48 protein-coding genes (2 of these 48 cut by a window edge) are annotated in these 57,671 nt (G+C 47.3%); 29 read left to right on the forward strand and 19 right to left on the reverse strand.

Annotation, left to right across the window (positions count from 1 at the left end; all coding sequences use genetic code 11):
• The 3 genes from vcmA to F0316_RS06630 form a co-directional block, all read right to left on the reverse strand.
• On the reverse strand, positions 1–836 hold the 5' portion of the coding sequence (gene vcmA, locus F0316_RS06620; RefSeq protein ID WP_000555127.1) for a sodium-coupled multidrug efflux MATE transporter VcmA. The gene continues 538 nt to the left of window position 1, outside the view; 836 of the gene's 1,374 nt are visible here — the first part of the coding sequence; the start codon lies at positions 834–836; its stop codon lies off the left edge, out of view.
• A gap of 254 nt (positions 837–1,090) precedes the next feature.
• Positions 1,091–1,294, reverse strand: a complete 204-nt coding sequence (locus F0316_RS06625; RefSeq protein ID WP_001243592.1) for a CPXCG motif-containing cysteine-rich protein — start codon at positions 1,292–1,294, stop codon at positions 1,091–1,093.
• Positions 1,295–1,451: 157 nt separating this feature from the next.
• Positions 1,452–2,318 carry a fructosamine kinase family protein gene (locus F0316_RS06630; protein WP_149560326.1) on the reverse strand — a complete coding sequence of 289 codons (867 nt, stop codon included), beginning with the start codon at positions 2,316–2,318 and terminating at the stop codon, positions 1,452–1,454.
• A 522-nt stretch (positions 2,319–2,840) separates the two neighbouring features.
• On the opposite strand from F0316_RS06630, the gene F0316_RS06635 reads away from it, so the two are divergent.
• On the forward strand, positions 2,841–3,182 hold the full coding sequence (locus F0316_RS06635) for a DUF3802 family protein (protein WP_000259894.1): 342 nt from the start codon (positions 2,841–2,843) through the stop codon (positions 3,180–3,182).
• Positions 3,183–3,192: 10 nt separating this feature from the next.
• On the opposite strand, the gene F0316_RS06640 is transcribed toward F0316_RS06635, so the two are convergent.
• Positions 3,193–3,693 (reverse strand): C40 family peptidase, encoded by a 501-nt coding sequence (locus F0316_RS06640; protein WP_000958712.1) that lies wholly within the window; start codon positions 3,691–3,693, stop codon positions 3,193–3,195.
• 88 nt (positions 3,694–3,781) lie between these two features.
• Between F0316_RS06640 and F0316_RS06645 the strand changes: the two genes are divergently transcribed.
• Positions 3,782–5,803 carry a methyl-accepting chemotaxis protein gene (locus F0316_RS06645; RefSeq protein WP_149560327.1) on the forward strand — a complete coding sequence of 674 codons (2,022 nt, stop codon included), beginning with the start codon at positions 3,782–3,784 and terminating at the stop codon, positions 5,801–5,803.
• Between the two features lies 1 nt (position 5,804).
• On the opposite strand, the gene F0316_RS06650 is transcribed toward F0316_RS06645, so the two are convergent.
• Entirely contained in the window at positions 5,805–6,596 is a 792-nt protein-coding gene (locus F0316_RS06650) for a sterol desaturase family protein (protein ID WP_000003105.1), read from the reverse strand.
• Positions 6,597–6,695: 99 nt separating this feature from the next.
• Here F0316_RS06650 and F0316_RS06655 point away from each other — a divergent pair, with 99 nt between their 5' ends.
• Positions 6,696–7,433: a tRNA-uridine aminocarboxypropyltransferase gene (locus tag F0316_RS06655; protein ID WP_059261017.1), complete on the forward strand. Its 738-nt coding sequence runs from the start codon at positions 6,696–6,698 to the stop codon at positions 7,431–7,433.
• 163 nt (positions 7,434–7,596) lie between these two features.
• A complete protein-coding gene (gene nagK / locus F0316_RS06660) occupies positions 7,597–8,505 on the forward strand; it encodes an N-acetylglucosamine kinase (RefSeq protein WP_057562849.1) in 909 nt (302 codons plus the stop codon).
• Between the two features lie 206 nt (positions 8,506–8,711).
• Here the strand turns inward: nagK and F0316_RS06665 are convergent, their stop codons facing one another.
• The 6 genes from F0316_RS06665 to F0316_RS06690 are packed head-to-tail and all read right to left on the reverse strand — an operon-like array spanning position 8,712 to position 13,649.
• A complete protein-coding gene (locus F0316_RS06665) occupies positions 8,712–8,987 on the reverse strand; it encodes a DUF2960 domain-containing protein (RefSeq protein WP_000124574.1) in 276 nt (91 codons plus the stop codon).
• A 28-nt stretch (positions 8,988–9,015) separates the two neighbouring features.
• Positions 9,016–10,836, reverse strand: coding sequence for a bifunctional molybdopterin-guanine dinucleotide biosynthesis adaptor protein MobB/molybdopterin molybdotransferase MoeA (locus F0316_RS06670; RefSeq protein ID WP_149560328.1), 1,821 nt, complete (start codon positions 10,834–10,836; stop codon positions 9,016–9,018).
• Positions 10,833–11,444: a molybdenum cofactor guanylyltransferase MobA gene (gene mobA, locus F0316_RS06675; RefSeq protein ID WP_149560329.1), complete on the reverse strand. Its 612-nt coding sequence runs from the start codon at positions 11,442–11,444 to the stop codon at positions 10,833–10,835. The genes F0316_RS06670 and mobA overlap by 4 nt, the downstream gene beginning before the upstream one ends.
• Entirely contained in the window at positions 11,398–12,120 is a 723-nt protein-coding gene (locus F0316_RS06680; protein WP_149560330.1) for an energy-coupling factor ABC transporter ATP-binding protein, read from the reverse strand. Before F0316_RS06680 ends, mobA begins: the two co-directional genes overlap by 47 nt.
• Positions 12,121–12,128: 8 nt before the next feature.
• Positions 12,129–12,827, reverse strand: a complete 699-nt coding sequence (locus tag F0316_RS06685) for an ABC transporter permease (RefSeq protein ID WP_000061034.1) — start codon at positions 12,825–12,827, stop codon at positions 12,129–12,131.
• Between the two features lie 6 nt (positions 12,828–12,833).
• On the reverse strand, positions 12,834–13,649 hold the full coding sequence (locus tag F0316_RS06690) for a substrate-binding domain-containing protein (protein ID WP_069503024.1): 816 nt from the start codon (positions 13,647–13,649) through the stop codon (positions 12,834–12,836).
• A 303-nt stretch (positions 13,650–13,952) separates the two neighbouring features.
• On the opposite strand from F0316_RS06690, the gene F0316_RS06695 reads away from it, so the two are divergent.
• The 3 genes from F0316_RS06695 to F0316_RS06705 all read left to right on the forward strand — a co-directional run bounded on the left by F0316_RS06695 (position 13,953) and on the right by F0316_RS06705 (position 19,234).
• Entirely contained in the window at positions 13,953–15,407 is a 1,455-nt protein-coding gene (locus F0316_RS06695) for a sigma-54-dependent transcriptional regulator (RefSeq protein WP_029627521.1), read from the forward strand.
• A complete protein-coding gene (locus tag F0316_RS06700; RefSeq protein WP_029627520.1) occupies positions 15,397–17,430 on the forward strand; it encodes a sensor histidine kinase in 2,034 nt (677 codons plus the stop codon). The genes F0316_RS06695 and F0316_RS06700 overlap by 11 nt, the downstream gene beginning before the upstream one ends.
• 211 nt (positions 17,431–17,641) lie before the next feature.
• Positions 17,642–19,234 (forward strand): ABC-F family ATPase, encoded by a 1,593-nt coding sequence (locus F0316_RS06705; protein WP_000625974.1) that lies wholly within the window; start codon positions 17,642–17,644, stop codon positions 19,232–19,234.
• A gap of 106 nt (positions 19,235–19,340) precedes the next feature.
• On the opposite strand, the gene fdhD is transcribed toward F0316_RS06705, so the two are convergent.
• A complete protein-coding gene (gene fdhD, locus F0316_RS06710; RefSeq protein WP_001118355.1) occupies positions 19,341–20,174 on the reverse strand; it encodes a formate dehydrogenase accessory sulfurtransferase FdhD in 834 nt (277 codons plus the stop codon).
• A gap of 224 nt (positions 20,175–20,398) precedes the next feature.
• Between fdhD and F0316_RS06715 the strand changes: the two genes are divergently transcribed.
• From F0316_RS06715 to cobB, 10 genes are all read left to right on the forward strand, one after another.
• Positions 20,399–20,875 carry a DUF3305 domain-containing protein gene (locus F0316_RS06715; protein ID WP_000139759.1) on the forward strand — a complete coding sequence of 159 codons (477 nt, stop codon included), beginning with the start codon at positions 20,399–20,401 and terminating at the stop codon, positions 20,873–20,875.
• Positions 20,802–21,467, forward strand: a complete 666-nt coding sequence (locus F0316_RS06720; protein WP_080280944.1) for a DUF3306 domain-containing protein — start codon at positions 20,802–20,804, stop codon at positions 21,465–21,467. The genes F0316_RS06715 and F0316_RS06720 overlap by 74 nt, the downstream gene beginning before the upstream one ends.
• A gap of 197 nt (positions 21,468–21,664) precedes the next feature.
• Entirely contained in the window at positions 21,665–23,326 is a 1,662-nt protein-coding gene (locus F0316_RS06725; RefSeq protein ID WP_149560331.1) for a 4Fe-4S dicluster domain-containing protein, read from the forward strand.
• Between the two features lie 25 nt (positions 23,327–23,351).
• Positions 23,352–24,008 (forward strand): TorD/DmsD family molecular chaperone, encoded by a 657-nt coding sequence (locus F0316_RS06730; RefSeq protein ID WP_101411347.1) that lies wholly within the window; start codon positions 23,352–23,354, stop codon positions 24,006–24,008.
• Positions 24,009–24,084: 76 nt separating this feature from the next.
• A complete protein-coding gene (locus tag F0316_RS06735; RefSeq protein WP_000711977.1) occupies positions 24,085–24,282 on the forward strand; it encodes a twin-arginine translocation signal domain-containing protein in 198 nt (65 codons plus the stop codon).
• An 11-nt stretch (positions 24,283–24,293) separates the two neighbouring features.
• The gene (locus tag F0316_RS06740) at positions 24,294–27,149 is read left to right on the forward strand and encodes a formate dehydrogenase subunit alpha (protein WP_002043916.1); all 2,856 of its coding nucleotides are present in this window, start codon (positions 24,294–24,296) and stop codon (positions 27,147–27,149) included.
• An 11-nt stretch (positions 27,150–27,160) separates the two neighbouring features.
• Positions 27,161–27,769: a formate dehydrogenase FDH3 subunit beta gene (fdh3B, locus tag F0316_RS06745; protein WP_000113430.1), complete on the forward strand. Its 609-nt coding sequence runs from the start codon at positions 27,161–27,163 to the stop codon at positions 27,767–27,769.
• 6 nt (positions 27,770–27,775) lie between these two features.
• Positions 27,776–28,843, forward strand: coding sequence for a formate dehydrogenase subunit gamma (locus F0316_RS06750; RefSeq protein ID WP_172625974.1), 1,068 nt, complete (start codon positions 27,776–27,778; stop codon positions 28,841–28,843).
• Positions 28,830–29,252 carry a hypothetical protein gene (locus F0316_RS06755; RefSeq protein ID WP_149560333.1) on the forward strand — a complete coding sequence of 141 codons (423 nt, stop codon included), beginning with the start codon at positions 28,830–28,832 and terminating at the stop codon, positions 29,250–29,252. Before F0316_RS06750 ends, F0316_RS06755 begins: the two co-directional genes overlap by 14 nt.
• 136 nt (positions 29,253–29,388) lie before the next feature.
• The gene (gene cobB / locus F0316_RS06760) at positions 29,389–30,129 is read left to right on the forward strand and encodes a Sir2 family NAD+-dependent deacetylase (protein WP_000056950.1); all 741 of its coding nucleotides are present in this window, start codon (positions 29,389–29,391) and stop codon (positions 30,127–30,129) included.
• Between the two features lie 134 nt (positions 30,130–30,263).
• Here cobB and F0316_RS06765 read toward each other — a convergent pair whose 3' ends face one another.
• Complete coding sequence (locus F0316_RS06765) at positions 30,264–30,746, reverse strand: YajQ family cyclic di-GMP-binding protein (RefSeq protein ID WP_001138886.1); 483 nt, start codon at positions 30,744–30,746, stop codon at positions 30,264–30,266.
• Between the two features lie 11 nt (positions 30,747–30,757).
• Entirely contained in the window at positions 30,758–31,819 is a 1,062-nt protein-coding gene (locus tag F0316_RS06770; RefSeq protein WP_001128802.1) for a 3-deoxy-7-phosphoheptulonate synthase, read from the reverse strand.
• Positions 31,820–32,081: 262 nt separating this feature from the next.
• Here F0316_RS06770 and F0316_RS06775 point away from each other — a divergent pair, with 262 nt between their 5' ends.
• Positions 32,082–32,558, forward strand: a complete 477-nt coding sequence (locus tag F0316_RS06775; protein ID WP_000950847.1) for a PaaI family thioesterase — start codon at positions 32,082–32,084, stop codon at positions 32,556–32,558.
• On the opposite strand, the gene F0316_RS06780 is transcribed toward F0316_RS06775, so the two are convergent.
• Positions 32,551–33,900: a hypothetical protein gene (locus F0316_RS06780; protein WP_149560334.1), complete on the reverse strand. Its 1,350-nt coding sequence runs from the start codon at positions 33,898–33,900 to the stop codon at positions 32,551–32,553. The two genes, F0316_RS06775 and F0316_RS06780, sit on opposite strands and share 8 nt — an antisense overlap.
• Positions 33,901–34,001: 101 nt before the next feature.
• Here F0316_RS06780 and F0316_RS06785 point away from each other — a divergent pair, with 101 nt between their 5' ends.
• The gene (locus F0316_RS06785; RefSeq protein WP_000608145.1) at positions 34,002–34,835 is read left to right on the forward strand and encodes a CvfB family protein; all 834 of its coding nucleotides are present in this window, start codon (positions 34,002–34,004) and stop codon (positions 34,833–34,835) included.
• A gap of 181 nt (positions 34,836–35,016) precedes the next feature.
• Here F0316_RS06785 and rsmF read toward each other — a convergent pair whose 3' ends face one another.
• The 4 genes from rsmF to F0316_RS06805 form a co-directional block, all read right to left on the reverse strand.
• Positions 35,017–36,438 carry a 16S rRNA (cytosine(1407)-C(5))-methyltransferase RsmF gene (rsmF, locus tag F0316_RS06790; RefSeq protein WP_000553489.1) on the reverse strand — a complete coding sequence of 474 codons (1,422 nt, stop codon included), beginning with the start codon at positions 36,436–36,438 and terminating at the stop codon, positions 35,017–35,019.
• 120 nt (positions 36,439–36,558) lie between these two features.
• Positions 36,559–39,198 carry a PqiB family protein gene (locus tag F0316_RS06795; protein WP_057556194.1) on the reverse strand — a complete coding sequence of 880 codons (2,640 nt, stop codon included), beginning with the start codon at positions 39,196–39,198 and terminating at the stop codon, positions 36,559–36,561.
• A gap of 9 nt (positions 39,199–39,207) precedes the next feature.
• The gene (locus F0316_RS06800; RefSeq protein WP_000204608.1) at positions 39,208–40,452 is read right to left on the reverse strand and encodes a paraquat-inducible protein A; all 1,245 of its coding nucleotides are present in this window, start codon (positions 40,450–40,452) and stop codon (positions 39,208–39,210) included.
• Positions 40,453–40,488: 36 nt separating this feature from the next.
• A complete protein-coding gene (locus tag F0316_RS06805) occupies positions 40,489–42,285 on the reverse strand; it encodes an ABC transporter ATP-binding protein (RefSeq protein ID WP_172625975.1) in 1,797 nt (598 codons plus the stop codon).
• 85 nt (positions 42,286–42,370) lie between these two features.
• On the opposite strand from F0316_RS06805, the gene F0316_RS06810 reads away from it, so the two are divergent.
• From F0316_RS06810 to rlmKL, 10 genes are all read left to right on the forward strand, one after another.
• The gene (locus F0316_RS06810) at positions 42,371–42,844 is read left to right on the forward strand and encodes a GAF domain-containing protein (protein WP_001911403.1); all 474 of its coding nucleotides are present in this window, start codon (positions 42,371–42,373) and stop codon (positions 42,842–42,844) included.
• A 100-nt stretch (positions 42,845–42,944) separates the two neighbouring features.
• The gene (gene proQ, locus F0316_RS06815; RefSeq protein WP_000432038.1) at positions 42,945–43,571 is read left to right on the forward strand and encodes an RNA chaperone ProQ; all 627 of its coding nucleotides are present in this window, start codon (positions 42,945–42,947) and stop codon (positions 43,569–43,571) included.
• A gap of 17 nt (positions 43,572–43,588) precedes the next feature.
• Positions 43,589–45,586: a carboxy terminal-processing peptidase gene (gene prc / locus F0316_RS06820; RefSeq protein WP_000650137.1), complete on the forward strand. Its 1,998-nt coding sequence runs from the start codon at positions 43,589–43,591 to the stop codon at positions 45,584–45,586.
• Positions 45,587–45,739: 153 nt separating this feature from the next.
• Positions 45,740–46,411: a hypothetical protein gene (locus F0316_RS06825; protein ID WP_172625976.1), complete on the forward strand. Its 672-nt coding sequence runs from the start codon at positions 45,740–45,742 to the stop codon at positions 46,409–46,411.
• A 197-nt stretch (positions 46,412–46,608) separates the two neighbouring features.
• Positions 46,609–49,215, forward strand: a complete 2,607-nt coding sequence (gene pepN, locus F0316_RS06830; protein ID WP_149560338.1) for an aminopeptidase N — start codon at positions 46,609–46,611, stop codon at positions 49,213–49,215.
• 51 nt (positions 49,216–49,266) lie between these two features.
• A complete protein-coding gene (locus F0316_RS06835) occupies positions 49,267–49,485 on the forward strand; it encodes a DUF2835 domain-containing protein (RefSeq protein ID WP_001110339.1) in 219 nt (72 codons plus the stop codon).
• Positions 49,486–49,673: 188 nt separating this feature from the next.
• On the forward strand, positions 49,674–54,515 hold the full coding sequence (locus F0316_RS06840) for an NAD-glutamate dehydrogenase (RefSeq protein ID WP_148504457.1): 4,842 nt from the start codon (positions 49,674–49,676) through the stop codon (positions 54,513–54,515).
• Between the two features lie 73 nt (positions 54,516–54,588).
• Positions 54,589–55,599: a quinone-dependent dihydroorotate dehydrogenase gene (gene pyrD, locus F0316_RS06845; RefSeq protein WP_000966883.1), complete on the forward strand. Its 1,011-nt coding sequence runs from the start codon at positions 54,589–54,591 to the stop codon at positions 55,597–55,599.
• 154 nt (positions 55,600–55,753) lie between these two features.
• Positions 55,754–56,296, forward strand: coding sequence for a cell division protein ZapC (locus F0316_RS06850; protein ID WP_046121601.1), 543 nt, complete (start codon positions 55,754–55,756; stop codon positions 56,294–56,296).
• A 460-nt stretch (positions 56,297–56,756) separates the two neighbouring features.
• Positions 56,757–57,671: the beginning of a bifunctional 23S rRNA (guanine(2069)-N(7))-methyltransferase RlmK/23S rRNA (guanine(2445)-N(2))-methyltransferase RlmL gene (gene rlmKL, locus F0316_RS06855; protein WP_032469989.1), read on the forward strand. It continues 1,212 nt past the right edge of the window; the window shows 915 of its 2,127 coding nt (coding positions 1–915); it begins with the start codon at positions 56,757–56,759; the stop codon falls past the right edge of the window.

Here is a 57,671-nt window from a genome sequence, read left to right on the forward strand (position 1 = left end):
AAATTGAGCGCCACTTGGTGCGCCGCCACGACAGTTGATCCTAACGGTGCCACTAAAAGTGCGACCACAGCAAAAAGAGTCACTTCAAAAAAGAGGGCGGCTGCAACAGGAAAACCTAAGCGAAATAGACGGATCAACTCTTTTGGCTGTGGTTTATGGAAAGTCTCAAACACTTTTACATGTGCTAGACGCTTAGAGGTCACGATGTAAAACAGTAGCAGCAGCAACATGATCCAATACACAATCGCGGTTGCAACGCCACAACCCACACCGCCTAGCTCTGGTGCGCCAAATTTCCCGTAAACGAAAATCCAGTTGAGAGGAATATTGAGCAATAACCCAATAAAACCAATCACCATCGCAGGTTTGGTCAGTGACATACCATCGGTAAAACTGCGCAGTGCCTGAAACAGTAAGTAAGCGGGGACCGCAAAAATGACGGCGTGCATATAACCGACGGTTTTGGTCGCCATTGCCTCTTCTACATCCATAAACCGAATGATGAATTGGGTTTGAAAGAGTACCGCAATGATCGGGATCGAAACCAATAACGCGAGGATCAACCCCTGATGAACTTCAAACGGAATCTTGTGTTGGCGACCTGCGCCATTGAGCTGGGCAACGACCGGCACTAAAGCCATCAGCAAACCCACGCCAAACAAAATGGAAGGTAGCCAAATACTGGCTGCGATCGATACCGCGGCCATGTCTATCGCACTGACACCCCCCGCCATGATGGTATCGACAAAGCCCATACCCGTTTGCGCGACTGAGGCAATCAGTACGGGTGTCGCGAGTTTAATTAAATTTGATGCTTCTTTTTTGTAACGATGCACAGAGTTCTCCAAAGAGGGACAAGCAAAGAGGAGCCTAAATAGTGAGTCGCGGGATACTCAACTTATGGCAATGGATGGCATGATAATGAAATGTCGCATTAAGCTCCACGAAAAACTGATTTAAATCACAGATTATCGGGGGATTGATGATAAGACGATGAGGACTAGAGTAGGGGCTTTTGGTTTTAAGTAGTTTGGATATACAAGCTTGTAAAAAGAGCGCCCCGATGGGCGCTCTATACAAAATCGAATGATTAGAAAATTTGTTCATCGTCTGCATCAACATACAACTCAATGGTGTCGTGCAGCTCATCAACTGTCATGTTGAGATGGATTGCGTGACAGCAGGCTGGGCAATCATCATAAAACTCCTGACTTCCGTTCGAAGCATCTAAAGTCAAACGGATCCCGTGGCCGCAATGCGGACAGGTAACTGACTTTTCCGTGAAGTTTCTCATATCTCTCTTCCTTACGTCCTTTGAGATACAGTAATACTAAGCAGGGAAGTTTCTTAAAGCGTAAAATTAAGTCTAAAGTTTGAAGGTCAACATAAAATCAACAATTAAGTTTGCCAGCTATGATCCAAGAAAAATCAATGAGTAACAGTTAAAGCATTCAGTAGGACAATATCTTCTCAATCAATTTCTGTGCTTCATCCAAATAATGCCCACCAAACTGGTTATAGTGGTTTATTACATGATAAAGGTTGTAGATATCTTTTCGTTCTTCATAACCCCAATCGAGTGGCCACACGCTTTCATAGCCTTGGAAAAACTCAGGTTGAAAACCACCAAACCATTCAGCGAGAGCAATATCACACTCGCGATCTCCCCAATAACAAGCAGGGTCAAAGCACAAGGGGCCATTAACGGTGTTGGCGACATTGCCAAACCAGAGATCACCATGCAGTAGAGAAGGGCGCGGAGAGTGGTTGGCCAGACGAGTTTTGACCATCTCAACAAACTCATTGATGTTGGTGAGGTTGACCCCTTTTTCTTGCATTAGCTGTAGTTGCCAACCGATACGCTGCTCTGCAAAAAATAATGCCCACTTTTTGTGCCAAGGGTTAGGTTGAACTGTCGCTCCAATGTAATTATCGATATCGAAGCCAAACTCTTTTTGCTCTCCCCAGCGATGCAGGTTGGCCAGTTGCACCCCAAATTCGTAACTTCGTTCGGCGTCATCTAATGGCTTGGTCGCTAAATAGTTAAGCACCAGATAAGCATGCGTTTTGCTCGTGCCGTGCAGAATGTACTCGGGTACTTGAACGGTGTTGGACTCGCGCATCACACGCAAGTTTTCCATCTCGGCGGTAAATTTGGTCAGATACTCGCGTTGGTTTGTTTTCACAAAATAACGATCTATTCCATCACTAACCATAAAGCATTCATTAATGTCACCCCCATGCACTTTTTCTTTTTCAACGAGGTGAAAATCTTTGCCCAACTGCTCGGACAATTGTTGAATAATTGCTGGCCACATAATTCAAGCTCTCGGTTATTGATCTGCATACTGGCTATAACTTGAATCTACAGTGGTGTTGGCTAGGTTCGTTCATCCCAATCACAATGTTTATCTATGCTCATGGAGATGAACTCACTTGCCGCCTACCTGTAACTCCAAGTTGTTTGGGTATAGTTTATGCCAAGCGTTCCAATATGAAAGTTTATGAGTGCACATAAATCTAACTTGAGTAAAAATTGCAGAAGTAGAAACACCCAAGTGTGATTTAACTCATAAAATCATTATGTTCACTCCCATAATATCGTGCGCAGTGTGCGTCATGAGATGGCACTGCAAACAATTTTTCGAATAATGGGATAAAACTCATCTCAGTCAGTCAGTTTTAGCTCATAATTAAGCCGTACTAAGCAAATTAATCGAACTCCTGGTGGAAAGTGCAGCAACTAGCATTTGCCATCTGTGAAAATAGCCATTCATGTCTTAGTATTAAACAAGATACAAACTAACTGGCGAACAGCAGCAGTAAAGCGGAGAAAGAATGTGGTTGTAGAAACCGATGGATATCTGGCCCTGATTGAACATCTGTCATTCAATATGGATGTCTTCACTCAGGAAGGGGATACGGGAACTGAAAGTGTTGAGGATGTCATCACAGATATGGTGGCAAGCAACATCATGTCTATTTTTGAACAAAACCCTGAGCTTCATTCTAGTGTTCGCTTCCAATTACTGAAAGAAGCCGATTCGGTGGTCGAAGACTTAGGCGAAGTGTTAGCGGGGGTTTGGCATCGCCCCGCGACTAATGAGCAGATCGCCTTTTTGGATGAATACATCGCCCTAGTGAAAAATTTGTTTGACTCAGCCGTTGCGAAATACGACTAACCCCCATTCATTAGTTTGACAACAAAGGCGGATTCTCAATCCGCCTAAAATGCCAAAATTTTGAAGCCCAGTAAGGGTTATCCATTCTCGAAATGATCACGCCTTTCGACGTTGAAGCGTGCATAAACTGCTTATCCCCTAAATAGACACCGACGTGAATATTGGTGCGGGATGTCTTAAAAAATACCAGATCCCCATATTGAGCATGTTCATACGCGATTTTCTGACCCGTTTGCGCTTGAGACTGTGTGGTGCGCGGTAAATCTCGTTGCCATGCGTCGCGGTAAGCAATTTGTACGAAAGCTGAGCAATCAATGCCGTTTTTGCTATTCCCGCCTAAACGATAGGGTACGCCGCGCCACTCTGTGAATACACTCGAAAAATTCGCCAATGGTAGGTTACTCGAATTCGGTTCGGATACAGAAGTATCTGGTTCTGAAGGCGGAGTGGCTGTACACCCGACAAGGAATCCTAGAATAAGCAGAGAAAACGTTTGCTTGACCGTCAACATGAGTCACCTTATTGACAAAAAAATGAAATAAAACTGAAACAGCCACTACCTACCATGGCGTCGACTCTCAAACCTAAGACGCATTTACATGGCTTTGACAAAAAATTTATCCTTAACCCAAACACTCGGTGCGGTGTTTCTATGCATAACCATACTGATGATTAGCTTATCTGTCACCAGTTTACGTGGCATAGAGCGGGTTGGCGCTCAGTTTAATCAACTGTCTGAACAAGCTTTGCCCTTTGCGCTCAATAATGCAGCGTTAACGCAAAATTTTCTCGAACAAGTGAAGTACCTAGGTTATGGCACTCGTAGCCAATCTGAGCAAGAGCTCAATCAAGTGCTCAATGAATGGCAAAAGCTGGATGCTCAAGCGGGAGATGAAATAACAAGATTGCAGCAGAACGTACAATTGCTCTCTAGCGCTGAAGCGGTTCAACAAGCCGAGCAGTTACAGCGAGAGATCCTTCATTTTCAACAGTTAGCCCAATCGATTCTCAAACTTCAACAACTGCAATTGAGTAAAACAGCGCAAATCAGTGAGCAAGCGAAAAAATTTCGTTATGGCTTGAGTTCAATCGGACCTGAAATGGGCCGTATCGCCTCGTTTTTAGCGGTGGATAACCCAGAAGCCATGGATGCTGCGAACCGATTTACCGCCAGTGCTAGCGCAATGGAAAGTGCTTTTTTATTGTTGTTTATCGAAGAAGAGATGTCAGCAGCGCAAAAATACCGCCAAGAGTTAAAAAATCGGGTAGCGGGATTGGAACTGGCGTTTGATGACTTCAAAGAGTGGTACCCAGAAATTAAAGATTACGCAAGCTTAACTGCCCCCTATGAAATGGTGTTAGCCGGCTTTCAAGCGCAAGCAGTGATAGAGCAGATCATTAATAAACTGGAAGACGCGCAACAACAAAATAAGGATTTTGCAAGCGCTGCAGAGGTTGCGCAGCAACTTGTCACGCAGCTCAATCAGTGGTCAACATTGGCTCAACAACACATTGTGCAGGGTAAGCAAGAGGTAACATCAACCATTTCTGCTGTCACCCTAACACAGCAAATCAGCGGCACTCTCTTGGTGCTGGCGATTTTGGCGGTGTGGTTTGGCTTGCGCCGTTGGATAGGGCGAGCGCTGAACAACATCACTCGTCATCTCACGCAGTTAACACAACATAAGCTTAACCACAGATTAGATTTAGTCGGGCCGCAAGATTTTCAAAATGTCGCTGCGCAACTCAATCAAGTGATCGTATCAACGCATGAGTCACTCGCATTAGTCACGCGCAACTGCGAAACGCTCTACCAAACGGCTGAGCTGAGCCATGGTTCCGCAGAACAATCAAACCAAAGCTTAGCGGCGCAAAATCAAGCCTTGTTGACCATGGCTGCAACCATTAATCAACTGGACGCATCAATTCGCGAAATCGCCGGAGTGAGTCACGATTCGTACACGGATTCTGTGGAAGCGGCGGAACATTCCGCGCAAGGTGTGAAAGTGATAGGGCAGAATCAACAGCGTTTACAAGCATTAGAAACCACCTTAGCGGTTAATGATGCGGCGATGTCTGAACTCAATCAGCGCGTAAGCAGTATTCGTGAGATGGTGGATATGATCAGTGGCATTGCCGATAGCACCAATTTGTTAGCGCTGAATGCGGCGATTGAAGCCGCACGAGCCGGAGAGCAAGGACGCGGTTTTGCCGTAGTGGCTGACGAAGTTCGTAAATTGGCCAGTGATACCAGCAAACAGACCACCAATATTCGTGACATGATGAATGAGTTGGTGACTGCGGCCAGTAAATCACGCCAAGCGGTGGATGAATCGCGTAAAGAGATGGTCACCGCCCTACAATCGAGTGAAGAAGTAAAAAGTACCTTTATGCAGATTGAGCGTGCAGTGGCACATATTCGTACTCGAGTCGAGCAGATCACTCAAGCGACCGAAGAACAAAAACGAGCCACGGCGGATGTAAACAAAGCGGTAGCGCAAATTTCCGAACAAGGGCAAGAAACCAAACGTCAGTTGGATGCCATGTTGGAAAGCGCTGAACAAGTCGCAGAGATTGCTGGTCATCAACAAGCGATGTTGCATAAGTATGAGTTGAACTGATTTAACGTTCGCGAAACGGTTGAGTCAGCATTTTATCCAGCCACTGTTCTCGTGCTTGACGAAACAGTGGCAAGCCAATCTTCATTCGCTCATGGCCCATTTCTGGCTGCGCAATATAGGTGTGAAACATCTTGTCCCATATCGAAAGAAAAAAGCCGAAGTTGGAGTGGGTCTCGTGAACTAAAACGGAGTGGTGGACTCGGTGCATGTCCGGTGTTACGACCAGTAAACGCAGCCACTGGTCGATTTTATAGGGCAGCTTAGCATTGCTGTGATTAAACATCGCGCTGGCATTGAGCAAAATTTCAAACACCACGACGGCCAACGGTGATGCACCCAATAACGTCACTGCGCCGATTTTTATCCACGCAGAAATCATTATTTCGAGCGGATGAAAGCGACTGCCAGTGGTGACATCAATATCTTGATCCGCATGGTGCATGCGGTGTAGCCGCCACAACAAAGGAATACGGTGAAACAACAGGTGCTGCCAATAAATCACCGCATCCAGTAATACCACCGCAACGAAGAGCGCGATGAAAGGTGGGATCTCCAACCAATACAGCAAGCCAAACTGTTGGCTTTGCGCCCATTGCGCGGCACTGAAGGCTAAAATTGGCATCAGCGCGGTGATCAAAAGGCTATTAAAGCCAACCAATCCGAGGTTATTCAGCCAGCGAACCCGCTTACTTTGTGACAAGGTTTTGCGTGGACGATTCGATTCCCACAAGGCACAAATCACTAATACAGAGAAAAAAATCGCTAAGCGGATCAGCTCAATTTGTTCACTCATTGGGTTCTCCTTGATTTGGGCCACGTCGAGAATCTTTACTGGCGCAAAAGCCCTGTGGTCAGTAAAATCGCAGCCATTTTTCCGCCAGTAGTCCGAGCCATGAGAATTCACGCTTTCCATCACTTATATCAATATCGCCTAGAACGTTCAACCAAGCCATTTTTGGCGCGGGGTGGCAAGATTAAACGCTGCTTGTACTGTCTGGTTGAGTTGACGCACTGCTTGTGTGCCCATCAGCCCGATATTGAAAGCCAAGTGGCGGTAATGCTGATCGTCTCTGAAAACGAAGTATTTAAACCCAGCAACACTGGGCGCTTAATTGCAGACACAGTGAAAGAGACCCATGTATATCAATGGAGTCGTACGGAGCCAAACCCAGAGATGCTCGCGTTACTCAGTAACCCTGCCTATTATCCGGTGCTGATTTTTCCCGCGGAAACGGAAGAGGACAAAACTCGCGTGTTAAGCCCAATCCCCACAGAGTTTGCAGGTAAAAAACCATTATTGGTATTGATTGATGGCAGTTGGCGTGAAGCGAAACGCATCTTTCGCAAATCTCCGTATCTTGCACCATTGCCTTTGGTATCGGTGGAGCCGGAACGCTTATCGCAATACATCATGCGTAAATCGGAAAACGAACAGCACTTGGCAACAGCAGAAGTGGCTAGCTTGGTGTTGGACATGTTCGGTGATCGACACTCCGCAATGACTTTATCGCTGTGGTTCGAGGCATTTAAAGAAACTTACCTGACCTGCAAATCGCGCAATAAGCCGAGTATTACTAAACCCGCATTGCAACGATGGATAGCACATCAACAAAACGCGAACTGCCTCTAAACTTGCGTGTGACCTTGGTCGCTTATTGTGCAATCAGTGCCATTGGCCAGATAAATAAGTGCCTTGTCACGGACTGTTGAGGGTAGCTTGTGGATAATACGCCTCACTTTTGTGTTTTTATTTTTTCCCTAAGGCTGGGATAGGAAATTGAGGAGAGAAGGCCATGTATTACGGCTTTGATGTGGGCGGAACCAAAATTGAATTTGGTGCGTTCAATGAACAGTTAGAACGCGTTGCCACGGAACGCGTCGCGACACCAACGGATGACTATGCCAAATTGGTGGAGACTATTGCCGGGTTAGTCCATAAATACGATGCGCAATTTGGCGTCGAAGGTACGGTTGGTCTGGGTATTCCGGGCATGGAAGATGCCGATAATGGCTGCGTATTGACCGTTAACGTGCCTGCAGCCAAAGGCAAACCGCTGCGTGCCGATCTGGAAACCAAACTCGGCCGCGCAGTGAAAGTGGAAAATGATGCGAACTGTTTTGCGCTCTCTGAAGCTTGGGATGATGAGCTAAAAGAAGCGGCTTCCGTGATGGGCTTGATTCTAGGTACCGGTTTTGGTGGCGGACTGGTCTACGAAGGTAAAGTGTTCTCAGGTCGTAACCACGTAGCGGGTGAAATTGGCCACATGCGCCTACCGATTGATGCTTGGTTCCATCTTGGTGAAAAAGCCCCATTACTGGGCTGTGGCTGCGGCAATAAAGGTTGTATGGACAACTATCTCTCTGGCCGTGGCTTTGAGCTGTTATACGAGCACTATTACGGCGAAAAGAAAAAAGCGATTGAGATCATCACCGCACAGAAAGAGGGTGAATCCAAAGCCGTTGAGCACGTTGAGCGCTTTATGGAATTGCTGGCGATCTGTTTCGCCAATATTTTTACTGCTAACGATCCACACGTGGTGGTGTTAGGCGGCGGATTATCAAACTACGATCTGATTTATGAAGAGATGCCAAAGCGTGTGCCTAAGCATCTGCTCTCTGTTGCGAAATGCCCGAAAATCGTTAAAGCCAAACATGGCGACTCCGGCGGCGTGCGCGGAGCGGCTTTCCTCAACATTAAATAAGTTGAAGATCAACAGAATAAATTAAGGGCTTGCACTGCAAGCCCTTTTCCCCTTCCTACTTGAAGTTGCAGCGGTGTTGGCTGCGTTCATTCACCCCAATCACATAGTTTGTCTATGCTCATGGGGATTCACTCGCTTGCCGCCTACCTGCAACTCCAAGTAGTTTGGGTATCGGTATTTTAAAATTACAGCTAAAGCATATTGGCTTAGCGAGTCGCTTTTGGTTTTTTGCCTACACCAAAATTCTCTTTAGGTTGTAGTGTGATGATACCGAAACCGAGCTTTTTAAAGTGGTTATCACGGAAGTTACGCACCGATTTGGTATCGGAAATCGCTTCCAGCTGCATCTCCATCTTCAAAAAATCGGTCAGATCAATGCCTTCCGCTTCGGCTACCGCTTCATGAATGTTGTGATGCTTTTCGTATGAGAAAGTCAGCGTTTTCTCTTGGTTTTTGTAGGTGTAGATGATGGTACGAGCCATGTTTCTCTCTCAACGCTAAATAAACGGGCTAGATTCTGCCTTGAAGTGGGATGATTGTCACGCTTTCACCGACTTTTACCGTATCAATCGCCGGAGCAATTTCAATCAAGCAGTTCGCTTCACTCATTGATCGCAAAATTCCCGAACCTTGTTTGCCCGTGGTACGTACTGTCAATTGTCCTTGCGCATTGAACGCATAAACCCCACGGCTGAACTCAGTTCTGCCTTGGCGAGAGCGCAGATCTTCCAACGCAATCGCATTGACTTTCAGTGGTTGCCAACCTTGTTCACCTTGCATTTTACGCAGAGCAGGTTCCACAAAGTTGATGAAAGAAACCATTACCGCGACAGGGTTGCCCGGTAGACCGAAGAAAGGTTTTCCAGCAATCTGGCCAAACGCCAGTGGGCGTCCCGGACGCATATTGATCCGCCAAAAATCAATTTGTCCCAGCTTCTCTAGCGCGGATTTGATGAAATCCGCATCGCCCACAGAGACGCCACCGGAAGTGATCACCACATCAGCTTGTTTAGCGGCTTGCTCAAGCACTTGCATCATTTTAGCTTCGTCATCTTCAATGATGCCAAGGTCGATCACTTGGCAGCCGAGCTGTTTGAGTAACCCCGTCAGGGTGAAACGGTTGGAATCAAAAATAGAGTTTGGCTCAATATCACCACCGGGCGCTTGTACTTCATCGCCGGTCGAAAAAATCGCGACTTTAAGCGAGCGAAATACGTCCGCGTGCGCAAAACCCAGTGACGCCAACATGCCCATTTCAGGAGAGAGCAAACGCTGACCTGTGCTAAACACCGCTTGGCCTTGCGCCAAATCTTCACCTGCTTGGCGTACGTTTTGTCCAGCTTTGATTTTGGCACCCGCAAAACTCACCACATCGCCGTTTTGCGTGGCTTGCTCACGCATGACCACTGTATCGGCACCGAGTGGCATTGGCGCGCCAGTCATAATCTTAACCGCTTCGCCTAGCTCAACCGTTTTCGCGTAATGACTGCCGGCGAGCACTTCTGCCACCACACGGTAGCTATCGCGTTCAAGATCATCACCGCGCAGTGCATAACCATCCATTGCTGAGTTGCGATAGGCGGGTACATTGATAGGAGAGTGTACTTCACGCGCCAAAACTCGTTGGTAGCACTCTTGAATCGCTACCGATTCTGTCTCTGCCAAAGGCGAGATGAGCGAGAGGATCTTCTCGCGGCCTTGCTCTACTGAAAGAAAAGCAGGGGATAAAGTGTCGCAGCATGCCGCCGCATTGTTTTTTGAATCTGAACCTACAGATTGCTGCGTTTTATGTTCATGCCACTTCTTAACATAATCCAAAACGAAATCAGCGATCGCATCGAGATCATTAATGTGCATTTGCGGCAGAGCCGTTTCTACCGTTTCATCGGCAGCAATCGCAATGATGTTTTCATCGTGAGGATAAAGCCAAGGTTTACCGACTTCCGCGCGGTGCAGTTCAATTTTTGGAAACGCGATATTTTTACAGCCTTCAACCAAAATCACATCGAGCTTTTCAGCATCAAATCGAGTTAGCAGATAATCAAACTCCGCTTCGGCATCGGGGGTTTCGGTCATTAGCGCATGACGGTTACGCGACGCAATCAGCATTTGAGAGGCTCCCGCTTTACGTAAGCGGTAGCTGTCTTTGCCCGGCTTATCGACATCAAAGTCGTGATGCGCGTGTTTCAGCAGGCTAATGCGCAAACCAGCCGCCGTCAGTTTAGGCAGCAGGGCCTCTAGCAGCGTCGTCTTTCCGGTGCCAGAATAGGCAGCGAAACCGAGTAGTGGCAGGTTAGGGCGTTGAGGATTCTGGTGTACAGAAGCAATCATGGATGTAACGCTCCAAATTGCGCCAACTCTTGTGGCGTATTCAAATTAAAAAAGCAGCTCGGTGCATCGCTAAAATCGACGTAAGAAGTATGGCATTCATCGTAAAACAAGATGATTTTGCGATCACCACGGGCTAAAAAGGCGCTGAGTTTGGGTAACACGCGTTTATGAAATAGGGTAAACACTGGTTGCTGATGTTCACCATCATGAGCCACTAAGATATCGCTCTCAGGTTTGACAGCCTGACAGAAGCGGGCGACTAAATCATCGCAAATTAACGGGCTATCACAAGGGACAAAGCCGACCCAATCGGTTGGTGCATGGCTTAAACCGGCATGAATGCCGCCTAAAGGTCCCGGATAATCTGGAAACTCATCACTGATCACCGGCGCAAATTGTTGGTATTGGCTTTGGTTGCGATTGGCGTTGATGAGCAAAGTCGGCGTTTGTGGGGCCAACTTATCGATCACATGTTGAATCAGGGGCTGACCATTCAACTGGATCAGGCCTTTGTCTTGTCCCCCCATACGGCTGGCTTGTCCGCCAGCAAGAATTACCCAGCTAGTTTCGGAAGGTTGAAGCGTGGGAAGTGTTTGTGTGGTTATCATTGTTTTCTTTCACAATTTGCAGCAAAGGCGACTCAATCAGTTGACGATCTTTAATCCACCACTGCTTTTTACACAGCGCCGTGAGGGCATTGGTTTGGTGGCTAGTGATGACAAGACTAGAGCCGCGCTCTAATAAATCTCGCGCCATTATAACCAATCTCTCGATAGATTCTTGATCCAATGACGCACTCGGCTCATCCATCAACAAAATAGAAGGTTTGAGGATCCACGCTCGCGCCATCGCCACGCGCTGTTTTTCTCCGCCGGAAAGCACAGAAATATGCTCATCGGCCAGTGTTTCTAGCCCGATCATACGCAAGGCCGTGATCACTTGCGCGCGTTTTTCATGCGCAGACAAGCCACTGAAACGAATGCCGTACACCACATTTTGATAAACAGTGTCATCAAACAGGTAGGGGCTTTGATGAAGATAGACAACTTCTGAGGTCGCGGATGTCAAAAACAAGCGCTGCCACCAAGGTTTACTGCCAAGCACTCTACCATTGCTCGGCTCTAACAAGCCCGCGAGAATTTTCAATAAGGTGGTTTTACCCACACCATTGTCGCCCTTAAGGTAAATGGCATCATTAGGGCCGATGGCGATCTCGGGAATATGAAATAACACGCGATCTTTAAAACGCATGGAAAGCTGCTGTGCGGTAAGTTTGATCGTCATGATTGGCCTTATGTCCTTAAATAGCCTTTGCCCCGTAGGGAAGAGAGCAGAAAGTTGAGCCCTAGCGCTAAGGCAAGCAGCACCATACCCAGCGCCACCCCCTGCGCAAAAGCGCCTTTATTGCTTTCCAATGAAATGGCCGTTGGGATATTGCGGGTCAAGCCCATGATATTGCCACCGACCATCATTGAGCAGCCAACTTCGGTCACGATACGGGAAAAACCGGCGATGGTGGCGGCCATTAAAGGAAAGCGCGCTTCCCAGACTAAGGTTGCAAAGAGCCTAGGTACGGAAGCTCCCAGCGTCATTGACGTTTCGAGTGAACGACGATCAGTCGATTGCAACGCACCATGCATCATGGCAACCAGAATCGGAAAACAGATCAGTGCTTGACCTAAAATCATTGCTTGCTGGGTAAACAGCATCTGCCAATCACCCAGCGGACCTGCGCGTGAGAGCAACATATACAGCAGCAGACCTATCACGACAGTTGGAACCGCTTGCAAGGTATTGATCAGCGAAAGCAGAGTCCATTTACCGCGAAAGTTGGTGTACGCCAGCACAAAGGAGAGCACCACAGAGGGGATGAGCACCAGAGCAATAGCCGTTAGCGAAACACTAAAGGAGACCGCAACGATCTCCCATAGCTTAGGATCTAGACTCACCAACAGATGCAAGGCATCTAGGGTTGTTTGCCAAAGACTCATCGAGGATTACTGCTTGTCCGCATTGGCCACAAAGAGTTTTTGACCATTGACTTTAAACTCGTTAATCAACTGTTGGCCTTTAGGGTTCACCAGCCAATCACTAAACACTTTAGCGGCTTGATATTGGGTGGTTGGGTAACGCTCAGGATTGACAATAATCACTTGGTAAGGGTTAAACAGTTGCTCATCACCTTCAAACAGAATCTTGAGAGCCAACTTATTGTTGTAAGCTAGCCAAGTCCCGCGGTCGGTCAGGGTATAAGCCTGCATTTCTGACGCCATATTCAGTGTTGGACCCATACCTTGACCAATAGAACGGTAGCCACCGAAATTTGGTTCGATTTTGTTTTGTGCCCAAATGCCGAGCTCTTTCTTATGTGTACCGGAGTCATCACCGCGTGAAATGAACACCGCGCCGCTTTTAGCAATATTTTCAAATACTTTTGCGATGTTCTTTTCATCAGCAATTTTAGCTGGATCACTTTCTGGGCCCACCACCACAAAGTCGTTGTACATCAGTTTACGTGGTAGAACACCGAAACCTGCCTCAACAAAGCTGGCTTCGGCTTTCGGTGCATGGGTCATCACCAAATCCACATCGCCATTTTCGCCCATTTTCAGCGCTTTACCTGTGCCAGTGGCGATCACATCCACTTTATAGCCCGTATCTTGCTCAAATTTTGGCAGGAGGTAATCAAGCAAGCCAGAATCGTAAGTACTGGTGGTGGTCGCAAGACGAATACGAGTGTCATCGGCACTGGAAGCCGAGTAACTGACCAAAATTAACGAAGCGGCTGCGAGGGTAAAGGTCGTTTTTTTCATTGTGAATTCCATGACGGTACGTTGGAGGTTAAGTCAGCGATCTAGATCAGCTAATACACTGATAACACTGAATGAAATCAATTGCTGATGAGTTTATACGAAACAGAGGTATAGCAAATGGGATGCCAACGTCATTCTTACTCATTGAGGGCTATTTTCCCTGCAAAAAGTCGGTGATTTGTGGCAAATCTGGCTTAAAGATAGTGACACTTTAAACCGTGTGGGACAAAATGTCGCAAATTACGCCTAGCCAATGTAAGGTTAATTGAGTCGTTCTGTCTCAATACGTTATGGAATCTCTCTATGTCACCAGTTTTGGATCTCAATCAAACCCATTTATATCAAGCCTTCTCTGTTTTAGTTGTTGATGACGAAGTCGGTATGCAACTGGTACTGAAAAAAGCGCTGAGTAAATGGTTTTCGCGCGTCGATTTGGCAGGCAGCATTGAAGAGGCGGAGGTGCTGCGTGGTGAGCATCACTATGACTTGCTGATTTTAGACATCAACCTACCGGGACGCTCAGGGATTGAATGGGAAGAAGCGTTTACCGATCCGGATCACCGCGCGGATGTGATTTTTATGACCGGATACGCGGATCTTGAGACCGCCATCAGCGCTCTCAAACTAGGGGCAAGCGATTTTATCCTCAAGCCATTTAACCTCGAACAAATGCTGCAAGCGGTGCAACGTTGTATGAATAAACGCCTCAATGAGCGTTTGCAGTATGCCTTGCAGCGTGATTTTCAGCGCCACTGCACAACACAAATCATCGGCAGCTCAGTACAAACCGAATTACTTAAGCAACGCATTGTTCAGTTTGCTCCGTCGCGCGCTTCGGTGCTGATTGAAGGGGAATCGGGGACTGGAAAAGAGTTGGTTGCACGAGGTATTCATGAAGCAAGTGGTCGCCAAGGTCCTTTTGTGCCAATCAACTGTGGTGCGATTGCGCCAGAACTGCTGGAAAGTGAACTGTTTGGGCACACCTCTGGGGCATTTACCGGCGCGAAAAAGAGTCGTGAAGGTCTGTTTCGCGTGGCTAACGGCGGCACTCTGTTTTTGGATGAAATCGGCGAAATGCCACTCACTATGCAAGCCTCGCTATTGCGGGTTTTAGAACAACGCGCGGTGCGTCCAGTGGGTTCGGAAAAAGAGGTGAATGTGGACGTGCGAGTGGTGGCTGCCACCAACCGCAATTTGCAACAAGAAGTCGAAAATGGACGTTTCCGCGGCGATCTTTACTACCGGCTTAATGTGCTGAAAATCGAAGTGAGCCCACTGCGTGAGCGCAAGCAAGATCTGCACGAACTGCTGCCGTTTTTCACCAAAATGCTCTGTGCAGAACTGGGGATGCCAATGCCTAAATGGGCGTATGAAGATATCTCTTCGATGCAAGATTATGATTGGCCGGGCAATATTCGCGAGTTGAAAAACTTAATTGAGCGCTGCTTGTTATTGGGCAAACCGCCTGCGCATTATTGGCGGGAATTGAATGGACTACCTAAACAGGCAGAAGTTGAGGTGACAATGTCACAGGCTGTTAATTCTGAAATCTCATTTGGTGACAATGTCACGCAACCCAGCTTGGGATATCCCAACGATTGGCCTCTGCGTGCGGTGGAAAAAGCACATATTCAGCAAATTGTGGCGCTGCATGAGGGCAATAAATCGGCCGCCGCCCGCGATTTAGGCGTGGCACGTAAAACGTTGGAGCGTAAATACAAAGAGTGGGAAAGCGAGGATCTTAGCCATGAAAGCTAAATGGGCTTGGTGGCAAAAATGGCGACACCGTTTTCAAACCACCGTGCGCTATCGGCTGTGGATTCTGACCTCAGCGCCGATTTTTCTCACACTGTTGGCGCTGATTGCGATCACCATTTACTGGTCACTGCACTACACCTGGAACAGCGCTTTAATTGATGTGTCTGAGCGGTTAGGCGTGGCGCAAAACAGTGTAACTCTACTGCAACAGAAACAAGCCAATCACGTTCGCGCGTTTGCAGAATCGTACGATTTTCGCAAGCGTCTGCAAGAGCCGGAAACCCTCAGTACCTTGCCGCGTTGGGTGCAAAATCAAAAAAGTCGCTATGGCTTAGATTTCTTAAGTTTTGAGCGCGTGGATAGTTTAGAGCAGAAGTTTCGCTATCTCGATCTCACCAAGCGTGAATCCTTCTTTGATGTACTAAGTGCCGATGAGCTAGAAAAACTCGACCCCGATTTAGCCAAGCAAGCGCAAATCCCGATTCTTAATTCTCAACAGCTTGAAACTCGGGGATTAGTGAGTCGTACCGTGATTCCAGTGCGCAACGAGTTCGGTGACATCATAGGTTTTTTGGATGGTGGTTTACTGCTCAATAACAGCACAACGTTAGTCGATCAAATTCGAGACCTCATCTACCCAAGCCATCAAGATCAGCTTCGCCCAACGGGCACTTTAACCCTGTTTTTGGATGACTTACGCGTCAGCACCAACGTACCTCTGGATAGCACAATTCACGCTGGGCGCGCGATAGGCACACGGGTGTCATCCGAAGTGTTTAACCAAGTGCTCAAAGGTGGTCAGCAGTGGGTTAATCTGGCGTATGTGTATGATGCTTGGTACATCACCGCGTATCAGCCGATTCGCGATCAATACAACAACGAAATTGGCATGCTGTACACCGGCTATTTAATGTGGCCGTTTTTAAAAACCTATGTCACCAATATTTTAGAAGTCGGGATCACTACGCTTTTCCTGCTGGTGATTTCAGGTTTGTTTGTTTATCGCGGCTCGCGCGATCTGTTTCGCCCAATCGAGCGCATTCACCGTGTAGTGAAAATGGTGCAACTGGGTAAAAACCAACGTATCGGGCAACTTGGGCTTGACGACAAGCACGAACTCGCTCAGCTTGCGAAGCAATTCGACAACATGTTGGATCAATTGCACCAACGGAATGAAGAAATCGTACAAGCCGCGCATGAGTTAGAAGAAAAAGTGCAATCGCGCACCGCCAGTTTGCAAGAGAAAACCGCGCAGCTTGAGCACCACATTGCCTTGCTTAACCAAACGCGCAATAAGTTAGTGGTGCATGAAAAACTGGCGGCACTTGGTGAGCTAACCGCTGGGATTGCCCATGAAATCAATAACCCTACCGCCGTGATTCTCGGTAATACCGAGCTAATTCGTTTTGAGCTTGGTGCTGATGCGAGCAGAGTCGAAGAGGAAATTGATGCCATCTTGCTGCAAATCGAGCGGATCCGAAACATCACCCGCAGCTTGTTGCAATACAGTCGCCAAGGCGGAGTGCAGGACGAAATCACGTGGCAGCACGTCAATCCGATCATTGATGAGAGTATTACCTTAGTCAAAACCGGTTCGAAAAAGCGCGATATTGAATTTGTGCTGGAACTGAAAGCGCATAATTCGGTGGAGGTCAATCGCCATCAACTGCTGCAAATTCTGGTTAACCTACAGATGAACGCGATTCATGCCATGAACGGCAAAGGTCGTATCATTATTCGTAGCGAAGATTGGGTTGAAGATGGACAAAGTCGCGGTGCGGTGATCCACATTGAAGATCAAGGGTGTGGCATTAAGCCAGAAAACCTCAAACGTATTTTCGATCCGTTTTACACCACCAAACGTGAGGGGACAGGGCTTGGGCTTTCCGTATCACAAAGTTTGCTTAGCCAGTCTGGCGGAGAAATTAAAGTGCAGTCTGAATTGGGCGTGGGTAGCACTTTCAGTATCTTCCTGCCTTCCAAAAATGAAGCGAAACTTCGCGAGACCTTGCTGCTTCATTAATCCCCCTACGAAAAGCTCGTTATTTTGTTGGTCATTTCACTTGAGATGACTGACTTTCATGCGCGTTATGCAAATCAGGGCTTGTAGTCTGGGCGCTGAACAAGTAACGTTGCGCAGATTTTTCTATTTGTGATCCCTGTCAGCTTAATTTAGCCACTCGAAGTGCGCCGTTTTAAGTGGGCGGGAATGTTAACGCACTAAGGTACAGGCTTTGATTTCTACAGCGAATATCACTCAACAATTTGGCGCTAAGCCACTGTTTGAAAACATTTCAGTTAAGTTTGGCGAAGGTAATCGCTACGGTCTAATCGGGGCAAATGGCTGTGGTAAATCCACCTTCATGAAAATCCTCAGTGGTGAGCTCGAACCAAGTGGCGGTAACGTGAGCTACGATCCAAACGAGCGCGTTGCCAAGCTGAATCAGGATCAGTTTGCGTACGAAGAGTTCACGGTGATCGATACCGTTATCATGGGTCACAAAGAGTTGTGGAAGGTAAAACAAGAGCGTGACCGTATTTATGCGCTGCCCGAAATGACCGAAGAAGATGGTATGCGTGTTGCCGATCTCGAAGTGGAGTTCGCTGAGATGGATGGCTACATGGCAGAATCCAAAGCGGGTGAACTGCTGCTGGCGGTGGGTATTCCTCTTGAGCAACATTACGGCCTGATGAGCAGTGTGGCTCCGGGTTGGAAACTGCGTGTGCTGCTGGCGCAAATCCTGTTTGCAGACCCAGATATCATGCTGCTTGACGAACCGACCAACAACTTGGACATCGACACCATTCGCTGGTTGGAAGATACGCTGAATGCGCGTAACTGCACCATGATCATCATCTCGCATGATCGCCACTTCTTAAACTCAGTCTGTACCCACATGGCTGACTTGGATTACGGTGAGCTGCGTATTTACCCAGGCAACTACGACGAATACATGACCGCGGCCACTCAAGCGCGTGAGCGTCTGTTGTCTGATAACGCGAAGAAGAAAGCGCAAATTGCTGAGCTACAAACCTTCGTAGCACGCTTCTCGGCGAACGCATCGAAAGCAAAACAAGCGACTTCTCGCGCAAGACAGATTGATAAGATCAAACTGGATGAAGTGAAGGCATCTAGCCGTCAAAACCCATTCATTCGTTTTGAACAATCGAAAGAGCTGTTCCGTAACGCCCTGATTGTTGAAAACCTCAGCCAAGGTTTTGATCATGACCTGTTCAGCAACTTCAACGCAATTTTTGAAGTGGGTGAGCGTGTCGCTATTATCGGTGAGAACGGTGCGGGTAAAACGACACTGCTCAATACTCTAGCGGGTGTACTTGAGCCACGCAGCGGCAGCTACAAATGGTCTGAAAATGCCAATATTGGTTACTACGCGCAAGATCACGCTCATGAGTTCGCCGAAGACATGAACTTGATGGAGTGGATGGGTCAGTGGCGTCAAGAAGGCGATGACGAGCAAGTGGTGCGCAGCTTCTTGGGTCGTATGCTGTTTGGCCAAGATGACATCAAGAAATCCGTGAAGGTGCTGTCGGGTGGTGAGCAAGGTCGTATGTTGCTTGGTAAACTCATGATGCATAAGCCAAACATGCTGCTGCTCGATGAACCAACTAACCACATGGATATGGAATCGATCGAGTCATTAAACAACGCCTTAGAGCAATATAAAGGCACGCTGTTCTTTGTATCGCACGACCGCGTATTCGTAGACTCATTGGCAACCCGCATCATAGAAATTCGTGATGGCAAAATCACTGACTTCAAAGGCACTTACGCTGAGTTCCTGAAATCACGTGGCGTTGAAGGTTAAGTTTCCTAAGCCAATATTTTCCATGCTAAATAATACTAAGAGCCTCTATGTGAGGCTCTTTTGCTATCCGAAAAACGGTCAAACCCTTTATGGTGCAAAAACGTGGTTATGCTTCTTCACTGTGGCCTTTCACATCAAACACCACTTTGTCTGCACCACTGTACACATGGAAGCGACGACCGGAAGCGCGAGCAATCGTGGTAATACCAAAACGTTGCGCCAGCTCAAGCCCCATTTGAGTCACACCCGAGCGCGATAGCAGCACAGGAATCCCCATCTGCGCCACTTTAATCACCATCTCGGAGGTTAAACGCCCTGTGGTGTAAAAAATTTTGTCATCCCCACGCATACCATTGAGCCACATTTCACCGGCCAAAGTATCCACTGCGTTGTGGCGACCGACATCTTCCACAAAAGAGATCACTTGATCCTCTTGGCAAATTGCGCAGCCATGCACCGCACCGGCTTTTTTGTAGGTATCGTTGTAGTGAGTCAATGCTTCCAGAGCAGCGTAGATTTGTGACTGTTTAATTGGCTGCTGTGGTACTTGATAATTCTCAAGCTGCTTCATCACGTTGCCATACATGGTGCCTTGACCACAGCCAGAGGTGACGGTTTTTTTCTTCAGTGCAGGCTCTAAATGGTCAATGTTTTCACGCGTAACCACCGCGGCCGAATGAGTTTCCCAATCGATGATGATGGAATCGAGCGCTTCTGGATCGGAAATAAAACTTTGGTTTTTCAAATAACCCAGCACTAAAGCTTCTGGCCGCGAACCGAGCGTCATCAAGGTCACAATCTCTTTCCAGTTGAGCAGGACAGTGAGAGGGCGTTCACAGGCGATCGATTTCACCAGTTTTTCGCCGTATTCGTCATACACTTCAACTTCAATGGTTTGCAGAGGATTTTCGCTGGTTTTGATGATGGAAGGTTTAGCCACTCTGGATTCCTGTGTGATGCTCGCTTTATTCACCGCCGATCTATCAGTGCAAATCTTAGGGTAGAGCGAATAAGAAAAAGTGCCGTCAATGTAGCAAAAAGGGTGCCGAATCAAAAACAAACTGAACAAAAGTGATAATGTCGCTCTACTTAAAGCAAGGTACTGGTACGCATGGCGCAATTATTGCTTTAATTTCTACTCTGATTGTTAATTTAGTATGGGTTATGACTGAACAAACTTCTCCTGAATCCTTAACGGATGCCGCTCATAGTAAAACCGACAGCGCTTGGCCGCTCGCTTGCAACCTTGAGCCGCGTTTGGTCTCACGTGGCCGTTGGCAAACCACGCAGTGGGTATTGCACAGTTTCAGTTTAACGCCAGAGGCGCAGAGTCAATATGTCGCAACCTTGCACTTGTATCGTGACGAGCGTACTGACTATCGCTTTAACCTCAGTTCACAAGCGCCAAAGCTGTTCTTGGTTGCCGAAGACCCAATTGAAGATCAGCCGCTTAAAATCGTGCAATTGACCGCATCGCAAGCCGTCGCCAGCCGCTATATGGACAGCGATTATCTGGTGCTGTCGGCCGATATGCCGCTACCCGTGCAGGCGTGGATGGAAGCCTATATTGGTCGTCACGGTGAGCTACTGGAAATTCGCCGCAAGAAACGTGAAGGCGCGGGGAGGTCTTGTGGCAACTGAAAACACGTTTTTCTCTCGTTGGTCACAACGTAAATTAACCGCAGAATCAGACCAACTGCTTGATACCCAAAAGAGTTTGGACTCACAGCCTGTGCAAGAGGAGCCGATAGAAAGTGAGTCCGCTGTAGAAACGGAAAGTGGGTTGGAGAGCCACTCGCTCGAACAACCTCATTCAGCAGAGAATGAAGAACCCAGCGTAGCGAGTTTGTTGGTATCCGATGCGTCGCAAGAACTGAAGAAAGCGGCATTGCGTAAGCTGTTTTTAAGCGGTGAGTTTAGCGAAGTGTGTATGCTGGATGATTACAACGCGGATTACAGCAACACAGCAACCCTCACCACGCAAGTCGCACAAACTTTACGCCAATGGTGTAATGAGCTAGAAACGACGCCAGAGGTTAAGTCTGAACAAGCTATACCGGAAAAAGCTATGCCTGACCAAACTATGACTGATTTAAGCATGCCTGATGAAACGATAGCTTCTACGCCTGAATTCGTTGAGGATTCTGCGCGACTTTCTGATCACAATACGCTTTCCTCTTACGATACAGCAGCATCTGGCGCAGTGAATAGTGAGACAAAATATACCGCATAGAGATTAGGGACATTTTGACTTACTCCTCAATAGGTAGAGTGCGACATAATGTCTCACTCTTATTGTGGCTTTTCATTTCTCATCCCGTTATCGATAAATTCTCTGATTTTTCAATAAAATAAATTTGGAACGCTATTTGCTTTAGCTTATGTAAAACGAGCCAACACGCTCGTGATTCTTATAAGCGGAAGCAAGCAATGTTAAACAACCTACTACAACAAGCGACGTCTCCAAACGGTCGGGCGAGACAGTATGCGATTGAGCATACGGTTGAGTTGACCAATCTTATTCCTCCTACCGTAAGTTACGAAAGTGGCGGCCATACCTTAATTATTGGACCCACTATGCTCATTGAGCGTATTACCGAGCCACTGAGTAGCATGGCTTCAATCACGCTCCTTTCTGTGGATGGTGAGCCTGGCACACAAAGTAATTTGTACTATGCCGATACGGTAGAAATTAGCGGTTTCCTCGGCGCATTCTCGGTGAACGTAGAAAACCACGGTAAACGAGTCAATTTGGCGCAAGCCGCGATAGGTGGAAACACCTTTGATATCGTATTGGATATGTCACTCAACGGTTTAATGAGTGAAGAAGTGCCTGTGCCCGGTTATTTCCCAGTAGGACGCGGTTATCCAAAGCTGGCGGATGCGCTGGAAGAGATCCCAACTCTGATGGGTACCTTCGATAAACCTAAGTATTTTCGCTTGGATCCTGACTTGTGCGCGCACAGTTCACGCGGTGTGAAAGGGTGTGAACGCTGTGTGGATGCATGTCCTGCTGGCGCGCTCTCCAGTGAAGGTTCTGATCAAACAGGGCATCGGATTCAAATTAACCCTTATCTGTGTCAGGGAGTCGGAACCTGCGCGACGGCTTGCCCGACGGAAGCGATTCACTACGCACTGCCTAATCCTGCCGACACGCAAAAATTTATTGAGCGATTACTGGCGAATTACCACCAAGCTGGCGGTGAAAAACCGATCGTGCTGATCTGCAGTTCTCGACATGAAAGTTACAACGTCATGGCACTTAAGGTATTGCCAGATAACGTGATTCCTGTGGTGGTAGAAGAGCTGCCTTCTGTCGGTATCGACAGCTGGTTTGCTGCTGTAGTTAACGGTGCAACTCAAGTGTTGTTTGCCGCGAGCCGTCATATGCCACCCACTATCCAGCGTATTCTCAACCAAGAAGTGAGCATGGCGCAGAGCTTGCTGACTCACTTGGGTTTGCCCAAAGAGACGATTGATATTCTTTATCTCGAATCGCTGCGCGAGGGGATGCCGGTACTGTGTGAACAGCCGCTTGGGCTTAAGTTGGGTGACTTAATTGGTAATAAGCGCGAACGTCTGTTTACCGCGCTGGATGCGTTAGCAGAAACACTCAATTCACAACCGAGCGTTCAACCACTCAGTATTAGCGCACCTTACGGCACCATTGAATGCCAAGCAAGCGATTGTACTTTATGCATGAGCTGTGTTGCGGTTTGCCCAACGCGTGCACTGCATCCGGCGGGAGATAGCCCAGCACTACGCTTTATTGAACAAGACTGTGTGCAGTGCGGCTTGTGTGTCAAAGCTTGCCCTGAACAAGCGCTTAGCGCGACGCCACAACTCAACTGGAACAAAGCGGCACGCCAAGGTGTGGTGACCTTGCATCAAGAAGAACCCGCTAAGTGCCTGCGCTGCCATAAACCTTTCGCACCACAGTCCATGATTACCATGTTGCAAACCAAGTTACGCGGTCACTCACATTTCGCCACGCCGGAAGCGCTCAATCGTATTGCGATGTGCGAAGACTGCCGGGTAGTCGACATGTTTGAAGCCATGGCACATGACCCTGAGCAGCAGCTCAAGTATTAAGGAGAAAGCAATGCAAGAGCAATCTATGCGTTCACAGTCAACACATTCACAGTCAATGCGTTCAGATATTTACCTGCTGCTCGCCACACTGCTGCGTGATGTGCCCTCAGCAGAGCTGTGCACCTTTCTAGCCGAATTGGACTTTGAGGCCAATGGCACCGAAATGGCGAAAGCGTGGCAGGCGATATCCGCCGCCGCACACAACGCTCAAGCGGACTCTTTGGCTGACGAGTATCAAGAGCTGTTTATTGGTATCGGTCGTGGTGAAGTGGTGCCTTTTGCCTCATGGCATCTAACTGGTTCATTGATGGAAAAGCCGCTGGCTGAGATTCGTGATGATTTGAGCCGCTTAGGGCTAGAGCGTGATGAGCAAGTGCACGAGCCAGAAGATCACATTTCGGCGCTGTGCGAAACCATGGCTTATTTATGTGAGCAAGGTGATGACGAAAATGCGGATGCGCAGACGCAACAAGCGTTTTTCAACCGTCATATCGCACCGTGGTTTGGCAAACTGGTGAGCCAAATTCGTCAGGCTCCTCATGCCCAATTTTATTTAGCCGTCGCGCAGCTTCTAGATGCTTTTTTGAGTTTAGAACAAGTGGCGATGACACAAGCACCAAGCAGTCGCAAGAATCGTTATCGGATCGAGGTGAAAAACCTGACCGATAAAGCTGAGCAGTGAACAAACCGGAATGAAAAGCAGACGTCTTAAGACGCACAGCTAAGTTGCTAAAACTTAAGCAATAAGGAAGCAATCGATGAAAAAAGAGAACCAAGTAAACCAAAGCAGACGCGATCTGCTTAAAGGGTTAGGCACAGCGGCTGTTGCTGGCGCTGTCGTCGCGGGGGTCAGCACTCAAACGGTCGCCAGTGAAGCAAGCACCGAGAGCAAAGAGCCGCTGAAAAAAGGCTATCACGAAACTCAACACATTCGTGATTACTACAACACGCTATAGGAGCCAACCCGATGAGACTCATCAAACGTTCAGACAGCGTGACCAAAGAGCAAAATCAGCTCGGTATTAGTCGTCGTGCCTTTATGAAAAACACGTCACTGGCAGCGGGCGGAGCGGCGGTTGGTGCCTCTTTGTTTACGCCGGGCATGATCCGTAAAGCTCAGGCCAGCGACGTGGATCGCAGCGCAAAAACGGAAGTAAAGCGTACCATCTGTTCACACTGTTCCGTCGGTTGCGGTATCTACGCTGAAGTACAAAATGGTGTTTGGACTGGCCAAGAGCCGGCTTTTGATCATCCATTCAACGCGGGCGGTCACTGTGCGAAAGGCGCAGCATTGCGTGAACACGGCCACGGTGAACGTCGCCTGAAATACCCAATGAAGTTAGAAGGCGGCAAGTGGAAGAAGATCTCTTGGGAACAAGCCATCAATGAAATTGGTGACAAAGCGCTGAAGATCCGTGAAGAGTCAGGTCCAGATTCGGTTTACTTCCTCGGCAGTGCTAAGCACAGCAACGAACAAGCCTATCTGTTCCGTAAAATGGCTTCCCTGTGGGGCACCAACAACGTTGACCACCAAGCGCGTATTTGCCACTCCACCACGGTTGCGGGTGTAGCAAACACTTGGGGTTATGGTGCAATGACCAACTCATTCAATGACATGCACAACTGTAAGTCGATGCTGTTCATTGGATCTAACCCCGCCGAAGCTCATCCAGTCGCGATGCAGCACATTTTGATCGCGAAAGAGAAAAACAGCTGCAAAATCGTGGTTGCCGATCCTCGTCGTACCCGTACTGCAGCAAAAGCGGATTACTTTGTTTCCCTGCGTCCCGGTAGTGATGTTGCCTTTATTTGGGGCGTGCTGTGGCACGTGTTCAAAAATAACTGGGAAGACAAAGAGTACATCCGTCAACGTGTCTTCGGTATGGATGAAATCCGTGCTGAAGTGGCCAAATGGACGCCTGCAGAAGTTGAGCGTGTCACAGGCGTAAGCGAAGAAGAAGTCTACAACACCGCGAAAATCCTTGCGGAAAACCGTCCGGGTTGCGTGGTTTGGTGTATGGGTGGTACTCAACACACCACAGGTAATAACAATACTCGTGCGTACTGCATCCTTGAGCTGGCGTTGGGTAACATCGGCAAATCGGGCGGCGGTGCCAACATTTTCCGTGGTCACGATAACGTGCAAGGTGCAACCGACCTAGGCGTGCTTTCTGATACATTGCCGGGTTACTACGGTTTGACCGAAGGTTCATGGAAACACTGGGCAAGCGTATGGGGCGTGGATTTCGAGTGGATCAAAAACCGCTTTGACCAAGGCACTTATAACGGCGCATTGCCAATGGAAACTCCGGGGATCCCTGTCTCTCGTTGGATCGATGGAGTACTGGAAAACAAAGACAACCTGCAGCAACGTGAAAACATTCGTGCCATGTTCTATTGGGGTCATGCGGTGAACTCGCAAACCCGCGGCGTGGAAATGAAAAAGGCGATGCAAAAGCTGGATATGATGGTGATTGTTGATCCATACCCAACGGTTGCGGCGGTAATGAACGATCGCACCGATGGAGTGTATCTGCTTCCAGCGACCACTCAGTTTGAAACCTACGGCAGTGTGACGGCGTCTAACCGTTCTATTCAGTGGCGTGATCAGGTGATTGAGCCGCTGTTTGAATCCAAACCTGATCACGAAATCATGTATCTGCTCAGCCAAAAACTGGGGATCGTCGATCAACTGTGTAAAAACATTCGCGTTGAGAACAATCAGCCACTGATTGAAGACATCACCCGTGAATTTAACCGCGGTATGTGGACGATTGGTTACACAGGACAAAGCCCAGAGCGTTTGAAAACGCACCAACAGAACTGGCACACCTTCCACAAAACCACGTTGGCGGCCGAAGGTGGCCCTGCGAATGGCGATACTTACGGTATGCCTTGGCCATGTTGGGGAACGCCAGAGATGAAACACCCCGGCACGCACATTCTTTACGATACCTCGAAAACGGTCGCCGAAGGTGGCGGTAACTTCCGTACCCGTTTTGGTGTGGAGTTTGAAGGTAAGAGTTTGCTGGCGGAAGATAGCTACTCGAAAGGGTGTGAGCTGCAAGACGGCTATCCAGAATTTAGCGATAAGCTGCTGAAACAACTCGGATGGTGGGATGACTTAACCGCGGAAGAGAAAGCCGCTGCAGAAGGCAAAAACTGGAAAACGGACCTTTCTGGTGGTATTCAGCGTGTCGCGATCAAACACGGCTGTATTCCATTTGGTAACGCGAAAGCGCGTGCGATTGTGTGGACATTCCCAGACCGCGTACCGCTGCACCGTGAACCGCTGTATACACCACGTCGTGATCTGCTGGCTGATTACCCGACGTGGGATGATCAAGCGTTCATCTTCCGTGTGCCAACGCTGTATAAGTCGATTCAAGCGCAGGATAAATCAGTGGAATACCCGATCATTCTCACCTCAGGTCGCTTGGTCGAGTATGAAGGTGGTGGTGAAGAAACCCGTTCTAACCCTTGGCTGGCTGAACTGCAACAAGAGATGTTTGTTGAAGTGAACCCGAAAGATGCTAACGATTTAGGCTTTATGGATGGAGATATGGTTTGGGTTGAAGGTGCAGAGAAAGGCCGCATCAAAGTCAAAGCTATGGTGACACGTCGCGTAAAACCGGGCATGGCGTTCTTACCATTCCACTTTGGTGGCAAGTTCCAAGGGGAAGATCTGCGTCCGAAATATCCAGAAGGTACACAGCCTTACGTGGTTGGGGAAGCGGCAAACACCGCCACGACCTACGGCTACGATCCTGTCACCTTGATGCAGGAAACCAAAGTCACCCTCTGTAACATTCGTAAAGCGTAAGGAGCTTACCCATGGCAAGAATGAAATTCCTGTGTGACACCAAACGCTGTATCGAATGTAACGGCTGTGTCACGGCCTGTAAAAATGAAAACGATGATGCGCTGGAATGGGGCATCCAGCGTCGCCGCGTAGTTACGCTCAACGATGGTGAACCGGGTGAAAACTCGATTTCCGTGGCGTGTATGCATTGTACCGATGCACCTTGTATGGCGGTGTGTCCTGCAGACTGCTTTGTGCATACCGAAGATGGCATCGTACTGCACAACAAAGATCTTTGTATCGGTTGTGGTTACTGCTTGTTTGCTTGTCCGTTTGGTGCGCCGCAGTTTCCGAAACAGGCGGCGTTTGGTGAACGCGGTAAGATGGACAAATGCACCTTCTGTGCTGGCGGCCCTGAAACAGAGCCGGGTTCAGAAGAGGAACGTCGTAAATACGGAGCCAACCGTATTGCGGAAGGTAAACTGCCCATGTGCGCTTCTCTCTGTTCTACCAAAGCTCTACTAGCGGGGGATGCGGAGAAAATCTCCGATATTTTCCGTCAACGCGTGGTTGAACGTGGGGCGAAAGGTGCCGGTTGGACGAACGGTGAAGATCTCGCCTATGACGCAACTCGGAGTTAAGTGGCTATGAGACAACAACTTTCTCGCGCCACTCGTTTTGTGCTGCCTTTATTGGCAGCACTGCTGTGCTGGTTGGCTCAACCCGTGATGGCAGAAGAGAACGCAAAACCGGATGTGGTGCAAAAAGAGATGACCCAACTGGCTGGCGCAGACTTTTGGCGTCAGGTACGACAAGGCGAAGCGGGTTACACCACGTCTCAGTCTCCTGAACATGGCGTGTTGATCAGTAAACCGGGTGAAACTTGGTTTATCCTTAAAGAGAAATGGATGTCTCCGGCTGGTGCGGTGGCGATTTTCGGCAGCATAGCAATGGTCGTGCTAGCGTATATCGCAGTCGGTCCGCTGATGCTGAGTAAGCCGCGCACCGGACGTAAGCTCAATCGCTGGTCACGCTCAGATAGGGCGCTGCACTGGAGCATGGCGTTTACCTTCCTGACCTTGGCATTCAGTGGCTTGATGCTGGTGTACGGTAAGCACTTCTTAAAACCGTATATCCCGAGTGAGCTGTGGGGCTGGATCATCTATGCCGCGAAGCAGTATCACAACTACATGGGGCCACTGTTTTTCATTTTGCTGATGTTTGTACTGCTCAAGTGGTGGCGCAAATCCATCTTCAATAAAGTGGATGTGCAGTGGTTTATGAAACTCGGTGGCATGGTTGGAAAATACAAAGGCACACATCCTTCAGCAGGCTTTTCCAATGCTGGGGAAAAAGCCATTTACTGGTTACTGATTGTGTTTGGAACCTTTGCGGCCATTAGTGGTTTGGTGCTCGACTTCCCGATCTTTGGTCAAACACGTCGTGATATGGAACAGTCGAACCTCATTCATATGTTCTCAGCCTTGATCTTAATCTGTGGCTTTATCTTCCATATTTATATCGGTCTGTTTGGTATGGAAGGCGCATTAGAAGGCATGGTGACCGGCAAAGTGGATGAAACGTGGGCGAAAGAGCATCATGACCTTTGGTATGAAGAAGTAAAACGCCGCGGTGAAATTGAAGAGGTAAGTGCGGAATCTCAACCCGTCTCATTCAATCAAACGAAAGGAGAGGTGAGCCATGAATCAAGATAGAGCGCACAAGTCAGTGTGGTTTGTCTACATTGCAAGCTTGCTGACACCATTCACCTGCTTGCTCTCGGGCGTGATTGGCATTATCTATGCGGGTTACCGACTGGATAAGAACCAAGATGGTGAGATAGCGAATTCCCATTACTATGGCTTAATTCGTAGCTTCTTCCTCTATCTCACTTTCTTCGTGGTGTTGATTGTGACGGTAGCGACCACGAACGGCATCATCATGGGTGTGAATCGCTACTGGATGCCGGAGTCTTGGCTTGCCAAGCTCGGGCATGGCATCCCTTATGTAGGCGCACTCATTGCCGTTGGGGCCATCTCGATCTGGATCTGGCGGATGACCCAAGGCATGCAGCAGTATCAAAATAACTTACCGCATTCTCCCTCCAAAGGGCCGAATTTGTAATACAGGTCTAGCGTTCAACACCCAGCACTCGCTGGGTGTTTTTATCCTTGTTACTACTATGGTCTAATCCCCGTATTCTAGGGTTGATAACGCTTCGGTGTTAAGCTTAAACAAAAGCCGAGAAAAGGAATGGGTTATGAGCTTACCGTATCGACATGTTGTGATACTGACTGGTGCAGGCATCTCTGCGGAGTCTGGCATTCAAACTTTCCGTGCTCAGGATGGGCTGTGGGAAAACCATCGAATCGAAGATGTGGCGACACCCGAAGGGTTTCAGCGTGATCCCGACATGGTGCTGGAGTTTTATAACCAGCGCCGCCGTAAGCTACTCTCTGACGCTATTCAGCCTAATCCTGCACACCTTGCTCTTGGCAAACTGGAAAAAGAGTTGCAGGGCAGTGTCACTGTGATTACCCAGAACATTGATAACTTGCACGAACGTGGCGGCAGCCAGAACATTATTCATATGCATGGAGAGCTGCTGAAAGCGCGCTGTCCTGAGTCCAATCAAACGGTCGAGCAAAAAGAGGATATCCGTCATGGCGATCTGTGCCACTGCTGCCAAATGCCTGCACAGATGCGCCCACACATTGTCTGGTTTGGTGAAATGCCGCTACGCATGGGCGATATTTACGCCGCGCTTGAACAAGCAGATCTGTTTGTGTCTATTGGCACCTCTGGGGTGGTTTATCCTGCGGCGGGGTTTGTGCATGACGCACGTATGCATGGCGCGCACACCATAGAGATCAATTTGGAGCCAAGTGCAGTGGAAAGCGAGTTTGCTGAGAAGCGCTATGGTAAAGCCAGTATTGAAGTGCCAAGGTTAGTGGAAGAAATCTTAGCCGCTCAGGCGCGAGCGAAAGAGAGTGCAGCTTAAGTGCTGTTGGTTATTTATGTGATGACTTGAGCAAGAATACCTACATTTAGTTCGCAGCAACGACAAACGCCCCGTTTTTGGGGCGTTTGTTTAAAGCGAAACCGTGCACTTTAATACACGTGCTTTATCTCAAACTATTCGCGGAAGTTATTGTATTGCAGCGGTTGCTCAAGGTTGGCCTCGCGCAGCATCGCCATCACTTCTTGCAAATCATCGCGCTTTTTGCCCGTGACGCGTACTTTGTCGCCTTGGATCGAAGCTTGCACTTTGATTTTGGCATCTTTGATCAGTTTGACGATTTTCTTCGCCAGTAGCGCTTCTAAACCTTGCTTGAATTCTGCTTCTTTGTACCAGTTTTTACCGATATGCACAGAATCCTTGGCTTTCATCGCACGAGCATCCACACCGCGTTTGGCGAGATTACCGCGCAAAATATCCATCATCTGACCGAGTTGGAAATCATCTTCGGCGGCCAGTTTTACGGTCTCTTCTTTCAGCTCAAAGCTCGCATCTACGTTACGAAAATCAAATCGGCTAGCGAGTTCACGCGTTGAGTTTTCGACTGCGTTACGCAGCTCAACCGCATCAATTTCTGAAACAATATCAAAAGAAGGCATGAGGTATTTCCTTAGTGACGAGAACGACGGACTTTGATCGATTGAGCCAGCATATCAAGCATGGTGGCGGTATCTTCCCATCCTAAACAAGGATCGGTGATCGACAGACCATAAGTCAGATTATTGAGATCGTGCATTGGCTGATTGCCTTCCACAAGGAAGCTTTCCGCCATGATGCCCGCAATTTTGTGGCTACCAGCTTCAATTTGCTGGCAAATATCGCGCGCGACATCCACTTGTTTACGGTGTTGTTTTTGACAGTTCGCGTGGCTGAAATCCACCACTAAACGCTCTGGTAAGTTGAATTGTGCCAACTGCTGGCAAGCTTCATTAATCGAAGCCGCATCAAAGTTCGGTCCGCTATCACCACCACGCAGAATAATATGACCAAATGGGTTACCACTGGTACGGTAAACCGTCATACGACCATTCTTATCTGGCGAATAGAAGTAGTGTGACGCTTTGGCCGCGCGGATCGCATCAATCGCGATTTTCACATTACCGTTAGTGCCATTTTTAAAACCCACAGGGCAGGAGAGCGCAGAGGCCATCTCACGGTGAATTTGCGACTCAGTGGTACGCGCACCAATAGCGCCCCACGTGATAAGGTCAGCGATGTATTGGCCTGTGATCATATCGAGAAACTCGGTCGCGGTAGCCAATCCGAGCTTGTTTACATCAAGCAGCAACTTTCGCGCTTTATTGAGACCGGTTTCTAAAGCGTAAGAGCCATCTAAGTTTGGATCGGTGATCAGTCCTTTCCAACCCACCACAGTACGTGGTTTTTCGAAATAGGTCCGCATCACCACAAAAAGCTCATCAGTATAGTTTTCTTGTAGCGCAGCAAGGCGGCGAGCGTAGTCGATTGCAGCATCGGTATCATGCACCGAACAAGGCCCCACTATCACTAATAGGCGATCATCTTCACCGGTAAGAATGCTTTCAATTTGGCGACGAGACTGCGCGATCCGTAGCGCAACTTCATCAGTGATAGGATGTGCGTGACTTAATTCTGCCGGAGTAGGCATAGGTCCCAATGCTTGGGTTCTTAATTCATCGGTTTTCAGTGGCATAGGAGCGCCTGTCCTTTTATTGCGAAGCGCTAAAGATAACGAATTTGTCAACGAGAATAAACCATTACGCCGAAAACAGCTGAGGAAAGGGGTGTAAATTGAAGTAAAAACCGAGCATTTGACCAAACCGACTGCGTAAAAGCAGACTTATCTCTTCACTTTGCTCAGAAAGCGTCGTGGCTCTGCATTTTGTTAACATTTGTTTGACATTTATTCAGCGATCGATTGAAGTGGTCGGACAACTTACTATTGCGGAGTTTTTATGCTGTCACCCTTAGCAAAAGCCAACCTCTATCTTAATCTGTTCGGCTTTTTCAAAGTCCCTTTGATCTGGGCGTGTCGTCCGAAAATTCTTTCGCTAAACGATCAAGCGGTTGAGGTTCGTATCCCTCTGAAAAGACGTAATAAAAATCACCTCAATAGTATGTATTTCGGTGTACTTGCGGTGGGCGCCGATGTCGCGGGCGGTTACATGGCGATGCACAAAGCCAATCAACGCGGTAAATCGGTTTCCTTGGCGTTCAAATCGGTGAGAGGCGAATTTCACAAACGCCCAGAAGCGGCGGTGCATTTTCATTGTGTAGAAGGTGAGAAGATTGATCGCATGCTAGACGAAACAGCGCGTACCGGAGAGCGGGTTAACCAAGAAGTACACATTATTGCGACCTGTCCTACGCTGCATGGCGATGAGCCAATGGCGGAGTTTTGGTTAACCCTTTCACTGAAAATCGCTAAGTAAGTGGGATGGATTCAATGTCCACAATTCGACTACGGTTCAACACGATTTTCCAGCGGTAGTAAGCCGGCTCACCTTTATGGTGTTTTTCTTTCACGATCAGATTTAACAGATGGCGTTTTTCCACCGATTCGCGACTGACTTGTCCGTTGTTGAGCTGATAAATATGATTTGAGCCTTTATCCATCTGGCGCATGATGGCGCGCAAATCAATCATCATGGTTTCTCGTGTCTCTTCATAGCCACTCATAAAACGGGATGTCGACATTTCCGTATGAGAACGATAATGCAGGATCTGCTCTTCACGCTGCACAATACGTTTTTTCCGAATCGCTTGAATGCGATCCGGCAGCTCACTTAGTTTTTTGTAATCCAGCCACTCTTCTTTGTCGCCCACTTGCTTACCGGTCGTCGGGTCGAAGTAGTGACGTCGCCATTTTGCTTTGCCTTTGCTTATCCAGCGCCACAGCATATCGCGCAGGTCGTCTTTAAAAATTTCCCGCAGGGCATAGATAAAGGACATAGCAATGATGAATGAGGCGGTAATTTCTCCCCAGTAATCACGTGCGGAAATGGCGGTAATGGTCACTGCCACCATCACTAAACCTGTAGCTAAACCTTTCACCGCACGTTTGGTGTTATTCCCCAGCGATGACACTTTTTCATTGAGAATGACCGGATGCTCAATCAGGCGACGCAGTAAACGCATTTTATTACTGAGACGAGTAATATCTTGGTTGGCCTTATCTGAGTTGTACTGGTTAAGGGTGCGATGTGCTTGCTCTTTCTCAACCAGCGTGATCAATCGGTCTTTAATGGTTTTGTATTCATTATCACGGGTCATGTGCGCAATCATGGATAAGAAGCTCTGCTCAGTGTACCAAGAGAGGTAGTTATCAATGTTGGCGTAGTAACGCTTGAGTTGCTCTTCGTAAGGAATACTGCGGCGCAGGCGACGCAAAATATCCAGCGACAGCTCAATCACGCTATCGACTTCTTCTGCTGTCACCGTATCGCTGGTGTTGTTGAGCTGAGAAACCGCTTTATCCAACGCAATCACATACTGATAAGCAAACAAGCTCAAGCTCACCCGATATTGGGTCGTGGAGAGATGCCCACGTTGAGCAAGGCGGCTGTGAACCAGAGGTAAAAGGATCTGGTCGCTGTAATAGGCACGTTGCTGGTGGATTGAACTGTAGAAAAACTCCGACTCCGAAATCACTTCGGGTGAAATATCCAACTCACCAGGAATAAAGAGATAAAAATGAAGATCGAGCTCTTTACTGCCCGTCATCTGGCTGACAATCGTCAAGGTTGCCGCATCTTGCTGCTGTACGGTAATCAACGAAAACTCCTGTAAAAATTGCCCGATTTATTGCTCGAATGCGAGAAAGCATAACAGAGATAACGTATAATCTCTGCAAATTTGCTGTGAGACAGTTTTATATGATTAACATTGGTCAAATTAATAGTTTAGAAGTGGTGAAATTCGCCGAATTTGGTGTTTTTTTGGATGCAGGAGAATACGGCACTACCTTGCTGCCTAAGCGTTTCGTGCCAGAAGGTACTGAAATTGGGCAGTTTATTGACGTTTTCTTGTATTTTGACTCTGAAAACCAACTCGCTGCCACAACTGAAACGCCAATCGCGCAAGTCGGCGAGTGGGGCTTAATGAAGATCGAGGGCGTAAATAGCACTGGGGCGTTTGCCAACTGGGGCATCAAAAACAAAGATCTGCTTATTCCATACAGTGAGCAGCGTGCCCGTTTTACCGCTGGCCAAACCGTCTTAGTTTACGTCTACACCGATAAAGCATCGGGGCGTATTGTCGGCACAACCAAGTTCAACAAGTGGCTTGATAAAACACCAGCGAAATACACGCCAAACCAACAGGTTGATTTACTGATTGCGGAACGTTCTGAACTTGGCTTCAAAGCGATTGTGAATGGCACACACTGGGGCATGATTTTCTCCTCAGATGTCTTTGGCAAGCTGTTCATCGGTAAGAAGCTCAAGGGCTACATCAAGAGTGTACGCGAAGATGGCAAAATCGACCTGTCCCTGCAAAAAGTAGGGGTAGAAAAAATGGATGAGCTCAGTACTAAGATCTTAGAAACCTTAGAGAAGAAAGGAGGTTTCTTACCGCTGAGCGATAAATCGACACCTGAAGCCATTTTTGCCACTTTTCGCACCAGTAAAGGCACGTTCAAAAAGACCATCGGCGGTTTGTATAAGCAAGGCAAAATCGTCATTGAAAATGATGGAATTCGTTTAGCCTAACCCTATCTTTGGTAACAAGAACCCGAAAAAAAGGCCCAAAACGTAAGGTTTTAGGGCCTAGGGGAATGGCTCCAAAGAGCCTGCGCTAATGGAAAATCTAGTCAGTTGCTTAGTTCTAAGCCTAGTACAGATACTGAAATTAGCGACAGGTTTTTAGAATTTCATACTATAGTTCAGCCAATCAAAATAGATTTTTGTCTCTAACTAGCTCTCTTGGCAGTCCATTCTTCACGCGATTGCCTACCCATTTTCCTAACCCAATCACATCGTTAGCGTAACGGACAATCACTTCACCTTGACCACTTTGTCCTTCTGGTCTGACATCTCTGCCCATAAACCATTCTCGTGCTTGCGTGGTATCCAGTTCGACACTGTGAATCGCACTTGAGGATGCAAGACAAGTCGCCACTTGATGCTGCCATCGATAACCGGACTTATGTGCTTCAGCAATTTTGATTCCCATGCGAGAAAAGCGCAGCTCACCCAATAAGGGCTCTAAAGCTTCGGGGAATAGCCACACATCGTTATCGCGCAGCCAGACCTGTGAATCCGAGGGCAGCTCGATTCCAAGAGACTTTTGAAGTTGCTGAGCAATCTCAGCTTGCTGCTTATGGCTCGCTTTGTTAAACGGAAACTTGCCTAATCGCTTGTTGACCTCTGGCGTTGTCACGGAGGCCAGTTTACGAATTTTCGCGACAAAAAAGCCTTCACAATCGTACATTTGCGGGAAAATGTGCAGGAAACCTTCTTCGGTAAGGGCGAGCGATGCGTGCTCAAACAAATTCCCCAGTGATTCAAAGCTAACCGCATCACCATATGTCTGTTTTAAGTGCCAGCACACTTGCTGATTCTCTTCACGGCTCAAAGTACAGGTTGAATACACCAGCGTGCCGCCCACTTTGAGCGCCTGAAATGCGCTTTCAATTAAGGCTTTTTGAGTGTTGGCAATACTTTGAATCGACTCAAGGCTCCAGTTTTTCATCGCATCAGGATCTTTGCGAATCGTACCTTCACCAGAGCAGGGCGCGTCAATCAACACCGCATCAAAACGCTCAGGCAACCAACCTCCAAACACACAACCATCAAAATTACTCAGTGCGGTATTACGAATCCCACAGCGCTCAATGTTGGCGTGCAGCACTTTCACTCGGCTTGCGGAAAACTCATTGGCAACCAACACGCCTTGGTTGTCCATTAAGGCGGCCATTTGCGTGGTTTTCGAGCCCGGAGCCGCCGCCATATCCAACACAGAGTCATAGTGCGCATTCCCCATAAACAGGGCTGAAACGGGCATCATCGAACTGGCTTCTTGGATATAAAACAGCCCAGCCATATGCTCAGCGGTATTACCCAGCGGGACTAAGCTTTCATCGGCATCAATCCAAAACCCATTCTCACACCAAGGTACTGGCGTCAGTTGCCACTCTTTCTCAGCGGCGCGCTGACAAAACTCTGCAACAGAAATTTTGAGTGTATTAACGCGAATGCTTTTGCGCAGAGGCCTTTGGCAAGCTGCAATAAAATCAGCAAGCTGAGTGGGATCTGGCAGTATTTTCGCCATCGACGCGATGAATGGTTCGGGAAGGGAAATGTTCGGATGCACAAGCGAGTTCCGTAGATGAATAAGGGCGGCGATTATAACCAGATAAGGCGGTGACATAAAGGATCGCCGAAAAGTAGAAAAGCAGCACAAGGCTGCTTTTCTTCACGTTATCTTTTGCGACTAAGGCTTAGGGATCGGTGTGCGCCACTTGGTCCATTCCTCTTGGGCTTGAGGGTAGAGGTAGAAAGTATGCCCTTCAGGCGCCGCAGGCGTTAGCTGTTTCTGCTCTGGCGTCGCGAAGGTGATCCCGCCGCGCAACATGCTGTCAAAAGTACCGGCTTTCACATTCGCGCCAGTAATGCCAATCGACATATCGAGCCCAGAGACATTCCAGAATACGCTGTTTTGACGCAGCAAATAGGTGTACTGCGGAGCTATACGAATGGTGGTGATCACGCGGTCGGCAAATTCACCTAAACGTACATCAATCACTTTGCCCACTTCAATATCACGATACAGAATCGGGGTGCCCACACTCACCGAGCCGCGTTTTTCACTCTGCAAAGTGTAAGTATTGCCAGCACCACCATGGCGCGCCTCTTTGTGCAGTTCAAACTCAAAACGACTTTCACCATTGCCAGGTTGTACTTCAATACTTTGTCCCAACAGGTTCTGCACGTTTTCAATACCGCTTAGGCCAATTTTGGCTTGTGAAAGCCAGAATTGTGAATTCTGCTTGGCAATTTTCGGGGCGTATTGTGGCTCGATACGCGCGGCGAGTTTGACGAAATCCGATTCAAAATCAGGAATGATTTCAAATACCTCGCCAATTTGTACGCCTTGGTATTGCACTGGCGTACCCACTTTGACTCCCAATGTGCCAAGTGCGGTCAGCGTGATTTTCTCACCATAGCGACGTGCATGATCGTAGTCGCTGTAGAGTTTCCACATCGATCCGACTTTGTTTTCAATTCCGGGCAGATTATCAAAGGCGATGCCACCGCGGATCAGAGTCTGTAATGGTGCGGCTTTTACATCTACGCCATCCATCGACGCTTTGATTTCTACGCCTGAGCGGTTCCAAAAGACCGAATCTGGTGTCAATAAATGCTGATACTGCTTTTCGATGGTCGCTTCAATCTGCACGCCTTTAGGCGTAAGAGTAAAGCCCGAGATACTGCCGACTTTCAAATTGCGATACAAAAGGGGAGAGCCAGCATTGATTGAAGGCAGTTCATGCGCAAACAGCGTTAATGAACGAGAGCCAGACTGATTGTATTTTGCCAATTCAGCCAGAGACTGACTCGAGTAGAGTCGATACTGTTCAAGCGGTGTGCTACTGCCTTCACTGGCAAAACTGATCGACCCAAGCAACAGTTGTTTCGCGGGTGGAATAGAAACAGAAAGCCCCGACTCCGTAAGCTCAGCCGCCGCACTGCCAGTGACGTAGAAACGGTTTTGCGAGCGGATCAATGCGCCATATTGCTCATCAATCAATACGTTAAACTCAACATAATCGAGTTTAAGATTCACGGCAGTAACGCTACCTACGGCCACGCCGCGATACAAAATCGGGGTTCCCGCTTCTAAACCGAACGAGTTATCTGCCACAAGATTGAAACTGATGCTGTTGGAGCGCGCATACTTAAATTCATTTTTGCGTACGGCCTGAAAGTTACGCGTGCGCTCTCCGGCTCCGGGGATCAGGGTGAGGTAGTTGCCCTTCACAAGATTGGTCAGGTTCTCCACCCCGGTTAATGAGACTTGTGCTTCTTCAAGGACAAACTGGCTGCCGCGATTCAGCATATCGCTAAACGCAGGCTGAATCGCAGCAGAGGCTACGATACTTTTGCGGTTTTCGGCCAGCTGCAAATCAGTAATTTGGCCAATTTCAATACCTCGATACATGATGGGGGCGCCGGACGCGGAGATGTTGTTGTCATCCGGTAAAGTGATCGATACCGCAATACCGCGCCCCGCGGTTTTTAAATCGCGATAGAGACGAAACTGCGCATTTTGTTCTACGGGTTTGCCTTCATCAGGCGAATCGACCGCAATCGAGCCGCCAATCAGCGCGCTTAAGCTTTCTAGACGAACATCGACCCCTTCAAAGCCGATACTGGCACCAATACCACTCACGTTCCAAAATCGGCTTTCCGTATTAATGATGTGTTGGTACTCCTCTTTGATCGAGGCTTGGATAGTCACCGACTGCGCATCGTCATCCAACTGATAGCTAAATACTTCACCAATCGGGATTTTTTTATACACAATCTGCGAGCCGACCGAGATGCCACCTAAATCGCGAGCTTTGAGAGAAATGGTCAAGCCGCGTTGTGCCAGCAGATCCGAGGGGGCTGAGTCCAGCGCTTGATATTGTGTTGGATAATCCTCTTGATGCGTTGAACCCGGTTGGATCGCAATATAGTTTCCTGATACAAGCGCATCTAGCCCAGAAACGCCGGATAAACTCGCCGTCGGTTTGACCATCCAAAAACGCGTTTGATTGGAGAGAAGCTTGGTGGCTTCTGGATAAATATCCGCCTCGACGTAGATACTATCCAATCCTTCAGAGAGTTTGATGTCGCGCACCATCCCCACTTCCAATCCTTGATAGCGAATGGTGGTTCGACCTGCGATTAAGCCTTGCGCGTTTTCAAAATGAATTTGAATCCGCACTCCAGCATCATGCACCGCTTTAAACACCAGCCAACCCGCTAAAATCATGGTCACTATGGGTAAGATCCACAACGGAGAGATGCCCCGACGTTTACGGATTTCCGGTGTGTATGACGTTTGCGTTGTATTTTCTTGACTCATTCAAACAACCTATTGTTGAGTACGAGTGGAGTCGGGCTCATCCCACAGTAAGCGCGGATCTAAACTTTCCGCGGCTAACATGGTGAGCACCACGACCATACCAAAAGCGACAGCCCCGTAACCGGGAGTAAAATCGAGGATCTGACCTCGGTCAACCAATGTCAGCATGATAGAGATGACAAACAGATCCATCACCGACCATTTGCCAATCCATTTGATGCCACGATAAATCATCATACGTTGGCGCTGATGCACGTGACGTTTCAGTTTGATGGCCATTAAGAGATAGGCGAGGCCAATGATTTTGATCACGGGAACCACAATACTGGCGACAAAGATGATCAGCGCAATACCCCACATGCCATTTTTCACGAGCGAAGCCACACCAGAAAAAATCGTATCTTCCAAGCGCTGACCATTGGTGATCAAAATAGAAATAGGGATCAAGTTAGCAGGAAAAATCGCCACCGTTGCTGCTAAAACATAAGCCCATGTTCGTTCTATCGAGTTAGGTTTTCTGTGGTAAAGCTTGTGCTGACAGCGAACACAGTGACCATTTTCTGGCTGTGAAAGGTGGCAGTTATGGCAATGCACCTGCTTGACGGGCAAATCATATTCCGTTTCAGCTTGCCAGGTTTCCCAATAGCGGCGAGTACTGATACGACTAAGCAGTAAGACCGTAAACAGTTGCAGAAGCACCAACCCTAATAATCCGGGACCGATAAAAATATCTGAGTAATCTTTTAGCTTAAAGCAAGACACAGCCACGCTAACCAGAAACACATCGATCATGACCCAGACTTTGAGATGATGAATAAAGAGCAATGAGTAACGCAGCGTCTGAAAGTAGCGAAAACGCAGAGCGAGATGAGCACTGACCACACTCAAACATAAAACCAGTGGCGCAATCGAGCTACAAAACAGCACCAATAACGCCAAGGCGATGTAACCTTCATTCCACAAGGCGAATACGCCTTGCGGCAAGGTGGCTGGGATCATCACACCAAACAGTCGAATATCAATGTAACTGAAAAAGTGGGAAGGAATAAACAGCAGCAAACAAGTGACCGCAAGAGCAAGATCGCCGGAGAGAGAAGGGCTACCGCCACGATAGAGTAGCGTGCCACAACGGGGGCAATGAGCGCTGTGGGCTTGGTCAACCGTAATCGCATCAATAGGCAGTTCGCAGCCGGGGCACAAACGAACTTGACCCGACTGCGATGCATGATGAGATAAAGAGGATGAGGAGGTCATAGGCGGACAACACCATAGGGGCCGCCATTAACACCATTAGTGCTGCGACTGAATACTCCCATAAAGGGTTTGGTACAAGCCTTCTTGTTCGAGTAACTCGTGGTGAGTTCCTGACTGGCTGACATGTCCATCTTCCAATACATAAATTAAGTCCGCTTGTTTCACCGCAGAGAGGCGATGGGCAACAATCAAGGTAGTTCGACCATGCAAAAACTTTGACAACGCAAGGTGCAATGCGGCTTCAGTAGCCGTATCCAAGGCGGAAGTGGCTTCATCCAAAATAACGAATTTTGGATTACTCAGCACCATACGCGCAATCGCTAGCCGCTGTCTTTGTCCGCCTGACAATCGAATGCCATTACGACCAATTTGGCTCTCTAACCCTTGGTCGAGTTTGGTGATCACATCTTGCAGTTGGGCGATGTCCAACGCTTGCCACAAGGCATCATCGCTAAATTGACCACCAAGGGTCAGATTATGCCGCAAAGTGTCATTAAACAGTATAGGTTGTTGTAAAACAACGGCAATTTGATCGCGAATCACATCAAAGCTAATGTCATCACAGTGTTGTCCATTAAAGCGGATTACGCCACTTTGCGCGCGATAAACGCCAATTAAGAGCTGAATCAGCGTCGATTTCCCTCCGCCACTGGCTCCGACTAACGCCACCTTTTTCCCCGCTGGGATATGAAGTGACAAATCATTCAGTACTTGGCTTTCACCATCGTAGGAGAAATGGATATTGTTGATCTCAATATCGACTTCTCCCGGCTGAGTAAAGGGATTGACTTTGCTGATGGGTCGGTACTCTTCTTCTAGCTCTAATAAGCTATTGATTCTTTTCAAAGCGGCCTTAGCGGCATACCAAGAAAACTGAATACCCAACAGCTCTTGCACCGGGCTGAGCATAAACCACAAGTAGCCAAACACCGCGAAAATCTGGCCTATGGTGAGGTCACTGAACACCACCATTAACATGGCTACGGCACGAAACAGCTCAAAACCGAGTAAAAACAGTAAGAAGGAGAGGCGACCAGCGGCTTCAGATTGCCATGCGTATTTGTCAGCATTTTCGCGTACTGCGTCAGCATCGCTGATAAGGCGGTTGAGGAACTCGCGCTCCTTGTTTGCGGCACGCAACTGATAGATACCATCTAACGTTTCCACTAAGCGGTTTTGAAAACGCTCAAACGCTTGGTTTTCGCGTTTTTTCAAATGTTTAACTTGGCTGCCCAGCATCCGAGAAAAGTAGATAACAATCGGGTTCACTAACAGAATAAACAGGCCAAGTCGCCACTCCAACCAAAGCAATACAATGGCGGTACCAATCACAGTAAGCAAAGAAATCAAAAACTTACTCAGTGTAGAGCAAATAAACTGGTCGATGGTTTCAATATCTGTGATGAGGTGAGCGTTGATCCCACCACTGCCGCGCGTTTCATACTGACGAATACTGATCCGCCCTAGCTTTTCAATCATCTTACGACGCATTTCGTAAGTGATGGTCTTAGAAACCAAGGTGAACTGACGACTTTGTAGGATATTCAACAACTGACTGGCAATACGCATCACCACCACCATCAGCAAAGTCAGCATGATGTAACCCGTTGCGGTCTGCCACCCTTGTGGCAGGAACTGGTTCATCACCTCCACACCTTTTGCCGGATGATTGAGCAGCACTTCATCCACCATTAACGGCATGAGCAGTGGGATAGGAACACTGATTAGCGTCGCGACGACGGCAATAAAGTTAGCAAACAACAGTTTGGCGCGATGTTTTTTTACTTGAGTTATCAGCCAAGAGCGGCTAATAGTGTCGTTGAAATACGTCATATTAATGAGAATGCATCCTATTTTAGTGATGCGCATTGTACGTAGTTCGCGAAGTGAAGTCTTTATTTTTCAAATGGAAGTTATTATGAACCTAGAACAGTACCAACGCCTCACCAAGCAAGCGGTCGCTTTATTAGAAGGTGAAACCAATCTCATCGCAAATCTTGCCAACTTAAGTGCGTTACTGAATATGGAACTCACCGAGCTCAACTGGGTGGGTTTTTATTTAATGCAAGAGAACGAGTTGGTATTGGGCCCATTTCAGGGCAAACCCGCTTGCGTGCGCATTCCCGTAGGCAGGGGAGTTTGTGGTACTGCAGTTGCAGAAAATAAGGTTCAACGTGTGTACGACGTTCATCAATTCGAAGGTCATATTGCTTGTGATGCCGCGAGTAACTCAGAAATCGTTATCCCATTCTCGATTAACGGAAAAGTCGCCGGAGTGTTAGACATTGACAGTCCAAACATTGGTCGTTTCAGTGAAATTGACGAGCAAGGCCTAACCTATTTGATGAGCGAAGTAGAAAAGCTGCTCAATTCACAGGCTAATAAGGCATAAATTGCCCTTTGCCTGTGGTTTTTCCTTTGCAGGTCTTTATAATACCGCACATATTTACACATCAATGTTTGGCGGGCAGCCGCAATAACCAGGAATCCTCATGGAAAACACTGAAAAGTTAAAAAACAGCAAAGAAGTGATCGCGTACATTGCTGAATGTTTCCCTAACTGCTTTACTTTAGAAGGTGAAGCAAAGCCTCTGAAAATTGGTATTTTTCAGGATCTTGCTGATCGCTTGAATGACGACCCTAAAGTAAGCAAAACTCAGCTTCGTGCCGCGTTAAGACAATACACCTCTTCTTGGCGTTATTTACATGGTGTAAAACCTGGCGCAACTCGTGTTGATCTGGACGGCAACCCTTGTGGTGAGCTGGAAGAACAGCACGTAGAACACGCACAAGCGGCACTGGCTGAGAGCAAAGCTCGCGTAGAAGCTCGTCGTAAAGAACAAGTAAAGAAAGTGCGTGAAGAAGCGAAAGCGAACAAGCCAAAGGCGAAAAAGCCACAGCAAGCTCGCCGTCCGCAAAACGCACCGAAAGTGGAGAAAAAGCCTGTAGAAACTCGCGCACTGGCTGCGTCTGAGCTTAACGTTGGCAATCAAGTCAATGTGAATATGGGTAAAGGCAACATGGCTGCGACCATCGTTGAAGTCAATAAGGAAGATGTGCGTGTTCAACTTGCCAACGGCCTACAAATGGTTGTGAAAGCGGAGCACTTGCGCGCATAAAGGAGATACTCCTACGCATGAAATGCCGTTCAAAAATATCTCTGATTGCTGCTAGCTTATGGCTGGCAGCCTTTTCAGCTCAGGCTCTAGAAGCCAAACTCAAACCAGAAGACCTCCCTCTTCTTGTTCCTGAAGCTCAACACGCAACGGCAGCGAAACGTGTTACCTCACGTTTTACCCGTTCTCATTACAAACAATTCAATTTAGACGATCAGTTTTCTCAAGCCATGTTTGAACGCTACCTTGAGATGCTGGATTACAGTCGAAATATCTTTACTCAAGCGGACATAGACAGCTTCAAAGCTTGGTCTTTACAATTGGATGACCAATTAAAAGCGGGTGACAATCAAATCGCTTACGATCTGTATAACCTGTCAATGGAAAAACGTTTTGAGCGCTTTCAATACGCACTTTCTCTGCTTGATCAAGAGATGACGTTTGATGCTGATGAGTCTATTGAGCTTGATCGCACGAAATCGCCTTGGCCGAAAGATCTTAAAGAGATTAACGAGCTGTGGAGACAACGAGTTAAATACGATGCGTTAAGCTTGAAACTGGCAGGTAAAGAGTGGCCAGAAATCAAAGAAACGCTCGATAAACGCTACAACAATGCCATCAAGCGCCTCACACAGACAAAAAGTGAAGACGTATTTCAAACTTACATGAATGCGTTTGCTCGTGAAGTTGATCCGCACACCAGCTATTTGTCACCGCGTAACGCAGAACAATTCCAATCTGAAATGAATCTCTCGTTGGAAGGGATTGGTGCCGTGTTACAAATGACCGACGATTACACCATCATCCGCTCATTGGTTGCAGGTGGTCCTGCAGCATTGAGCAAACAATTGGGTGAGGGTGACCGCATTATCGGCGTCGGTCAAGAAGGCGAAGATGTGGTAGATGTAGTCGGTTGGCGCTTAGACGATGTCGTTCAACTGATTAAAGGACCTAAAGGTAGCAAGGTGAAACTGCTCGTGTTACCTGAAGGCAAAGACGCAAAAAGTCACGTTGTCACTATTGTGCGAGACAAAATTCGCTTAGAAGATCGCGCCGTAAAATCTGAAGTGATTGAAAAAGCAGGGAAGAAAATTGGTGTACTAGAAGTACCGAGTTTCTACGTCGGCTTAGCTCAAGACACGGAAAAACTACTGGCGGAGCTAAAAGCGAAAAAAGTCGACGGCATCATTGTTGATTTACGCAATAACGGTGGTGGTGCATTAACCGAAGCTACCGCGCTTTCTGGTTTGTTCATTACCAGTGGCCCTGTAGTTCAGGTGCGTGATAGCTATGGTCGAGTCAACGTTAACTCGGATACCGATGGTAGCATTAGCTATAGCGGACCAATGACCGTGCTGATTAACCGCTACAGTGCATCGGCTTCAGAAATCTTTGCTGCCGCAATGCAAGACTATGGCCGCGCGATCATTCTCGGTGAGAACTCATTTGGTAAAGGTACCGTACAGCAGCATCGCTCTCTCAATCATATCTATGATTTGTTTGATAAAGAGCTTGGCTACGTACAATACACGATTCAAAAATTTTACCGTATTGATGGTGGTAGTACCCAAAACAAAGGTGTCGTTCCTGATATCGCGTATCCAACCGCGATTGACCCTTCCGAAACAGGGGAAAGTGTTGAAGATAACGCACTACCGTGGGACAGCATTGATAAAGCAAAATATGAGCGTTTGAATAACTTCAACACCATCATTGCTAGCTTGGAAGCTAAACACCAACAACGTGTCGCGAATGATTTAGAATTTGGTTTTATCGAGCAAGATATTGCGAAATACCGTGCAGAGAAAGATGACAACCTACTTTCGCTGAATGAAAAAGTACGCAAAGAAGAGAGTGCTAAGGCTGATGAAGAGCGCTTAGCTCGCATCAATCAACGCCAAAAAGCGTTAGGTAAATCGACCTATGCGAGCTTGCAAGATATACCGAAAGATTATGAAGCACCGGATGCTTATCTCGATGAATCGGTTAACATTATGCTTGACATGATATCCCGCTAATTCATTGATTTACTTTATCTTTAATCAAAACGGACCCCATGGTCCGTTTTTTTACACTTTTTTAATTCGTAAAATTAATGTGATGAACATCAAATAATTTCGCATTTCATGCACTCAATGCCTACGCTTACAAAAAATGTGAGGAGAAGTGCCATGAAATGGATATTTACTTGCGTGATGAGCTTACTTTTTACCGCCTCATCACCGTTTCTCAGTGCAAATAATCTTAGCCGTGCCGACTTAACTCAATTTGATCAACCTTTATTGCTCGGCGACTGGTATTTGCTCAATCCCAACCCAGAGCAATCTAGCGAAAACTTTCGAGTCATTAAGCTCAGTTTGGCTTCGGACTACCATTTCTCGATAGATATCCAAAAGAAAGATTTCAGTGTTGACCACTGGAATGGCGCTTATTCTGCAGATGAGAAAACCCTTATTCTCGGCCTAGATAGTTCAGATCCCCAAACTTACCAGTATGAAAATAACCATCATTTGCTGACATTGAATGGTGTAACCTTCACTAAAGGTTTACCCAATACCTTGGCCGGTAGTTGGAGCAGTGCACATATCAAAGATCTTGATGGCGAAAGCCTTGACCAAAGCCTGATCCAATTAACCTTACAGCCAGATTTTATCTTCTCTTTCCACATCACTAATCAAGATGGTAACGAGGCCACCCATCGCGGCGTCTATTACACTGAAGGAAATCGCTTGGTTTTGCTCTATTCGGAAGGTGAGCACTATACCCGTTATGTGCTCGATCAAGATAGACTCACCTTGGAAATTGATGACAGCATGACGGTCGTCATGAACCGCGTGCAATAACACTCATGCGGTATACCACCTGTTTTGATAATGGGCGGCCAAAAACAAAAGTGGCAGGGAGTTTACAGATAAACTCCCTGTTTTTTTGCGTTCAGGGCTTGTTATTCATTCACTGCGGCCTAAGATCTTGCTTCAATAACGCTTTTCTTCCTGTATTCATTAACGTCACAGAACATAAAGTCAAAAGGATTACGACAATGGCTCACACACCTCAAGCCAAATACCGCCTTGATTACCAACCGCCTTCACACACCATCACCGATATCGATTTGGTGTTTGATCTATACGATGATGCGACTCTGGTCACCGCTGTCTCTCAAGTAAAACAGCAGCAGGAGAGCAATACCTTAATTCTTGATGGTGAAACGCTTGAACTGAAAGCGCTCAAAGTCGATGGCCAGGATTGGCAAGACTACAGCGTAGGTGAAGCTTCCCTTGAAATTCGTGGTTTGCCGAGTGAGTTTACTCTCACCGTCGTGACAAAAATCAATCCGCAAGCCAACACCGCTTTAGAAGGTCTTTACAAATCAGGTGGTGCATTTTGTACCCAGTGTGAAGCCGAAGGCTTTCGCCGCATTACTTATTATTTGGATCGTCCGGATGTTCTGGCGCGTTACACCACAACGGTTATTGCCGATAAAGCGCAATATCCTTACTTACTGAGCAATGGTAACAAGATTGCACAAGGCGAGCAGGAAGCGGGACGTCATTGGGTGAAATGGCAAGATCCTCATCCCAAACCTGCGTATCTGTTTGCTTTGGTGGCGGGGGATTTTGATGTGCTGCGCGATCAGTACGTCACACAATCGGGCCGCCAAGTTGCGCTAGAAATTTTTGTCGATAAAGGCAATTTGGATCGCGCTGGTCATGCCATGACGTCACTCATCAACTCTATGCGTTGGGACGAGCAACGTTTTGGCCTTGAATATGACCTCGACATTTACATGATCGTGGCGGTGGATTTCTTCAATATGGGCGCTATGGAAAACAAAGGGTTGAATATCTTTAACTCCAAGTTTGTACTAGCCAATGAGAAAACCGCCACCGACACCGATTATCTCGGGATTGAAGCCGTGATTGGTCACGAATACTTCCATAACTGGACGGGTAACCGTGTGACATGCCGTGATTGGTTCCAATTAAGCTTGAAAGAGGGCTTAACCGTATTCCGCGATCAAGAGTTCTCTTCAGACTTAGGCTCACGAGCCGTTAATCGAATTGGAAATGTGCGCATCATTCGAGGCCCGCAATTTGCTGAAGATGCTAGCCCAATGTCGCATCCAATCCGTCCGGATAAAGTGATTGAAATGAATAACTTCTATACCCTGACCGTTTATGAAAAGGGCAGCGAAGTGATTCGAATGATGCACACCTTGCTAGGTGAAGAAAAATTCCAACGTGGCATGAAGCTGTACTTTAAACGTCATGATGGCACCGCAGCCACTTGCGAAGATTTCGTGGCAGCCATGGAAGACGCTTCTGGCATCGACTTACAACAGTTCCGTTTATGGTACAGCCAGTCCGGTACTCCTACGCTTAAAGTCAGCAGTACTTACCATGCCGCAAGCCAAACTTATGAGTTAACTGTAGAACAGCATACCGAGCCCACTCACGAGCAGAAAGAAAAACAACCATTGCATATCCCGCTGGATATTGAACTGTATGCGCCAAACGGCGATGTTATTCCGCTACAGTGTAACGGAAAACCTGTTTCTAACGTGTTGGATGTGAAACAAGCTAAGCAAACCTTCCGCTTTGAGCAGGTCAAACAGCCGCCAATTCCGTCACTGTTGCGTGAGTTTTCTGCGCCTGTGAAATTGGAATACGCCTACAGTGATGAAGAGCTGATTTTCCTGATGGTGCATGCTCGTAACGAATTTGCACGTTGGGATGCAGGGCAGATGTTGCTTGCTAAATATATTCGCACCAACGTAGAACGAGTCCAACAAGGTCAACCTGTCGAATTGGCAGAGTCGGTGATTGACGCATTCCGCGGCGTGTTACTCAGTGACAACCTCGACGCTGAATTTGTGGCCGAAATGCTCTCGTTACCAAGCCATAACGAAGTGTCCGGCTGGTATAAGCGTGTGGATGTTGATGCGATTGCCCAGGTGCTCACCTCACTCAAAACCATTTTGGCGACCGAGCTAGAAGATGAGCTCAGTGCAACCTACCATACGTTAAAACAAGACACTTACTCGATTGAACATGCGGCGATTGGCAAACGTACACTGCGCAACGTGTGTTTGAGCTATCTTGCCTACACTGCTCAAGGTAACGCGTTCGTACAAAAACAGTACGCTCAAGCGAACAACATGACCGACACCATTGCGGCCATGACGGCGGCTAACCAAGCGCAGTTGGCGTGCCGTGAAAGCTTGATGCAAGACTACAGCGAGAAGTGGAAACACGATGGCTTGGTAATGGATAAGTGGTTCACGCTGCAAGGCTCCAATCCATCACCACAAGTATTGGATGTGATCCAGCAAGCCATGCAACATGAAGCGTTTAGCTTGAAAAACCCGAACCGTACTCGCAGTCTGATTGGAGCATTTTTAAATGCCAATCCAGTCAATTTCCACGCGAAAACAGGGGAAGGCTATCGCTTTGCTGGACACATTCTGCGTGAACTTAACAGTAGTAACCCACAAGTGGCTTCACGTTTGATTGATCCATTACTTAAATTCCGACTCTACGATGAACAGCGCCAAGCACTGATTAAACAAGAGCTGGAGCAATTAAAAGCGATGGATAACCTCGCGCGTGATCTGTTTGAAAAAGTCAGCAAAGCGCTGGAAGCATAAACCAAACTCAACAGGTAAACTCGGTGGCACTCTGTGCCACCTTATTTTCCAATGAACTATTATTTTTTCTCGCTAAACATTTCTTATCAAACCTTTGTTACGCATTACTCGGGCGTAGCAAGTCATGTCATGGTCACCACCGAGCAAGGTTTGCGTTTACAACTCCCTGCAACACGTTTGCGTCCATTTTTAAGCCAAATTGGAGTAAAAGGTCGATTTCGATTAACAACTGACCAAAATAATCGTTTCGTTAAGTTAGAAGTTCTGTAAAAGCATTATTTTGTAGTGGTTTAAATAGGTACTTTAGTCACAATCTCACACTTTTACCCCATAACAACCCCAAAACAATTAACTATTTATAAATAAAACTCTTACAATACGCCCTGCATTACCATCAGTAAGCGCTATGCTTACTGCACACCCCCTACAAAAATAAGAATCAAATTCTGGAGTCGACCATGACTGCGCGTGAAACTTTGATGCCAGTTTTGCTTGAAAAAGTTTATCAACTGATTCAAGACAAACTAGAGCTTGCTCAACAACCCTTAGTGACTCAACTTGGACAACACCTGTTCAGTAACATTTCACAAGACGACCTAGTGGAGCGTAACGAATCGGATCTTTATGGTGCAGTGCTCAGTTTATGGCACCACATCAATGAGAAAAAAGCCGATGAACGCTCAGTACGAGTATTTAACCCAACGGTAAGTCGCCAAGGTTGGCAATCGACCCACACCATTGTTGAGATTGTTCTACCAGATAGTCCCTTTCTGGTTGATTCAATCAAAATGGCATTAAGCCGCCTAGGATTGGCATCGCACTTAATGCTCAACGGACCTGCTCATATTGCACGTCACGACGATGGTTCGATCAAAAGCATTAATCAAGGAGAAGGGCAACTGACCTCAATGTTCCACATTGAAGTCGATCGCCTAAGCAGCAAGGAAGAGATGACGGAGCTGAAAAACGAATTGCTGGATATCCTGCATGACACTGCTCTGGTGGTGAAAGATTGGAAACCGATGGCGACCAAGCTTGAACAAGTGATCAATCAGCTGGAAGCGGATAAAAAACAGATCCCTGTAGAAGCCGAACGCCTACAAGAAACCATTCAGTTTTTACGCTGGCTAGGTAACCATAACTTCACCTTTATGGGTTACAAAGAGTTCGATTTGGTAGAGAAAAATGGCGATACCGAACTAACGCCAACCAAAGACACCGGACTTGGCTTATTCTCTGACAACGAGCGAGTACGAAGCGTAAAACTCTCTCAATTCCCAGATTCAGCTAGGCTCGAAGCCAAAAAGCCTTTCCTGTTGATCTTAACGAAAGGCAACAAGCAATCACGTATCCATCGTCCTGCTTATACCGACTATATCGGGATCAAAAAGTTTGACGCGAAAGGCAAGGTGATCGGTGAGCATCGCTTTACTGGCTTATACACTTCCGCTGTGTACAACCAAAGTGTTGAAGGCATCCCGCTGATCCGCGAAAAAGTAGGGCGCATTCTTGCGGCAAGCGGCTACCGCCAAGGCTCTTACGCCTACAAAGCCCTGCACAATATTCTTGAAAACTACCCACGCGATGAGCTGTTACAAGCCCGTGAAGAAGAGCTGCTTGAAGTAGGCATGGGCGTTGTACAGATGCAAGATCGTGATTTACTGCGCCTGTTTGTACGTAAAGACCCATTCGGACGTTTCTTCAGTTGCATGGTGTATGTGACTAAAGAGCGTTACAACACTGAGCTGCGCCGTAAGACACAACAAGTGTTCAAACAGTATTTTGGCTGTGAGCAAGATGTTGAATTTACAACCTATTTCTCAGAAAGCCCACTGGCGAGAACTCACTATATTGTGCGTGTCGACAATAACAACATCAACGTAGATGTGAAAAAGATAGAGCAGAATTTAATGGAAGCCTCAACCTCGTGGGATGATCGTCTCGCAGAAGCCATTGTCGCCAATTTCGGTGAAAGTCGTGGATTACCGCTGTCAAAAGAGTATCAACGTGCCTTCCCACGTTCTTACAAAGAAGATGTGATGCCGGGCTCTGCACTGGCAGATATCGAGCACCTTGAAGCGTTAGATGAGCACAATAAACTGGGCATGCTGTTCTACCGTTTACAGGAGACAGCCAAAGATTCCAAAGCGGTACGCTTAAAGCTGTATCACAAAGACGAACCCATCCATCTATCAGACGTTATGCCGATGCTAGAAAACCTCGGCTTACGCGTGATTGGTGAATCGCCTTATGAAGTAGTGAAAGCCAATGGCCAAGTGTACTGGATCCTTGATTTCTCTATGCTACATAAGAGCGATAAGCAGGTGGATCTGCGTGAAGCACGCGACCGATTCCAACAAGCGTTTGCCGCTATCTGGGCAGGAGAGCTGGAAAGTGATGGCTTTAACCGTTTGATTTTAGGTGCATCACTATCAGGTCGTGAAGTTTCGATCCTGCGTGCTTATGCGCGTTATATGCGTCAAGTCGGCTTCCCATTTAGCCAGCACTATATTGAAGATACACTCAGCCACCATCCCGATCTTGCACAAGGATTGGTGGATCTTTTCGTGCGTCGTTTCGATCCGAAATACAAAGGCGGAGAAAAGGGCCAAGCTGAGATCATCAAATCTCTGACAGAGCAATTAGATCAAGTACAGAGTCTCGACGACGATCGAATTATCCGTCGCTATATGGAGATGATCAACGCGACGCTGCGCACCAACTACTATCAGTTGGATGAGCTCAAGCAGAACAAACCTTGGCTATCTCTCAAAATGAAGCCAAGTGAGATCCCTGAAATTCCTGCACCAGTGCCTGCGTTCGAAATCTTCGTCTATGCCCCAGACATTGAAGGGGTGCATTTGCGCGGTGGTAAAGTCGCTCGTGGTGGGCTGCGTTGGTCTGATCGCCAAGAAGATTTCCGTACTGAAATTTTAGGCTTGGTCAAAGCACAACAAGTGAAAAATACGGTCATCGTGCCTGTTGGTGCAAAAGGTGGCTTTGTTTGTAAGAAACAGTATCTCTACACCACACGCGATGAGATTTTTGCAGAGGGCCAACGCTGCTACAAACGCTTTATTCGCGCTTTACTCGACGTAACGGATAACATTATTGAAGGGCAAGTGGTTCCGCCGAAGAACGTGGTTCGTCATGATGAAGATGACCCTTATTTGGTGGTGGCTGCGGATAAAGGCACCGCAACCTTCTCTGATTTAGCAAACTCAGTGTCAGCGGAATACCAATTCTGGCTCGGTGATGCTTTTGCTTCAGGGGGGTCAAATGGTTATGACCACAAAGCGATGGGCATTACCGCCAAAGGGGGTTGGGAATCGGTAAAACGCCATTTCCGTGAAATGGGCATTGATTGTCAAACCACCGATTTTACCGCGATTGGCATCGGAGACATGGCCGGCGACGTGTTTGGTAACGGTATGTTGTTATCAAAACATATTCGCCTACTGGCGGCCTTTAACCATATTCATATCTTCATTGATCCAACCCCGGATTCTGCGAGCAGTTGGGAAGAGCGTAACCGTTTGTTTAATCTGCCTCGTTCAAGTTGGGAAGATTACAATCCGAAGCTGATTTCTAAAGGTGGTGGTGTCTTCTCGCGTAAAGCAAAAGCGATTACGCTGACGCCTGAAATGCAGAAGATGCTCAACACTAAAAAAACCACGTTGGCACCCAATGAGTTGATCAAAATGATCCTGAAAATGGAAGTCGATCTCCTCTGGAATGGTGGCATTGGTACCTATGTGAAATCATCCATTGAAACACATACCGATGTCGGTGACCGAGCCAATGACGGATTACGTGTCGATGGACGTGAAGTAAACGCTAAAATCATCGGCGAAGGCGGTAACCTTGGTATGACTCAGCGCGGTCGTATCGAGTTTGCACTCAAAGGTGGACGCGTTAACACGGACTTCGTGGATAACGTCGGTGGCGTAGACTGTTCCGATAACGAAGTTAACATCAAGATCTTCCTCAATGGCTTGGTGGCTAATGGTGATTTAACACTCAAACAGCGCAACCAGATCCTTGAGTCGATGAAAGATGAAGTAGGAAGCATCGTGATTGAAGATGCTTATGGACAATCTGAATCGATTTCCGTGACCGAAGCGCAGGGCGTATCACTCATGAAAGAGCAGATCCGCTTTATCCATCACATGGAAAAAGCGGGGTATTTGGATCGTGCTTTAGAGCACATTCCGGATGATGAAACTCTACTTGAGCGTGAAAGACAGGGCATGGGATTAACACGTCCTGAACTTTCGGTGCTGATGGCCTACGGCAAAATGGCGTTGAAAGAAGAATTGGCCAGTGAAGAGATTGCGCAAGATGAATTCCATGCCAAACAATTGGTTAATTACTTCCCAACTGAGTTACGCGGTCACTATGCGCAGCAGATGGTGAACCATCCGCTACGAGTAGAAATCATCGCGACAGCCTTAGCAAACCAAATGGTTAATGAAATGGGCTGCAACTTCGTTACGCGTTTACAAGAAGAGACCGGCTCTAGCGTGGTCGATATTGCGAATGCGTATGCGGCCGCGCGTGAGATTTACGGTTTAGGTATCGTGCTCGAAAAAGTACGCAAACTGGACAACATAGCGCAAAGTAGCGCCCAATATGATGTCATGTTCCTCGTGCGTCGCACTTTGCGTCGCCTGACTCGCTGGTTACTGCGCAACCGTACAGGTAAGCCATCCGTGATAGCAATGGTCGAACGCTATCAAGAGGATGTCAAAGCTATCACCGAACAATTGGATAAAGTTTTGGTGAAAGAGGAGATTGTTGAGCATAATTCCATGGCTGAAAACTGGATAGAGAAGGGCATCGAGAAAGAGCTTGCGCATTATGTGGCGCGTCTTTCTAGCCTTTACTCTGTACTGGATATCTCGGCCGTGGCGAAAGAGAAAGGCATCGCAGTCACTCAAACAGCAAAGCTTTATTTCCATCTCGGCGATCGTTTATCTCTGCACTGGTTCTTGAAGCAAATCAACCACCAAGCCGTTGATAACCATTGGCAAGCATTAGCAAGAGCCTCTTTCCGTGAGGATCTCGATTGGCAGCAACGCCAGTTAACTGCTCAAGTGCTCAGTAGCAATTTGAATGATGCTCAACAGGAAATTGAACTGGCACTTGATAAATGGCTAGAGCGTAACCAAGTCTCAATAAGCCGTTGGGAGAACATCCTCAGCGAGTTTAAAGTCGGTACCGTTCATGAATTTGCCAAATTCTCAGTGGCATTGCGAGAGTTGACCTTGCTCAACTTAAATTGTCTCACTGTAGAATAAGCATTGAATTGCCTGACGAATGAGTCAATAATAACGCCCCGTTTATTCGGGGCTTTTTTCTTTCGGAGGCATTATGCTTTACCGCTTAGCCAGAGCTGGCTTTTTCCAATTGGATGCCGAAAAGGCACACGATCTGGCCATCTCTAATTTCAAACGTTTCACTGGCACTCCTTTCGATCTCTTCTATCGTCAACAACTTCCTCATCGTCCAGTTCAATGCATGGGCTTAACCTTTAAAAATCCAGTCGGTTTAGCAGCAGGGCTCGACAAAAACGGCGAGTGCATCGAAGCGTTTGGCGCGATGGGCTTCGGATTTGTTGAAGTAGGCACAGTCACACCAAGACCACAAGCAGGTAACGACAAACCACGCCTGTTTCGTTTAGTGCATGCTGAAGGCATCATCAATCGAATGGGCTTTAACAATCTGGGTGTTGATCACTTGGTTGAGAATGTTAAGCGAGCCAAATACGATGGGATCATCGGGATCAACATCGGTAAAAACAAAGATACTCCGATTGAGAAAGGGGCAGAGGACTATTTGATCTGTATGGATAAAGTTTATCCTTACGCAGGTTACATCGCCGTAAATATCTCTTCTCCGAACACCCCAGGACTTCGCTCTCTACAATACGGTGAAGCGCTGGATGAACTGCTTGCTGCATTGAAAACTCGCCAAGCTGAATTAGCAGCGAAACATGATAAATATGTCCCGCTTGCACTTAAGATTGCACCAGATTTAAGTGACGATGAAATTCAGCAAATCTGCCAATCACTTTTGAAAAACAAAATCGATGGTGTCATCGCGACAAACACCACCTTAGATCGTTCATTGGTTGAAGGGATGAAGTTTGCCAACGAAGCTGGCGGCCTCAGTGGACGACCTTTGCAAAACCGCAGTACAGAAGTTATTAAGTGTCTGTATAAAGAACTCGGTGAAGAAATTCCGATCATCGGGGTCGGTGGTATCGATTCCTACATCTCCGCCAAAGAAAAGCTCTTAGCAGGAGCAAAATTAGTTCAGGTCTATAGCGGCTTTATTTATCAAGGACCAGGGCTGGTCGCCGATATCGTCAAGAACCTGTAAGTTCCCCGATTTATCAGCGGAATTACTGAGGAAATGTCTAACGCATTTCCTCTTTTTTTTTCTCTGCACCTTCATAGAATTACTGATATTCATAGGCAAGGGTAGGTCACATAGCTTACCTCATCCTCCCAAATGTATCGTTGAGAGTGGAACAATGCTTAAACCAAGTGACAAATGGAGTTGGTACTTCTCAGATAGCGAAGGTTATCTGATGCTCAACCTTGGTGATGATATGCTGTTTCGTACCAATCTCAGTCGCAATCTTTTGGTGGATTGTGCATTCATCGAGAACCCCTTCACCGTAGATGACGCTTCTGATTTTCAGTTGTACAAAGAACACATTGCCTGTCTACCTCTGAGTGAGCCTCGTAGAGCGGAGTTGGCGCTGTACTGTGTGGCCGCAAAACGCTTCCACAAACCCGTACAGCCTAAAAGCTGGTTTTTTGATGTACAGGGAACCGGTTATACCCCACAACAAGGTCAGCTGATATCTCTACGAAACTCCCTTAACAGCGGTATTTTTATTGCGTTAGAAGTGGGGGAGAACGCCACTCTTTGCGCGTACAGTGATTTGGTTTCTTTTGCTTTAAACGGCAGCAAAACACTGGAATTTGGTCAAGTAATTAAAGTGATGCACGACAGAATGTCGGATGTGAATACACTTTTGTATACACCCCAAATGGCCATGGTCAGTTAATTTTTTATTCAACATTCGTTCCTTTCCTATTTCGTTCCTTCATTTCTTATCGGCGTAAGCCGATTTTTTTTGCCTTTAAATCGAGCTAATTCGTTAGGCAATGTGAGCTCGGTACAAAATTTAGACATCTATTTTTTACTTAAACACAGTGAAACAGGGCATTCACTTTGTATTTTTAAGTCGGAAATTCCCGTTTTATGACCTTTTGTAACTTATTTACAGTGTAAAAAATGCATCTGGTATAGTCCAAAATAAGCATGAATAAGTAGTCACTAACGAGAATAAATGCTTAGTTAGCAAGCGTTGGAACAGGAGTGTGTACACACTGACCGATATGATCGGCATAGAAAGGATCGAATGGGTAAAAGAGAGATTTTTTGGCTTGGTGATGAGTTAGCTTTAGGTATGGTTCACATTGTCAGTTATAATCTGAGACCATTTTTATCAGCAAAAGAACACTATGAATCAGTATCTAGCGGTGACGTCTAACGGCCTTGAGAATCTATTAGTTGAAGAATTAACCCAACTGGGTATTAACGATGCCAAACCCGTTCAGGCCGGGGTTAAATTTAAAGCAACCAATGAACAGATCTATCGCTGCTGTCTATGGAGTCGTCTCGCATCAAGATTTGTTCGTATTGTGGCTGAATTTAAGTGTCAGAATGACTTAGATCTCTATCTTTCAACAACTTCAGTCAACTGGGTCAACTATTTCCACAGTTCTAAAAAGCTCGTTGTTGATTTCAATGGCACGAACCGAGAAATTCGTAATAGCCAATACGGCGCGATGAAAGTCAAAGACGCCATCGTAGATTGCTTCACTAAGAAAAATCTTCCGCGTCCGTCGATCAGTAAAGATCTTGCGGATCTTCATATCCATGTCCGCTTACACAAAGAGAATGCACTGCTTGGTATCGATATGGTGGGTTCAGGCTTGCATGCTCGCGGCTACCGAACTGAAGCAGGTAAAGCGCCATTACGTGAAACATTAGCCGCCGCAATCATTCTGCGCAGTGGTTGGGATGCCAGTAAACCGCTTCTCGATCCTATGTGTGGCTCCGGTACCTTACTGATTGAAGCGGCGATGATGGCTGCCAATATTGCTCCAGGCTTACAACGTAAAAAGTGGGGCTTCGAAGCATTAGAAGATTTCGAACCAGAACTCTGGGCAAGTGTGAAATCAGAAGCCAGCGTGCAAGGTAAACGTGGAGTCAAAAAGGTAGAAACTCATTTCTACGGCGTAGATAACGATAACCGCGTATTGCAGACGGCTAAAGATAACGCCCGCCGTGCCGGTGTAGAAGAGCTAATCAGCTTTACCTTGGGTGATGCGGCAAAAGTAAAACGCCCAGAAAACTTCGCTGAAGGTATTGTG

The sequence above is a fragment of the Vibrio cholerae genome (genome assembly GCF_008369605.1).
Lineage (GTDB): Bacteria > Pseudomonadota > Gammaproteobacteria > Enterobacterales > Vibrionaceae > Vibrio > Vibrio cholerae.

What these genes read in the sequence shown, in the direction of transcription:
- F0316_RS06625 (WP_001243592.1), bottom strand. Translation starts at nt 1,294, where the DNA reads ATGAGAAACTTCACGGAAAAGTCAGTTACCTGTCCGCATTGCGGCCAC.
- F0316_RS06630 (WP_149560326.1), bottom strand. Translation starts at nt 2,318, where the DNA reads ATGTGGCCAGCAATTATTCAACAATTGTCCGAGCAGTTGGGCAAAGAT.
- F0316_RS06640 (WP_000958712.1), bottom strand. Translation starts at nt 3,693, where the DNA reads ATGTTGACGGTCAAGCAAACGTTTTCTCTGCTTATTCTAGGATTCCTT.
- F0316_RS06645 (WP_149560327.1), top strand. Translation starts at nt 3,782, where the DNA reads ATGGCTTTGACAAAAAATTTATCCTTAACCCAAACACTCGGTGCGGTG.
- F0316_RS06650 (WP_000003105.1), bottom strand. Translation starts at nt 6,596, where the DNA reads ATGAGTGAACAAATTGAGCTGATCCGCTTAGCGATTTTTTTCTCTGTA.
- F0316_RS06655 (WP_059261017.1), top strand. Translation starts at nt 6,696, where the DNA reads ATGAGAATTCACGCTTTCCATCACTTATATCAATATCGCCTAGAACGT.
- nagK (WP_057562849.1), top strand. Translation starts at nt 7,597, where the DNA reads ATGTATTACGGCTTTGATGTGGGCGGAACCAAAATTGAATTTGGTGCG.
- F0316_RS06665 (WP_000124574.1), bottom strand. Translation starts at nt 8,987, where the DNA reads ATGGCTCGTACCATCATCTACACCTACAAAAACCAAGAGAAAACGCTG.
- F0316_RS06670 (WP_149560328.1), bottom strand. Translation starts at nt 10,836, where the DNA reads ATGATTGCTTCTGTACACCAGAATCCTCAACGCCCTAACCTGCCACTA.
- mobA (WP_149560329.1), bottom strand. Translation starts at nt 11,444, where the DNA reads ATGATAACCACACAAACACTTCCCACGCTTCAACCTTCCGAAACTAGC.
- F0316_RS06680 (WP_149560330.1), bottom strand. Translation starts at nt 12,120, where the DNA reads ATGACGATCAAACTTACCGCACAGCAGCTTTCCATGCGTTTTAAAGAT.
- F0316_RS06685 (WP_000061034.1), bottom strand. Translation starts at nt 12,827, where the DNA reads ATGAGTCTTTGGCAAACAACCCTAGATGCCTTGCATCTGTTGGTGAGT.
- F0316_RS06690 (WP_069503024.1), bottom strand. Translation starts at nt 13,649, where the DNA reads ATGAAAAAAACGACCTTTACCCTCGCAGCCGCTTCGTTAATTTTGGTC.
- F0316_RS06695 (WP_029627521.1), top strand. Translation starts at nt 13,953, where the DNA reads ATGTCACCAGTTTTGGATCTCAATCAAACCCATTTATATCAAGCCTTC.
- F0316_RS06700 (WP_029627520.1), top strand. Translation starts at nt 15,397, where the DNA reads ATGAAAGCTAAATGGGCTTGGTGGCAAAAATGGCGACACCGTTTTCAA.
- F0316_RS06715 (WP_000139759.1), top strand. Translation starts at nt 20,399, where the DNA reads ATGACTGAACAAACTTCTCCTGAATCCTTAACGGATGCCGCTCATAGT.
- F0316_RS06725 (WP_149560331.1), top strand. Translation starts at nt 21,665, where the DNA reads ATGTTAAACAACCTACTACAACAAGCGACGTCTCCAAACGGTCGGGCG.
- F0316_RS06730 (WP_101411347.1), top strand. Translation starts at nt 23,352, where the DNA reads ATGCGTTCACAGTCAACACATTCACAGTCAATGCGTTCAGATATTTAC.
- F0316_RS06735 (WP_000711977.1), top strand. Translation starts at nt 24,085, where the DNA reads ATGAAAAAAGAGAACCAAGTAAACCAAAGCAGACGCGATCTGCTTAAA.
- F0316_RS06740 (WP_002043916.1), top strand. Translation starts at nt 24,294, where the DNA reads ATGAGACTCATCAAACGTTCAGACAGCGTGACCAAAGAGCAAAATCAG.
- fdh3B (WP_000113430.1), top strand. Translation starts at nt 27,161, where the DNA reads ATGGCAAGAATGAAATTCCTGTGTGACACCAAACGCTGTATCGAATGT.
- F0316_RS06750 (WP_172625974.1), top strand. Translation starts at nt 27,776, where the DNA reads ATGAGACAACAACTTTCTCGCGCCACTCGTTTTGTGCTGCCTTTATTG.
- F0316_RS06755 (WP_149560333.1), top strand. Translation starts at nt 28,830, where the DNA reads ATGAATCAAGATAGAGCGCACAAGTCAGTGTGGTTTGTCTACATTGCA.
- cobB (WP_000056950.1), top strand. Translation starts at nt 29,389, where the DNA reads ATGAGCTTACCGTATCGACATGTTGTGATACTGACTGGTGCAGGCATC.
- F0316_RS06765 (WP_001138886.1), bottom strand. Translation starts at nt 30,746, where the DNA reads ATGCCTTCTTTTGATATTGTTTCAGAAATTGATGCGGTTGAGCTGCGT.
- F0316_RS06770 (WP_001128802.1), bottom strand. Translation starts at nt 31,819, where the DNA reads ATGCCACTGAAAACCGATGAATTAAGAACCCAAGCATTGGGACCTATG.
- F0316_RS06775 (WP_000950847.1), top strand. Translation starts at nt 32,082, where the DNA reads ATGCTGTCACCCTTAGCAAAAGCCAACCTCTATCTTAATCTGTTCGGC.
- F0316_RS06785 (WP_000608145.1), top strand. Translation starts at nt 34,002, where the DNA reads ATGATTAACATTGGTCAAATTAATAGTTTAGAAGTGGTGAAATTCGCC.
- F0316_RS06795 (WP_057556194.1), bottom strand. Translation starts at nt 39,198, where the DNA reads ATGAGTCAAGAAAATACAACGCAAACGTCATACACACCGGAAATCCGT.
- F0316_RS06800 (WP_000204608.1), bottom strand. Translation starts at nt 40,452, where the DNA reads ATGACCTCCTCATCCTCTTTATCTCATCATGCATCGCAGTCGGGTCAA.
- F0316_RS06805 (WP_172625975.1), bottom strand. Translation starts at nt 42,285, where the DNA reads ATGACGTATTTCAACGACACTATTAGCCGCTCTTGGCTGATAACTCAA.
- F0316_RS06810 (WP_001911403.1), top strand. Translation starts at nt 42,371, where the DNA reads ATGAACCTAGAACAGTACCAACGCCTCACCAAGCAAGCGGTCGCTTTA.
- proQ (WP_000432038.1), top strand. Translation starts at nt 42,945, where the DNA reads ATGGAAAACACTGAAAAGTTAAAAAACAGCAAAGAAGTGATCGCGTAC.
- prc (WP_000650137.1), top strand. Translation starts at nt 43,589, where the DNA reads ATGAAATGCCGTTCAAAAATATCTCTGATTGCTGCTAGCTTATGGCTG.
- F0316_RS06825 (WP_172625976.1), top strand. Translation starts at nt 45,740, where the DNA reads ATGAAATGGATATTTACTTGCGTGATGAGCTTACTTTTTACCGCCTCA.
- pepN (WP_149560338.1), top strand. Translation starts at nt 46,609, where the DNA reads ATGGCTCACACACCTCAAGCCAAATACCGCCTTGATTACCAACCGCCT.
- F0316_RS06835 (WP_001110339.1), top strand. Translation starts at nt 49,267, where the DNA reads ATGAACTATTATTTTTTCTCGCTAAACATTTCTTATCAAACCTTTGTT.
- F0316_RS06840 (WP_148504457.1), top strand. Translation starts at nt 49,674, where the DNA reads ATGACTGCGCGTGAAACTTTGATGCCAGTTTTGCTTGAAAAAGTTTAT.
- pyrD (WP_000966883.1), top strand. Translation starts at nt 54,589, where the DNA reads ATGCTTTACCGCTTAGCCAGAGCTGGCTTTTTCCAATTGGATGCCGAA.
- F0316_RS06850 (WP_046121601.1), top strand. Translation starts at nt 55,754, where the DNA reads ATGCTTAAACCAAGTGACAAATGGAGTTGGTACTTCTCAGATAGCGAA.